The sequence below is a fragment of the Gordonia oleivorans genome (genome assembly GCF_040044975.1).
Lineage (GTDB): Bacteria > Actinomycetota > Actinomycetes > Mycobacteriales > Mycobacteriaceae > Gordonia > Gordonia oleivorans.
This window is the reverse complement of the sequence record NZ_JBDZDI010000006.1, coordinates 115,344-173,014: the sequence shown is the minus strand read 5'-3', so window position 1 is coordinate 173,014 and position 57,671 is coordinate 115,344. Positions and strand designations below refer to the sequence as shown.

The 57,671-nt window shown below is 67.4% G+C and carries 36 protein-coding genes and 2 pseudogenes (1 of these 38 only partly in view); 19 read left to right on the top strand and 19 right to left on the bottom strand.

Annotation, left to right across the window (positions count from 1 at the left end; genetic code table 11):
• Positions 1 to 35 precede the first annotated feature (35 nt).
• The 5 genes and pseudogenes from ABLE92_RS12175 to ABLE92_RS12155 all read left to right on the top strand — a co-directional run.
• A pseudogene (locus ABLE92_RS12175) lies at positions 36 to 416 on the top strand (arsenate reductase/protein-tyrosine-phosphatase family protein); the annotation flags it as partial.
• A gap of 582 nt (positions 417 to 998) precedes the next feature.
• A complete protein-coding gene (locus tag ABLE92_RS12170; protein ID WP_348805124.1) occupies positions 999 to 2,459 on the top strand; it encodes a DUF4012 domain-containing protein in 1,461 nt (486 codons plus the stop codon).
• A gap of 4 nt (positions 2,460 to 2,463) precedes the next feature.
• On the top strand, positions 2,464 to 3,417 hold the full coding sequence (locus ABLE92_RS12165) for an ABC transporter ATP-binding protein (protein ID WP_348805020.1): 954 nt from the start codon (positions 2,464 to 2,466) through the stop codon (positions 3,415 to 3,417).
• Entirely contained in the window at positions 3,414 to 4,268 is an 855-nt protein-coding gene (locus tag ABLE92_RS12160) for an ABC transporter permease (RefSeq protein ID WP_348805019.1), read from the top strand. The genes ABLE92_RS12165 and ABLE92_RS12160 overlap by 4 nt, the downstream gene beginning before the upstream one ends.
• Positions 4,265 to 22,264, top strand: coding sequence for a non-ribosomal peptide synthetase (locus tag ABLE92_RS12155; RefSeq protein ID WP_348805018.1), 18,000 nt, complete (start codon positions 4,265 to 4,267; stop codon positions 22,262 to 22,264). The genes ABLE92_RS12160 and ABLE92_RS12155 overlap by 4 nt, the downstream gene beginning before the upstream one ends.
• A 38-nt stretch (positions 22,265 to 22,302) precedes the next feature.
• Here the strand turns inward: ABLE92_RS12155 and ABLE92_RS12150 are convergent, their stop codons facing one another.
• Positions 22,303 to 23,670, bottom strand: a complete 1,368-nt coding sequence (locus ABLE92_RS12150; RefSeq protein WP_348805017.1) for an alpha/beta hydrolase — start codon at positions 23,668 to 23,670, stop codon at positions 22,303 to 22,305.
• Positions 23,671 to 24,284: 614 nt separating this feature from the next.
• On the opposite strand from ABLE92_RS12150, the gene ABLE92_RS12145 reads away from it, so the two are divergent.
• A complete protein-coding gene (locus tag ABLE92_RS12145) occupies positions 24,285 to 25,661 on the top strand; it encodes a CHAP domain-containing protein (protein WP_348805016.1) in 1,377 nt (458 codons plus the stop codon).
• A 265-nt stretch (positions 25,662 to 25,926) separates the two neighbouring features.
• Here the strand turns inward: ABLE92_RS12145 and ABLE92_RS12140 are convergent, their stop codons facing one another.
• Together ABLE92_RS12140 and ABLE92_RS12135 are read right to left on the bottom strand one after the other, a co-directional pair.
• Entirely contained in the window at positions 25,927 to 26,328 is a 402-nt protein-coding gene (locus tag ABLE92_RS12140) for a hypothetical protein (RefSeq protein WP_348805015.1), read from the bottom strand.
• A 395-nt stretch (positions 26,329 to 26,723) separates the two neighbouring features.
• Positions 26,724 to 27,044 (bottom strand): hypothetical protein, encoded by a 321-nt coding sequence (locus tag ABLE92_RS12135; protein ID WP_348805014.1) that lies wholly within the window; start codon positions 27,042 to 27,044, stop codon positions 26,724 to 26,726.
• A gap of 223 nt (positions 27,045 to 27,267) precedes the next feature.
• Here ABLE92_RS12135 and ABLE92_RS12130 point away from each other — a divergent pair, with 223 nt between their 5' ends.
• The 3 genes from ABLE92_RS12130 to ABLE92_RS12120 all read left to right on the top strand — a co-directional run bounded on the left by ABLE92_RS12130 (position 27,268) and on the right by ABLE92_RS12120 (position 32,312).
• Positions 27,268 to 30,684: an AMP-binding protein gene (locus tag ABLE92_RS12130; protein WP_348805013.1), complete on the top strand. Its 3,417-nt coding sequence runs from the start codon at positions 27,268 to 27,270 to the stop codon at positions 30,682 to 30,684.
• 433 nt (positions 30,685 to 31,117) lie between these two features.
• Positions 31,118 to 31,564: an Hsp20/alpha crystallin family protein gene (locus ABLE92_RS12125; protein WP_348805012.1), complete on the top strand. Its 447-nt coding sequence runs from the start codon at positions 31,118 to 31,120 to the stop codon at positions 31,562 to 31,564.
• Between the two features lie 541 nt (positions 31,565 to 32,105).
• The gene (locus ABLE92_RS12120; RefSeq protein WP_348805011.1) at positions 32,106 to 32,312 is read left to right on the top strand and encodes an Rv3202a family protein; all 207 of its coding nucleotides are present in this window, start codon (positions 32,106 to 32,108) and stop codon (positions 32,310 to 32,312) included.
• Between the two features lie 15 nt (positions 32,313 to 32,327).
• Here the strand turns inward: ABLE92_RS12120 and ABLE92_RS12115 are convergent, their stop codons facing one another.
• The 3 genes from ABLE92_RS12115 to ABLE92_RS12105 are packed head-to-tail and all read right to left on the bottom strand — an operon-like array spanning position 32,328 to position 34,905.
• Entirely contained in the window at positions 32,328 to 33,248 is a 921-nt protein-coding gene (locus ABLE92_RS12115; RefSeq protein WP_348805010.1) for a metal ABC transporter permease, read from the bottom strand.
• The gene (locus ABLE92_RS12110; protein ID WP_348805009.1) at positions 33,245 to 34,012 is read right to left on the bottom strand and encodes a metal ABC transporter ATP-binding protein; all 768 of its coding nucleotides are present in this window, start codon (positions 34,010 to 34,012) and stop codon (positions 33,245 to 33,247) included. Before ABLE92_RS12110 ends, ABLE92_RS12115 begins: the two co-directional genes overlap by 4 nt.
• Positions 34,009 to 34,905: a metal ABC transporter substrate-binding protein gene (locus ABLE92_RS12105; RefSeq protein WP_496560798.1), complete on the bottom strand. Its 897-nt coding sequence runs from the start codon at positions 34,903 to 34,905 to the stop codon at positions 34,009 to 34,011. Before ABLE92_RS12105 ends, ABLE92_RS12110 begins: the two co-directional genes overlap by 4 nt.
• A gap of 259 nt (positions 34,906 to 35,164) precedes the next feature.
• On the opposite strand from ABLE92_RS12105, the gene ABLE92_RS12100 reads away from it, so the two are divergent.
• Entirely contained in the window at positions 35,165 to 36,673 is a 1,509-nt protein-coding gene (locus ABLE92_RS12100; RefSeq protein WP_348805007.1) for an alpha/beta hydrolase, read from the top strand.
• 11 nt (positions 36,674 to 36,684) lie between these two features.
• Here ABLE92_RS12100 and ABLE92_RS12095 read toward each other — a convergent pair whose 3' ends face one another.
• The 8 genes and pseudogenes from ABLE92_RS12095 to ABLE92_RS12060 form a co-directional block, all read right to left on the bottom strand.
• Positions 36,685 to 36,969 (bottom strand): helix-turn-helix domain-containing protein, encoded by a 285-nt coding sequence (locus tag ABLE92_RS12095; protein ID WP_348805006.1) that lies wholly within the window; start codon positions 36,967 to 36,969, stop codon positions 36,685 to 36,687.
• Positions 36,970 to 37,332: 363 nt separating this feature from the next.
• Positions 37,333 to 38,025 (bottom strand): DUF559 domain-containing protein, encoded by a 693-nt coding sequence (locus ABLE92_RS12090; protein ID WP_348805005.1) that lies wholly within the window; start codon positions 38,023 to 38,025, stop codon positions 37,333 to 37,335.
• Between the two features lie 87 nt (positions 38,026 to 38,112).
• Positions 38,113 to 38,199 (bottom strand): annotated as a pseudogene (locus tag ABLE92_RS26160) (hypothetical protein); the annotation flags it as partial.
• A 92-nt stretch (positions 38,200 to 38,291) separates the two neighbouring features.
• On the bottom strand, positions 38,292 to 39,536 hold the full coding sequence (locus ABLE92_RS12080; RefSeq protein WP_496560797.1) for an AMP-binding protein: 1,245 nt from the start codon (positions 39,534 to 39,536) through the stop codon (positions 38,292 to 38,294).
• Positions 39,533 to 40,162, bottom strand: a complete 630-nt coding sequence (locus tag ABLE92_RS12075; RefSeq protein ID WP_348805122.1) for a DUF3349 domain-containing protein — start codon at positions 40,160 to 40,162, stop codon at positions 39,533 to 39,535. The genes ABLE92_RS12080 and ABLE92_RS12075 overlap by 4 nt, the downstream gene beginning before the upstream one ends.
• A 159-nt stretch (positions 40,163 to 40,321) precedes the next feature.
• On the bottom strand, positions 40,322 to 40,633 hold the full coding sequence (locus ABLE92_RS12070; RefSeq protein ID WP_348805003.1) for a DUF3349 domain-containing protein: 312 nt from the start codon (positions 40,631 to 40,633) through the stop codon (positions 40,322 to 40,324).
• A gap of 54 nt (positions 40,634 to 40,687) precedes the next feature.
• On the bottom strand, positions 40,688 to 40,975 hold the full coding sequence (locus ABLE92_RS12065) for a hypothetical protein (protein ID WP_348805002.1): 288 nt from the start codon (positions 40,973 to 40,975) through the stop codon (positions 40,688 to 40,690).
• A 39-nt stretch (positions 40,976 to 41,014) separates the two neighbouring features.
• Positions 41,015 to 42,265, bottom strand: a complete 1,251-nt coding sequence (locus ABLE92_RS12060; RefSeq protein WP_348805001.1) for an inorganic phosphate transporter — start codon at positions 42,263 to 42,265, stop codon at positions 41,015 to 41,017.
• Between the two features lie 213 nt (positions 42,266 to 42,478).
• Here ABLE92_RS12060 and ABLE92_RS12055 point away from each other — a divergent pair, with 213 nt between their 5' ends.
• Together ABLE92_RS12055 and ABLE92_RS12050 are read left to right on the top strand one after the other, a co-directional pair.
• Positions 42,479 to 43,537 carry an LLM class F420-dependent oxidoreductase gene (locus ABLE92_RS12055; RefSeq protein ID WP_348805000.1) on the top strand — a complete coding sequence of 353 codons (1,059 nt, stop codon included), beginning with the start codon at positions 42,479 to 42,481 and terminating at the stop codon, positions 43,535 to 43,537.
• A 196-nt stretch (positions 43,538 to 43,733) separates the two neighbouring features.
• A complete protein-coding gene (locus ABLE92_RS12050; RefSeq protein ID WP_348804999.1) occupies positions 43,734 to 44,939 on the top strand; it encodes an EAL domain-containing protein in 1,206 nt (401 codons plus the stop codon).
• Between the two features lie 13 nt (positions 44,940 to 44,952).
• On the opposite strand, the gene ABLE92_RS12045 is transcribed toward ABLE92_RS12050, so the two are convergent.
• Positions 44,953 to 45,528 (bottom strand): YdcF family protein, encoded by a 576-nt coding sequence (locus ABLE92_RS12045; RefSeq protein WP_348804998.1) that lies wholly within the window; start codon positions 45,526 to 45,528, stop codon positions 44,953 to 44,955.
• Positions 45,529 to 45,544: 16 nt separating this feature from the next.
• Positions 45,545 to 46,507, bottom strand: coding sequence for a 1,4-dihydroxy-2-naphthoyl-CoA synthase (locus ABLE92_RS12040; protein ID WP_348804997.1), 963 nt, complete (start codon positions 46,505 to 46,507; stop codon positions 45,545 to 45,547).
• 542 nt (positions 46,508 to 47,049) lie between these two features.
• On the opposite strand from ABLE92_RS12040, the gene ABLE92_RS12035 reads away from it, so the two are divergent.
• The 5 genes from ABLE92_RS12035 to ABLE92_RS12015 are packed head-to-tail and all read left to right on the top strand — an operon-like array spanning position 47,050 to position 52,200.
• On the top strand, positions 47,050 to 48,450 hold the full coding sequence (locus ABLE92_RS12035; protein WP_348804996.1) for a sugar transferase: 1,401 nt from the start codon (positions 47,050 to 47,052) through the stop codon (positions 48,448 to 48,450).
• A 2-nt stretch (positions 48,451 to 48,452) separates the two neighbouring features.
• Positions 48,453 to 49,691, top strand: a complete 1,239-nt coding sequence (locus tag ABLE92_RS12030; RefSeq protein WP_348805121.1) for a methyltransferase domain-containing protein — start codon at positions 48,453 to 48,455, stop codon at positions 49,689 to 49,691.
• Positions 49,692 to 49,722: 31 nt separating this feature from the next.
• Complete coding sequence (locus ABLE92_RS12025) at positions 49,723 to 50,511, top strand: glycosyltransferase family protein (protein ID WP_348804995.1); 789 nt, start codon at positions 49,723 to 49,725, stop codon at positions 50,509 to 50,511.
• Entirely contained in the window at positions 50,508 to 51,158 is a 651-nt protein-coding gene (locus tag ABLE92_RS12020; RefSeq protein ID WP_348804994.1) for a PIG-L deacetylase family protein, read from the top strand. The genes ABLE92_RS12025 and ABLE92_RS12020 overlap by 4 nt, the downstream gene beginning before the upstream one ends.
• Before the next feature lies 1 nt (position 51,159).
• Complete coding sequence (locus tag ABLE92_RS12015) at positions 51,160 to 52,200, top strand: NAD-dependent epimerase/dehydratase family protein (protein WP_348804993.1); 1,041 nt, start codon at positions 51,160 to 51,162, stop codon at positions 52,198 to 52,200.
• A 12-nt stretch (positions 52,201 to 52,212) separates the two neighbouring features.
• Here ABLE92_RS12015 and ABLE92_RS12010 read toward each other — a convergent pair whose 3' ends face one another.
• Positions 52,213 to 52,776 carry a dTDP-4-dehydrorhamnose 3,5-epimerase family protein gene (locus ABLE92_RS12010; RefSeq protein WP_496560792.1) on the bottom strand — a complete coding sequence of 188 codons (564 nt, stop codon included), beginning with the start codon at positions 52,774 to 52,776 and terminating at the stop codon, positions 52,213 to 52,215.
• Positions 52,777 to 52,805: 29 nt separating this feature from the next.
• Between ABLE92_RS12010 and ABLE92_RS12005 the strand changes: the two genes are divergently transcribed.
• Positions 52,806 to 53,945 (top strand): class I SAM-dependent methyltransferase, encoded by a 1,140-nt coding sequence (locus ABLE92_RS12005; RefSeq protein ID WP_348804991.1) that lies wholly within the window; start codon positions 52,806 to 52,808, stop codon positions 53,943 to 53,945.
• Positions 53,945 to 55,279 (top strand): glutamate-1-semialdehyde 2,1-aminomutase, encoded by a 1,335-nt coding sequence (locus tag ABLE92_RS12000; protein WP_348804990.1) that lies wholly within the window; start codon positions 53,945 to 53,947, stop codon positions 55,277 to 55,279. Before ABLE92_RS12005 ends, ABLE92_RS12000 begins: the two co-directional genes overlap by 1 nt.
• A 945-nt stretch (positions 55,280 to 56,224) precedes the next feature.
• Here the strand turns inward: ABLE92_RS12000 and ABLE92_RS11995 are convergent.
• Positions 56,225 to 56,740 carry a DUF3558 family protein gene (locus ABLE92_RS11995; RefSeq protein ID WP_348804989.1) on the bottom strand — a complete coding sequence of 172 codons (516 nt, stop codon included), beginning with the start codon at positions 56,738 to 56,740 and terminating at the stop codon, positions 56,225 to 56,227.
• Positions 56,737 to 57,671: the 3' portion of a glycosyltransferase family 2 protein gene (locus tag ABLE92_RS11990; RefSeq protein ID WP_348804988.1), read on the bottom strand. Its footprint extends 94 nt past the window's final position; the window shows 935 of its 1,029 coding nt (coding positions 95–1,029); its start codon lies beyond the right edge, outside the window; the stop codon is at positions 56,737 to 56,739. The genes ABLE92_RS11995 and ABLE92_RS11990 overlap by 4 nt, the downstream gene beginning before the upstream one ends.

Sequence of the window (57,671 nt, the reverse complement as noted above, 5' to 3'; positions counted from 1 at the left end):
GACGGTGGATACCGTCTGGGGACGGTCCGCTGAGCATGGGGACGGTATCGGAGATGAGTAGCGACGGGCCGACGGCAGTCCTGATAGTGTGTACCGGCAATTTGTGCCGGTCGCCTATCGCTGAACGGACTCTCGTGAGGCAGGTGGAGGAAGCGGGAGTCTCTGCTTCAGTTGCCAGCGCGGGTGTTGGTGCGGTTAGTGGACAGTCGATGCATCCGTTATCGGCCCTGACGCTCTCTGAGCACGGATACGATCCGTCTAGGTTTGAGGCGCGATTTCTCAGGTCAGAGGACGTCCAATCCGCCGACCTGATACTGACTATGACTCGACAGCACCGCGCCGCCTGCCAGCAGATGGTGCCCGCCCAGTGGAGGCGGATGTTCACTCTCATTGAGTTCGTGGAGTTGCTACGTGAACTCGGAGACGTTGATCTGACGGTGGTTATGGAGTCGCGTTCGCGGATCGACACTAATTCGCCGCGACTAGACATCGCCGACCCTATGGGGCAGCCTAAGAAAGCCTTTGAACGGGCCTTCGCTGAGATTGAACCACGGACCCGCATAGTTGCGGCGTGGTTGGCGGGAGACGTCTCGACTGCTCCCGACCTGCCCAGTGCTAACGAGCGGGTGAGCGACGTGCCGCCACCCGCAGACGGGCTCGGAGACGGGAGCTTGAGTGGAGGAGACGACCCCAATCGTCCTTGGTATCGCAGCCGGAATTTGTGGCTGGGAGTGGGGATCGTCGTCGCACTTCTTGTGCTTTCAGTCGCATGGCTGGCACTCTCGGTCATCAAGGTCAGGGGTGACCTGGAGACCGCTAGAGATGAGGCGCAGCAGGCGCGCACCGCACTGCTGAATGGCGACACCCAGAAGGCGAAGAGCTCGGCGAGGTCAGCCACTGATGCCGCCGAATCAGCTTCGTCTCGCACATACGGCATTGTTTGGTCAGTAGCCGCAGCGGTCCCATGGTTGGGTGAGCCCCTCGATTCCGTCCAACAGATGAGCGATGCAGTCGCCGACTACTCATCACAGGTCCTGGAACCCTCCGCTGATCTCGCGACGGTGCTCGATCCATCACAGCTACGTACCGGCGACACCATCAACACCCGAGCACTGCGCGACGCAGAACCCCAACTCGCCACAATCGCCGGCATCTCGGAGTCGATCACGAACCGCGTGTCCGGCATCGACTCGAGTTGGTCGGGGACCGTAGCCGACGCCCAGAGCCAGCTCACCGACGTCATCGACCGCGCCAACGCCACCGTGCAAGGGACCCACGTGGCATCCCAACTCGTCCCGTCGATGCTCGGCGGTGAGGGGACGCGCAACTACTTCCTTGCGCTGCAGACACCGTCGGAATCGCGTGCCACTGGTGGGCTGCTCGGCGGTTTCGGCATTCTCGACGCCACCGACGGCCGGGTGACAGCACCGGAGCTGGGGCGCAACTACGACCTCGAGAACCCGCCTCGACCACAGATTGATCTCGGCGATGACTTCAACTACCTCTACGACTGGACCCACGTCTACACCGACTTTCGCAACAACAACATCAGCCCGAATTTCCCGGACGCAGCACAGATCTGGATTGCCAACTGGAAAGCGCAGAGCGGGCAGCAGCTCGACGGCGCCATTGCCCTCGACCCGATCGCACTGAGCTACGTACTCAAGGTCACCGGCCCGGTCACGCTGGCGAACGGCGAGAAGATCACCGCCGACAACGTCGTTCCGATCACGCTCTCGACCTCCTACCAGCGCTTCGCGAACGACAATGATGCACGAAAGGCATACCTGCAGAGCATTTCTCGTGCGGTGGTCACGCAACTGAGCAAAGCGCAAGGAGATACCGGCGCATTGCTCGAGGCTCTGGGGCGTGGCGTCCACGAACGTCGCATCATGGTCTACAGCACCCATCCGGACGAGCAGGCGATTCTCGAGACCACCAATCTCGGCCACCAGATCCCGGATTCGTCGGCACCGTTCATGGATGTCACCGTCGGAAACGTGGCCGGCAACAAGATCGACTACTACCTGCGCCGCGACATCAGCTACACCGCCGGGGCGTGCACCGGTGATACCAGGCAGTCCACCGCGTCGATCACGCTGACCAACACCCTCGACGACCTGTCCCTCCCGGAATACGTCATCGGGTCGATGGGTGCCCCCGGGGCACAAGTGCCCCGCGGAACCGCCTTGACCACCGTGCAATTCACCCTGACCCGCGGTGCCACCGTCGACACGTTCAAGGTCGACGGCGAACCCGCACTGCGCTCCTCCGGTGAGCTCAACGGACACCCCGTCGTCTACACGCAGGTGCGCGTCCCGCCGGGTGAGTCGGTCACCGTCGAGGTCACACTCACCGAGCCCACCTCCGCGCACGGTCAGGCACAGGTGCCGGTGCAGCCGCTGGTGGACAATCCCACGCCGACCGTCGACGTGCCAGCCTGCGGCTCGGGCGGGTGAGCTCATGACCGACGGTGCGAACAGGGACGACGCGGCGATCGTCGTCCGCGACCTGCGCAAGACCTACCGGGATGTCGTTGCGCTCGACGGCATCGACCTCACCATTCCGCGTGGGTCGGTGTTCGCGCTGCTCGGACCCAACGGTGCTGGAAAGACCACCGCCGTCGGCATTCTCACCACCTTGCTCCGCCCCGATTCCGGCACCGTCACCATCGACGGCGTCGACGTGCTCGCCGCACCTCACCAGGCCCGCACCCGGCTGGGGGTGTCCGGGCAGTTCGCGGCCGTCGACGAGGTCCTCACCGGCCGCGAGAACCTCGTGATGGTCGGACGCCTCACCGGCTACTCCCGCCGCGACGCCCGCCGCCGCGCCGACGAACTCCTCGACAGTTTCGATCTAGCGAGCGCCAACCGGCGGGTGATCACCTACTCCGGGGGGATGCGCCGCCGACTCGACCTCGCCTGCGGACTCATCGCCCGCCCACCCGTCCTCATCCTCGATGAGCCCACCACCGGCCTCGACCCCGTCGGCCGCACCGAACTGTGGCACACCATCGGTGACCTCGTCGCCTCCGGCACCACCGTGCTGCTGACCACGCAGTACCTCGAAGAGGCCGACCAGTTCTCCGATGCGGTGGCCGTCCTCGTCGACGGAAAGATCGTCGCGCGTGGCGCCGCCGCCGACCTCAAACGCGACTACGCCACCGACACCGTCACCCTCACCTTCACCGAACCGTCCGAAGCCGCGCGCGCCGCCGCGCACCTCGAACAAGCCGGTGACACCGTGACCTCGGCCGGCGACCGCACCGTCGAATTGTCCGCCCAGAACGGCAAGCACACCCTGGCCGTGGTCATCGGTGAACTCACCGCCGCCGGCATCCCCGTCGCCGAAGGATCCTCGGCCGCACCGACACTCGACGACGTCTTCGTGCGCCTGACCGCCGGGAGCGACGCATGACCGGCCGCACCGACACCACCAGCAGTGTGCCCGCGCCGCCACCACGCCGCCTGGGGCTGCGGAGTCTGTTCATCGACTGCGACGTCCTCATCCGCCGCAACGTCCTCGCCACCCTGCGGGTTCCGCAGATGCTCCTCGGGATCATCCTGCAGCCGTTGATGTTCGTGCTGCTGTTCTCCTACGTGCTCGGCGAATCTCTCGGCGGTGACCAGTACCGGCAATTCCTTATCGGCGGCATCATGGCCCAGACCGTCGCCTTCAACGCCATGTTCTCCGCACTCGGGCTGGCCACCGACATGGAGAAGGGCGTCATGGACCGGTTCCGGGCACTGCCGATGACGCGACTGTCGATCCTCGCGGCCCGCTCCGGAGCCGACATCCTCATCAACGTCATCGGCCTGCTGGTGATGACCATCGCCGGGCTCGTCATCGGGTGGCGCCTGGACAATTCGGTCGGCCCCATCATCGCCGGCTACCTGCTGGCCCTGCTGTTCGGCTACGCGTTGAGCTGGGTGGGAGCCGTGGTCGGCCTCATCTCGCAGTCGGTGCAGGCCACCCAGAGTCTGCTGCTGACCATCCTGTTCCCGCTGACCTTCATCTCCTCGGCGTTCGTGCCGTCGGCGCGGCTCCCCACACCGTTGCGGGCGATCGCGAACTGGAATCCGGTGACCTCCCTGGCCCGGTCGCTACGAGAGAGTTTCGGCAACCCGGTACAGGTGTACAAGTACATCCCCGAGCCGGACACTTGGGCCGCGCAACACTGCTACCTCTACACCGCGCTGTTCAGCATCGGGATCCTCGTCGTGTTCGTCCCGCTGGGCCTGGTGGCGCTGCGTGCGAGATCAACATGATCCGCTTCGACCTCAACGCTGCCCAACGTGCCCTGTGGACCACCCACGAGGCGCTGCCCGACCTGCCGCTCAATATCGCGCAGTACTCGGATCTGGTTGGTCCACTCGACGAAGAACTCTTCATCGGCGCGGTTGATGACCACGTTCGTCGGATGCGATTCGGGCAAACTCGATTCGAGCGGACAGGTGAAGGCATCGTCGGGGTCTACGACCCCAGCCTGTCAGCGTCCCCGGACTTCATCGACGTCACCGCCGAGGACGACCCTCGAGCCGCTGCCATGACCATCATGGCGCGGGACTACTCCCACCCGCACGATCCGCTGGTGGACCGGCTGTCGGTGGGCTACCTCTTCCGTCTCGGTCACGACGAGCACATCTTCTACATCCGCACCCACCACATGGTGACCGACGGCGTCGCCGGCAAGAACGACTTCACCGGGATGCTCACCGCATACTCCCGCGCACTAGATGGTCAGCCACCCGCCGAACCCGCACACCTGGACTTCGCGGCCTCGGCGCGCGCCGACACCGACTATCGTTCTTCGTCACGTTTCGTCTCCGACCGCGAGTACTGGCGAGCATCGTTGGCCGACATGCCCGTTCCCGCCGAACTCGCTCTGCGGACCGGCGCACCAGCACCGCGCAACCACGTGGAGTCCGCCGATATCCCGACGTCGACGATGACCGCCCTCGATCGTGCGGCCACCGCGCACAACAGCACCCCGCCCGCGATCCTCGCGACAGCGCTTGCCGCCTACCTGTCGCGCGCCACCGGCACCGACGACATCGTCGTCAACCTGCCCGTCGCCGCCCGCACCACCGCGGCACTGCGGCGCACACCGCTACCCGTGTCCAACGTTGTGCCGCTGCGCACGGGTGTGGGTGCGGCGGTGGCGGTGAGCGACGCGTTGCGCAGCACATCCGCCGCCTTGATGGGAGCGCTGCGACATCAGCGGTACCGCTACGAGGACATCCGGGCCGATCTGGCGGCCGACGATGATGCCGGGTCTCGCGAGGTGAATCCGCTCGGTCACCGCGGCATGACCGGACCGTTGCTCAACCTGATGCTCTTCGACCGCGAATTCCGGTGTGGTGAGGCCACCGCCACGTTCCACGTGCTCAGCACCACGCCCGTCGATGACCTGTCGGTGAATGTGTATGTCGCAGCGGGGTCGGGTGCGGACTCCGGGACGTCGGCTGCAGGCGGGTTGACCCTGGATATTGAAGCCAACCCGAACCGCTACACGAGAGCCGAAGTGGCCGAACATCACCGGCAGCTGATGGCGATGCTGGCGCGCGTGTCCGAGGCACTGGTGAATGATCCGTCGCTGGCGGTCGAGGAGCTGCCGCTGGTTGCAGACGGGACTTCATCTGCCGACGTTTCGGTCGCGATGCGGACGCTGCCAGAGTTGCTTGATGCGGTGGTGGTGGCGAATCGAGATTCGCCGGCGTTGCAGCTCGCTGACGGCGATGTGCTGACTTATGCCGAATTGGACTCGCGCGCTGCAGATCTGGCCGTCCGGATGCGGACCCTCGGTGTTGGTCGCGGGACCACCGTGGCCGTGATGGTCGGCCGAGGTTCGGATCAGTTCCTGCTGTGGTGGGCGGTCGCGCGCACCGGCGCCACCATCGTGCTGCTCGATCCGGACCAGCCCGCTGCGCGGTTGCGTCGCATCCTCGATGCGGCAGACCCGGTGCTGACGGTGGCCGCCGAGCGTGGCGCGGTGAGTCGGCATCGGCGGGATGTCCGGACGGTGGCGGAGTTGGCGGCGGTTGCGCCTTCTTCTCTGGGTGATCGGCCGCACCTGTTGGACGCCGCCTATCTGTTGTTCACGTCGGGAACCACCGGTGAGCCCAAAGGTGTGGTGGTGCCACATGCCGGGCTGGCGGCTCTCCTCGCCGCACAACGGATGATGTTCGATCCCGGTGCGGGCGGGGCGCGTGTCGCCGCGATGGCCTCACCCATGTTCGACGTCGCCCACTTCGAGATGCTGTGGTCGGTGGCTGTTGCCGGATGTCTGGTGCCCCTTGGCGGCGAGCTCTCCGATGCCGGGGAACTGTTTGCTGCCGAGGGGATCACGCATGCGGCGATGACACCGTCGGCTGCTGCGGTGGTTGGTGTGGGTCGTCTGCCCGGGTCTGTGGTGTTGGGCGGTGAGGTGCTGCCGGGTGGATTGGCCGCGCAGATCGCGTCGCGCGGCAGGTTGTGTAATGCGTATGGGCCGGCGGAGTTCAGCACTACGGCGTCCATGTATCGGGTGGGGGATGGGTTCTCTGGATTGATCGTGCCGGTGGGAGGGGGTGGCCGTGGCAGCACAGGCGGCGGAGGCTGGGCCGTTCCCGGCGCTTCGATCTATGTCCTGGACCGCCGGTTACGTCGCGTGCCGCCGGGCATCGTGGGGGAGATATACCTTGCCGGACCCCAGGTGGCACTCGGCTACCTCGGTCAATTCGGTTTCACCGCAACGCACTTCGTGGCCTGCCCGTGGCGCGCGGAGATGCGGATGTACCGCACCGGCGATCTGGCCTACGTGGATCCGGGCACCGGCGACCTGATCTTCCGCGGACGCGCCGACGGCCAGGTGCAGATCCGGGGTGTGCGCGTCGAACCCGGCGAGATCGAGGCTGCCGCGCTGTCCGTGCAGGGAGTCGCGCGGGCAGCTGTCGTCGGTGACGACGCCGGGCTCGACTTGGCCATCGTCGCGGCCGAAGACCACGCGCCGGACACCCTGCGTGCCGAGGTGCGTCGCCGCCTCGCCGAACTCCTGCCGCCATCGATGTGGCCACGCCTCATCGCCTGCCTGGCGGCGATACCCCTGACCACCACCGGCAAGTGCGATACCGCCGAGACCCGACGCCTCATCATCGACACCGCCGACACCGAACGCCCCGTGGTGGCGGCGCAGACGCCGATGGAACACCTCGTCGCCGGCGTCGTCGCCGACGTCCTGGACATCCCCACCCCATCGGTCACCGCCGACCTCATCGAACTCGGCGCAACATCGTTGTCCGCCATGGATATCCGCGCTCGACTGGCCCAGGCCACCGGCCGACTGCCCGTCGTCCGGGATGTCCTGTGGGCCACCGACCTGCGTGACCTTGCCCGGCGGGTCGCCGCCGCGGACACTGTTCCGGTCGGTGTCCCAGACCGCCCCGAGCATCCGCCGATCTCCCGCATTCAACGCTCACTGATCGCCGCCCACCGCATCAACCCGGCCGACCGCGCCAACATCGTCGACTTCCGCATCACCGTCCCCGAAGCGCGAGCCGCCGACCTCCGGGCTGCCGTCGCCGACCTCGTGTACCGACACGAGGTGCTGCGCACCATCATTCGTGCGGAATCTGACGGCGGTTTCTGGCAGGACGTCCGGCCGGCCGGTGACGTGCTGCCGCAGATCCTCGCCGACACCGGCAGCGTGAGCATCACCGACATCCTCGACCCCGTCGGCACCGTACCGCTGCGCTGCGTGATCGGTGCCGACGATGATCCGTCGCACAGCGGATCGATTCGGGTCATCGCCCACCACGGCATCGTCGACGACGAGTCGGTCGGCGTGCTCGCCGCAGACTTCAGGCTCGCTCTCGCCGCCCGCACCGCCGGTGCCGAGCCCGAGTGGGCCGCCCCGGCCACCCAGTACATCGACGCCGTCCTGCGTGCCGAGGCACGCCTCGGTGACCCCGCCGATCCGCAGTCGGCCTACGCGCGCGACATCCGGTACTGGACAGACCAACTGGCCGACCTCCCGCCCCGCGGCCTCCTGCCCGCCGACATTCATCCCAGCCGCCGACACAGCGCCGCAGCCGCGGCCGCCACCCTGGCCTCCGTGATGCCGGACGCCGCCGATTCCGTCGTGCAGCGTGCCGCGGCGCTCGGCACCACACCGTTCGTCGTCGTGCAGGCCGCGGTCGCCGTGGCCATCGCGCGGATGACCGGACGTGACGACGTCATCCTCGCGGTGCCGCACACCGGCCGGGACGCCGACGCCCGGGACGCGGTCGGCATGTTCGCCAACCCCGTCGCTTTGCGTACTCGGCTCACGCCCGAGATGACTGCCGGTGATGTGATAACTGCGGGTGACGGTGCGTTGCGGTCGGCGCTCGACCATGGTGCCGTCCCCTTTGGTGAGGTTGCGGGTGCCGTCGACCCGACCCGCGATCCGCTGGACTGGCCGCTGACCGACGTGGCGTTCGCGTTCCGCGAGGGGCCGGCCGACGTCGGGGAATGGGCGGTGCAGGTCGCGGACTCGCTCGATGCGCTCGTTCCACTCCGGGTGACCGTCGATCTTGTTCGTGGAGCATCGATTACGCTACGCGTGATCTACCGCAGCGACTGGTTCACCGAAGCCGCTGCGAGCACGATTCTTGACGCAGTCGTCGCGGCCATCACCGAGATGGCCGGTCGGCCGGTGGACACGCCGGTGGCGGCGATGCTGGGTGAAGCTGCGCATGTGGCGGCTGGTGGGCTCGGCGTCAACGCGAGACTCGATGACGTGATCGCCGATGTGGCTGCGGCACGGCCTGATTCCGTCGCGGTGGAGTTCGTGCGTGCGGATGGTGGTGGCGAGACCGTCACCTACCGCGAGTTGATGGTGCGGGTGGACGAGGTTGCGGGACGTATCGGTCCGGTGGCCGGTGATGCTGTTGCGGTTGTGCTGCCGCGTGGCATTGATGTGGTGGTCGCTCAGCTTGCGGTGATGCGAGCCGGCGGCCGGTTCCTGCCGATCGATCCGAATCATCCTGCAGATCGGATCGCGTACTTGCTTGAGGATGCTCGGCCGGTGGAGGCGGTTGTTGTTGGAGCGACTCGTCATCTTGTGGGTGGGGTGGGGCGTGTTGTTGAGCTGGGCTCCTCCGACAGTGCGAGTGTCGGTAGCAGCGTGGGTGAGGGCGGTCTCGAGCTCGGCTCGGCGGATACACCGCTCGCAAGCTCGCGGGACTCGACCGGCGGGGGGACGGCCGGCGGAAGTGGTGCGCCTGCGTACCAGATCTATACGTCCGGCTCCACCGGGCGACCCAAGGGTGTTGTTGTCACTCACCGCAATGTGGTCACGTACCTGGATGGCGCGTGCCGCCGATTCGGGATCGGTGCGAGCGATACGTGGATCGCCACCCACACCGTTGCGTTTGATGCGTCGGTCTTCGAAATCTATGCACCACTGGTCGTTGGCGGGCGGTTGGTGCTGGCCGACGATGAGATCGCTCGTGATCCGCACCTGTTGTGGCGCAGCCTTGTTGATCGTGGTGTCACCATGATGTTCTCGGTACCGTCGGCGTTCTATCCTCTCGCGGATGTCGCGGTCCGCGAAGGCACTCCCGGGGATCTGAGACTCGCTCTCCTCGGCGGTGACGCGGTCCGGCCCGGACGTGTGGGCGCCTTCGTCGAACGATTCGGTGACACAACACAACTCGACAACGTCTGGGGCGCCACCGAGGGCACGATCTGCGCTTCCGCCCAGCGGATCGACCCGGATGATCCGCGCGGCCTCATCGGGACACCCATCGGGTTCGATGAGTTGCTCGTCCTCGATGCCTGGCTGCGGCCGGTGCCCGATGGGGTATGGGGTGAGCTGTATCAGGCCGGACCGCAGGTGACGCTGGGCTACCACCGCCGGCCGGGACTCACCGCCACACGCTTCGTCGCCTGCCCCTTCCGCGCCGACGGCATGCGCATGTACCGCACCGGAGACGTCGTCCGACGCACCCTCGACGGCAGCCTCGAGTTCCGGGGACGCGGCGACAATCAGGTCCAGTTGCGCGGCTACCGCGTCGAACTCGACGAAGTGGCAGCCGTCCTCGCCGAACACCCGGCCATCGCCGACGCCGTCGCCGTGGTCACCGACCCCGACCGTGGTGACGGCGGAAACCTGGTCGCCTTCGCGGTACCCGCCGACCCGTCCGATAGTGCCGCAGCCGACAGTGCCGCCATCCGCGTGCACGCCGCGACCATCCTTCCGGCCCACGAAGTGCCCCACCGCATCATTCTCGTCGACGCGTGGCCCCGGACACCGGCCGGAAAGATCGACACCGCTGCGCTGCTGGCCGACGAACGCACCACCGTCGCCGCACCCGACACGATCCCGGATTCCGCAGTGACCGAGATCATTCCGGTGATCGCCGCAGCCCTCGACGCCGATCCCGCGACCATCGCGCCGCACGATCGCCTCCTCGACCTCGGTGCCACCTCCCTGACGTACATGAGCCTGGCCGTCGCACTCGCCGACCTCACCGGAGTCGCCGCGTTGCCGGTCCGCGACCTCGCCGCCGCCGACACCGTCGCCGACATCGCCGCACTGGTCACGCACCTCCGTCCCGGCCATGACCTGCCGGAGTCGGTGGACACGACCGATCACACTCGCGTCACTCACGTCGCGGTCACGCACACCCCGGCCCCGCAGCAACTCGACCTCTGGCAACATCACCGCACCCACCCCGACTCGGTCATCTACCACCTGCCGCTGCGCGCGACCCTGCCGAACGGGATCACCACCGACATCGCCACGGCCGCACTGCTCGACGTCGCCGACCGGCATCACGCCCTGCGCACCGTGATGCCCGAAGTCGCCGGCCACCCCACGCTGCACGTCCGCGCGCCCGGTGATGCTCATGCCGCGGCCGACATCCGCGTCTACGACACGCCTGCCTGGCCCGCGACCGTGGACGCCTTCGTCGCCGAACCCTTCGACCTCACCACCCGATTCGGGTGGCGGGCACTGCTCGCACCCCTCGACGCGGGAACCGAGCTGGTGCTGGTCGCCCATCACGCCGTCATCGACGGATGGTCGACCCGAATCCTGCTGCGCGACTTCGACACCGCACTGCGCGCTCGCCGCGCCGGGAATGCCCTCGACTGGGCGCCGGAGCCGGGTGCACCCATCCCCGTCGACGTCGACCGGTGGGCAGACGACCTGACATTCTGGCGCCGTCGGCTCGCCGACGCCCCCACCCACCTCGCACTGCCGCACCCGCGGCACGCACGCTCCGGCGCCGGGCCGTTGCGCGCGGTGATGCTGCAACGCGCCCTCGGCGCCGAGACACGTTCCGCCGCAGAGGTACTCGCCGCCTCCACACAAACCGGTGTCTTTCACCTCCTGCACGTCGCGCTGGCCGCCACCCTCGCCACCTACACCGGGACCGCCGACGTCGTCCTGTCGTCCCCGGTCAGCGGACGCCGCACCGCCGCCGACCTCGCCGGCGTCGGCATGTACGTCCGCACCCTGCCACTGCGCACCACCGACGCCCTCACCACACCACTGGCCACCGCGCTGCGAGCCTCGGCCGCCACCCTCACCGCCGCCGAAGACCATGGCGCACCGGGACTACGCGGCATCGCCGAGACCACCGCGCCCGGCATCGCCGGTGCCTACCTCGACGTCATCCTCGCCGTCGACGGCGGACTCACCCGCGAGCAGACCACCCTGCGCGACGTGCAGCAGATCCGACCCACCGAAGCCCGTGTGCCACTGGAATTCTCGATCCGCGACCACGGCCCGGGTCACGGCATCGACCTCACCCTCATCGTCGCCGACGAACTCGTCGACGTCGACGGCGCCACCGCAATCCTCGACGGATTCCTCGACGCCGTCACCCGACTCGCCCACGCCGACGACGCCACGGCGCCGGTCGCCGACCTCATCGCCCTCGCCACCACCCCCACGCCACCGGTTCCGCGGACCACCACGCCCATCGACGTCGTCGACAGCATCCGACGCCACGCCGGCCGCGCACCCCACGCGCGGGCCGTCATCGACGGCGACCGCAACCTGCTGTACGGCGAACTCGTCAGCACCGCACACACATTCGCGGATCGGCTGCGCTCCCACGGTATCGGGCGAGGAGATCGTGTCGCCATCCTGGCCGACCGCAGCGCCGACACCGTGGTCGCGATGCTCGCCGTCCTGTTCCTCGACGCGGCCTACGTGCCGATCGATCCGCGCTATCCGGAACACCGCATCGCCGATACCCTCACCGACTCCGGGGCCCGCCTGGTCATCGGAGCCGAACTCGACATCCGGGATGCCCCGACGACGCCCGCGGGCCCCTCCGGCGGACCGGTCGACGCGACACCCGATGCGGCCTACCTGATCTACACCTCCGGTTCCACCGGCCGGCCCAAGGGCGTCGTCGTCACCCGCGACAACCTCGCGGCGATGCTCGCAGCGGCCCTGCCGGTGATCGGCGCCGCACCGGGAGATGTGTGGACGTGGGCGCATTCGCCGGCGTTCGACTTCTCGGTGTGGGAGATCTTCGGCGCCTTGGCCTCCGGCGGCCGGGTCGTCGTCGTCGACACCGACACCGCCCGCGACCCGCGTCTGTTCGCCCGGCTCATCGACGCGCGGGGGGTGACCATCCTCAGCCAGACGCCGAGCGCCTTCACCGGGCTCACCGCACCGCTCCTCGACATCAGCGAGCGGCACACCACCGCGATGCTGGCTTCCCTGCGCTGGGTGGTGTTCGGTGGCGAGGCCCTCGACGTGACCGCACTGCGGGACTGGCATGCGGCACACCCGAGCACCGGGCTGCTCAACATGTACGGCATCACCGAGACCACCGTGCACCTCACCCACACCGTGCTCGACGTCGATGACGACCGCAGCATCATCGGGCGTCCACTCGACGGGGTCTGGCTCGGACTGCTCGACGACGACGGCCGCGAACTGCCCGTCGGCGCCACCGGGGAAATGTATGTGGCCGGCCGGCAGGTGAGCGCCGGATACCTGCATCGGCCCGACGAGACCCGCCGACGATTCCTGCCCGTCCCCGACTCCTGGCCCGACGCCGCCGGGTGTCTCTACCGCACCGGTGATCTGGCCCGCCGCATCGGATCCGACGACTTCGAGTATCTCGGCCGCATCGACGATCAGGTGCAGATCCGCGGATACCGCGTCGAACCCGGTGAGATCGCCGCGGCGCTGCGCACCCTCGACGGCGTCACCGACGTCCGCATCCTGGTGACCGGCGAGAACCGGCCGGGCGGGGGAGAGGGGCTGTGCGCCTTCGTCCTCGGCGACGACGTGCTCGACACCGCAGAGCTGTTACGGCAGTGCGCACAACGACTCCCCGCGCACCTGGTGCCCACCCGTGTCGTGCAGGTCGACCGGTGGCCGCTCACCGGCACCGGCAAACTCGACCGGACCGCACTGCGTCGACGCCTGCACAGCCGCGATCTGCGGACGGACGCACACGAGACGGAGACACAACGGGCAGACACCGCCCCGGCGCGCCCGCTGCGGGATCCCCTCGAGGCCACGGTCGCCGAGGCGATGGCCGCTGCGCTGTCCACCGGTGGTGTTTCGGTGTCGGCGGCCGAGTTCGCTTCGGGCACCGACTTCTTCGCGGCGGGCGGCACCTCGTTGTCGGCGGCGCGCCTGGCCGCGGCACTCGCCGCCCGCAACCATCCGGTGTCCGTCGCCGACATCTTCACCCACCACACCGTGGGCGACCTGGCCGCACTGATCGGCGGCAGCCGGTCGAGCGAACCGACGTCGGCCCTGGTCCCGCCGGTCCCGCCCGTTCCGTCGCTGTCGCTGCATCGTCACGAACCCGACCGGCTACCACTCACCCCCGAACAACAAGACCTGTGGCTGACGTGGCGGACCGACCCGACCCTCCCCGGATACCTGATGCCGATCGCGGTGCCGATACCCGACGAGGTCACCGACGCCGCGCTGCACACGATCGTCGCCGGGCTGCTCGACCGGCACGAGGCGTTGCGCACCTGCTTCCCCATCGACCCGTCATCCGGGGAGCCCTACCAAAAGCTCTGGGACACCGCACAACTCGATATCGGCGGCCTCGGCGCCGCGCAGCCGGTGACCGAGGTGACGGCAGCACTGACCGAACTCACCACACCGTTCGACCTCACCGCGGCACCACCGTGGCGGATACGTCTGGTGGCACCACCGGCGGGTGAGCGCCGGCTGCTGGTGGTGGTCCACCACATCATCGCCGACGGTGAGGCCGCCGCGCTGCTGCAGCGTGAACTCGCCGACGCGGTCGGCACCGGCGAGGCGCCCGCCGCCGACCCGACGCGGGTCGACTACCGGCAGTACACGCTGTGGCGGCGCGCCGCCCTCGACGCCCGACACGAGGACCTCGTCGCCTTCTGGCGAGCGATGTTCCCCGAACCGATCACTCCGCTGCGGCTGCCGGAGATGACGCTGAGCGCACGGCCGCGCAGCGTCGAACCGGTGACGGTGCACCGCGTGACACGCACCCTCGATGCGACCCACTCCGAGGCCCTCGACGCGTGGACGACCAGCGCTCACACCACCGACTTCGCGGTCATCCACGCCGCTCTTGCCGCCGTGCTCGCCTGCCAGGCCGGCACCGATGCGGTCACCGTCGGCGCCGCGGTGTCCGGGCGTATCGAACCCGAACTGGACACGGTCGCCGGACTTTTCGCGCGAGCGGTGCCACTGCGCACTCCCGTCGATCTGCGCCGGACGTTCGCCGACCTGCTGGCCGAGGTGAGTGCGCTGGACCTCGGGGCGCTGACCCACGCCGATCTGCCGCTGACCGAGATCGCGGCGATCGCCGACCCCGAGCGTCACGCGGCCGGCCGAGCCCTCTACGACATCTCCCTCGGTGTCGTCGACGAGCACGTCGGTCTCGCGCAACTGCGCCACCCACACCCGGTTCCGTTGCACGGTATCGACGTCACCATCTTCCGATCGGGTGGACGCCTGCAGGTCACCCTGATCAGCACCGAGCTGGTGACCACCGCCGAGCGTCTCGCCGGGCTGCTCGACTCCGTCGTCGACGTCCCGGCCCGCGCCGTCACCCGGCCCGACCTGCCGATCACCGACCACCTCCTGCCCGACATCAGTGCGGCGCAGCCTGATCCGCAGCATCACCGGCGGCCGATGCGGACGCTGGCCGAGCTCCTCGGATGCCACCTCGCCGACGCCCCGACGGCGGTCGCCGTCGACGACCACCGGTCGGCGCTGCCAGGTCTGCCCGCCACCCTGACCAACGCCGACCTCGACCGCGCCGCCACCACCCTGGCCCGCCACCTGATCGGCGAGGGCGCCGGGCCGGGCGGCATCGTCGCACTGCTGCTGCCGCGGTCGGTGTTCCAGATGATCGCCACCCTCGCCGTCGCGCGCACCGGGGCCGCGATCCTCGACATCGACCCCGACGACCCCACCGAACGCCACCGCATGCTGCTCGGCGCCGCCGACGCCCGCATCCTGCTCACCCTCGACGAATGCGATCCGGATACGGTCACCGGCAACGATATTCGCGTGATCGACCTCCATCAGATGAGCTGGCCGGTCGACGTCGCGCCGTTCTCGGTGACCGAACGTCGCCGGACGGTGCATCCCGATGACCTCGCGTATCTGACGTTCACCTCCGGAACGACCGGCGTCCCCAAGGGCGTCGAGATCACCCACCGCGGCCTGGCCGGCTGGGCACTCGGCACCGCCGAACGCCTCGCGCTGCGCCCGGGACAGCGGGTCATGCACACCTACGCCAACGGATTCGACGCCCACCTGATGGGTATCGTTCCCGTGCGCGCGGCGGGCGCGACCATCGTGATCTGCCCGCCCGAGGTGATGGCCGGCGACGACCTCACCGACCTCGTCACCGCCGCCGGAGTGGACGTGCTGCTGACGACGCCGTCGGTGCTGTCCACCCTCGAGCCGGCATCGGTACCGGGCCTGCGGCGCGTGGTGGTGGGCGGCGAACACCTGAACCCGGCGTTGCTGCGCGTCTGGGCGGACACGGTCACCGTCACCAACGAATACGGACCCACCGAGACCACGGTGGCGGCCACCTCCGCCGACCTCACCGGTGACGACGCGGTGACCATCGGTACGCCACTACCCGGCGTGCGCACAGCGATTCTCGACGACGCGCTGCGCCCGGTACCCGACTACGTGATCGGGCAGCTGTACCTGTCCGGAGACGGAGTGGCACGCGGATACCGCCATGCCCCGGCCCCCACCGCCGCCGCCTTCGTCGCCGATCCCGCCGGAAACGGCACCCGCATGTACGCCACCGGCGACCTCGTGCACCGCCGTACCGGCGGCACGCTGGTGATCCACGGCCGCGCCGACGACCAGCTCAAGGTCCGCGGCATCCGCGTCGAACCGGCGGAGATCGACAACGCTCTGTCACTGGTTCCCGGGGTGATCACCGCCGTCACCGACGCACGCCTCACCCCGGCCGGTGAGAAGGTCCTCGTCTCGTGGGTGGTGCCGATGCTCGACGTGGCACTCGGCCCCGAGCACCTGCGAGACGCCCTCGAGACGTTCCTGCCGCGCAGCATCATCCCGGCCGTGTTCATGATGGTCGGATCACTTCCGGTGGGCCACAACGGCAAAATCGACATGACCCGGCTGCCCGAGCCGATCTGGGGTGGCACCGCCGAGCACGACTCGCGTACCGAGACCACACGGACCGCGACCGAGATCCTGGTGGCCAAGGTGTGGTCGGAGGTCCTCGGTGTGCCCTATCCCGACCTCGGCCCGGACGCCGATTTCTTCGCCGTCGGCGGCACCTCGCTCAGCGCGACCCGCGTCATCTCCCGGCTCGGTGAACACACCGGCCGCGAGGTGCCGCTGCGCGTGATCTTCGATGCGCGGACCATCGGGCGGGTCGCCGGACGTATCGACGACCTCACCCGCTGGCCCGACGGTCCCGAACCCGTCCACCTCCCGCACCCGGCGTCGCTGCCACTGGCATATGCGCAGCGCCGCATGTGGATTCACAACCGGTACGATCCGGCATCGACGGCCTATCACGTCCCGGCCGTCCTGCGGATCACCGGTGCGCTCGACGCCGACCGACTGGCGGCCGCGATCGGGCGGGTCGTCGCCCGCCACGACAGCCTGCGCACCGAATACCCCGACACGCCGACGGGGCCGGTGCAACGCATCAACCCGCCCCGCGGAACCCCGCTGGTGCGGTTGCCGGTCGCGCCGGCCGCGATGGCGGCCACCGTCGCCGCATTCGTCACCCGACCCTTCGACCTCGCCACCGAAACCGCGTTCCGGGCAGCACTGTTCAGTTCCGACGCACCGGAGTCCGACGAGCAGTACCTGGCCGTCGTCATGCATCACGTCGCGATCGACGGATGGTCGATGCGCATCCTGCTCGGCGACATGATGCGCGCCTACCGCGGAGAGGAACTCGGCGACGCGGGTCTGAGTTACGCCGACTACACCCAGTGGCAACTCGGCCGACTCGGCGATCCCGGCGACCCGGCCAGCCGGTTCGCCCGCCAACTCGACTACTGGACAACCACACTCGCCGATGCCGCCGACCCGGTCCGGTTGCCGGGCGCCCGCCACGGGCCCGACGACGGCGTCGCCGGTGGCCGCATCACCCGCCACCTCGGCGGTGACATCGCCGCAGCCGTCACCGCCGCCGCGGCCACGGAGTCGGCCACCATCTTCCACGCCGCGCATGCCGCGCTGGCCGTCGCCCTGGCCCGGCGCACCGGTCACCACGACATGGTGATCGGCACACCGGTGCACGGACGCCCGGCGCCGCAATGGGAATCGGTGGTCGGCATGTTCGTCAACACCCTGCCGCTGCGGACCACCGTCGACGACGCCGCCGCGGTCCGCGACATCCTCGCCGACGTGCGGGAGACGTCACTGTCGGCGATGGGCAACTCGGATGTCCCCTACGAGACCATCGCCCGTGCGGTGCGCCCCAACGCCCGGGGCGGCACCGACCCGCTGATCTCGGTGCTGCTGGTCAATCAGGACATGCTGCCGGTACAGACCGGACACTTCGACCTCACCGGCGCCGACGGCCACACCGCCTCCGCCGAACTCGTCGGCGCCGCAGGTGAAAGCCTCGATGCGAAGTTCGACCTCGAAGTGGTCCTCGGTGCCGCCGCCGACGGCCTGCAGATCATCGCCGCGCATTCTCCGCGCGTCCCCGAGGCCGTGGCCGCCCAACTCCTCGACGACTTCATCGGACTGTTCGCGTCGATGACCGGTGACCTCGGTATGCCGTTCCCCGAGTTGGTGTCCCGGGATCTGGGTGCGGTGCACTCCGGTGAGTCCGAGCCCGTGCCCCTCGCGGGGACTGCCCGCCCGCTCGGCGACACCACCCTCGCCCCGCGGATCGCTGCGGCGATGGCGGAGGTGCTGCGGCTCGACCCGGACGGAATCAGTCTCGGCGACAACTTCTTTGCGCTCGGCGGAACATCCCTGTCGGCGACCCAGGTGACGTCCTGGCTGGCACGCGATCTCGGGACACGGGTTCCCACCCGGCTGCTGTTCGATCACCCCAGTCCGGCGCAACTGGCCTCGGCGTTGAGCACTGCGGACGACCAGGCACCTCCGGGTGCGGCTGTGGTACCGGACCCCGGTGGGGCCGTGGCGCTGCCGGTGACGCAGCGGCACATGTGGGTGATCTCGCAGCTCGACGCCGAGATCTCCCCGGCCTACGGGGTTCCGGTGCTGGTGCCGGTGCCCGACGGCACCGGCCACGACGCCGTGACGCAGGCGCTGGCGCGGGTCGTCGAACGCCATCCGGCCCTGCGTGCCCGATTCGTCGACACCGACGATGGACCGCGGGAGGAGTTCCTCGACGGATGGGTACCCCCGCTGCAGGTGGTCGAGGGTGACGGGTTGAGCGCCGACGCGCCGGCGAGCATCGTCGAGCAACCCTTCGACTTCGGCAGTGGTCCGCCGGTGCGGGCCGTGCTCATCACCGACGCCGGTGCGCCGCGGGCGCTGATCCTGGTGGCCCATCACATCACCCTCGACGGCGAGTCGGCGGTGATCCTGCGTCACGAACTCGGCGCCGCGCTCACCGGCCACGAGTTGGGCTCGGTATCAGTGGGATTCGACCGTGCCGCCGCCATGATCCTCGCGCAGGAACAGACCCGCGGCGAGGAGGTGCGTGGCTTCTGGACCGAGGCCCTCGCCGGATACCCGGGGGTCCTCGACCTGACGGTGGACCCCAAGACCCGGACGTCGCTGCGCAGTCACCGGAGTCGGCATCACCTCGGCCCGGGCAGTGGGGAGTTGGTGGCGGCGGCCGCGGTGCGCCATCACGCCTCGTCTTTCCATATCGTGCACGCGGCTCTGGCCTGGGCGCTGGCGGTGCAGAGCGGAAGCAGTGACGTGGCCGTCGCCGCGCCGGCCTCGCTGCGGCAGGACCCGGCATTGCGTGGCTGTGTGGGAATGCTGGTGTCGACGGTGGTGCTGCGCACCACGCTGCGCCCGGAGATGACCATCGACGACTACGTGGCGCATGTCCGCGACGGCGACCTCGCCGCCCTCGATCATGCGGTCGTGTCCTTCGGTGACCTCGTCGGCTACGCCGACGCGCCGCGCGAGCCGGGACGTCACCCGCTGGTGCAGGTGATGTTCTCTGTCGTCAGTGGCGAGATGTCGGCGCTCGGGGTCGGTGACGCCGCCGCAGATGAGACGGAAATCTCATATCCGACAACCGAATTCGAGTTGGAGATCACCGCCGTCGAGGACGGCGACGGTTGGCGGTTGGAATTCATCTACTCACCGGAGATGTTCACCGCGTCGTTGGTGGGTGCGATCGCCGAGCGAGTGCGGATGGCGCTGGCGGCGATCGGTGGCGACGGGCGACGCCGGCTGGCCGTGGAGTCGCTGGTGACGGCGTCGGAAGAATCGCTGATGCAACGGTATTCGCCTGGTGTGGTGGAGGATCCGCTCTCGATGGCGGAACTGCTGGGACGCACCGTGCGTCGGTTCCCGGATCTGCTCGCGGTGGATGACGGTACCCGGGTGCTGACGTACCGGGAGTTCGATGCGTGGGTGTCGGTGACGGCCCGCGCCCTGCGGGACCGTGGCATCGGGGCGGGTGAGGCGGTGGCGGTCGCGGTGCCGCGGTCGGTGCAGGCGGTGGTGGGCTTCTGGGCGGTGGTGCGTCTCGGCGGGGTGTGCGTGCCGATCGATGTGGGTTATCCGGCGGCGCGGATCGAGCAGGTGATCGCGGTGGCGGGAGCGACGCGCATCGATCTCGACGACATCCCGGACTGTCCCACCGGGTTTGTCGAGTCCGAACCGGCGGTGCCGGTACATCCCGATGCGCTGGCCTACATTCTCACCACGTCGGGCACCACCGGGCGGCCCAACGCGGTGGGCGTCACCCATCGCGGGGTGCGTCAGTTGATCGACGTGCCGTTGCTGGACGTCACCGACCGGTACGGCGCGGTGAGCAGCCCCGGATTCGACGCGTGGATTCTGGATCAGCTGGTGGTGTTCGGCGCGGCGGCAACGCTGTTGGTGGCGCCGGCCGGTGTCCTCGGCGGCACGGAACTCGCGGCGTGGCTGCAGCGTCGGCATGTCACCGCGATGTTCGCGACGCCGTCGGTGCTGGACACACTCGACCCCGAGGTACTGGGTGACCTGCGGACCGTCATCACCGGCGGTGAGGCGCTGCCCGCCCATCTGGGTGACCGGTGGGCGCGGCATGCGCGGGTGATCAACATGTACGGGCCCACCGAGGCGACGGTGTGGGCGACCGGCGGCGCGCACGCGGTGGGAGAGCCGGTCGACATCGGAGTGCCGGTGCCGGGAGTGGTTGTGCGCGTGCTGGATTCGCGACTGCAGCAGGTGCCGCCGGGGGTGACCGGGGAGCTGTACCTGACCGGCGCGGGCTTGGCGCGCGGGTACCTGGGTAACCCGGCGTTGACGGCACGACGGTTCGTCGCCGCGGCGGACGGGCAGCGGATGTATCGCACCGGCGATCTGGTGCGGTGGGGTGGCGGTGACGACCCGCGGCTGATCTACGTCGGTCGCGGTGACCGGCAGGTCAAGGTGCGGGGTCAGCGTGTGGAACCGGGGGAGATCGATGCGGTGCTCCGAGCGGCGGGTGCCACGCAGTCGGTGACGTTGCCCTACGATTCCCCGGCCGGGACGGCGCTGGTGTCGTATGTGGTGTCGACGGTGGATGAGGGGGAGCTGGTGGCGTTGTGTGTCGATGTGCTTCCGCGACATATGGTTCCGTCGCAGATCATCGTGGTGACTGAGTTGCCGCGAACCGGAGCCGGGAAGTTGGACACGGCGCTGTTGCCGGAGCCGCAGTGGCGCCGGTCGACTCGCGAACCACGGACGGGGGTGGAGCGGTCGGTTCTTGCGGCGTTCAGTGCGGTGCTGGGCGCACAGATCGGTATGGACGACGACTTCTTCGCCGGTGGCGGTAACTCCCTGGCGTTGCTCGCAGTGCGCGACGAACTACAGACGCGCACCGGTGCGACGGTGCCGATGTCGCAGTTGTTCGCTCATCCCACCGCGGGGGAGGTGGCCGAGCTGATCGAGTCCGGTGTCCCGGCCGATGCGGGTGTGGTGGCCGAGCACGTCGTCGAGTTCGCCGGCGCCGGGCCTGGACCCTTGCTGTGGTGCGTCCATCCGGCCGGCGGTCTCGCCGCCGACTACCGGACGCTGGCACGCGGTTTGGACTCCTCGACGGTGATCGGCCTGCAGTTGCCGAACCTGACCGACCCGTCGAAGCCGGTGTTGGACACGATCGAAGCGATTGCCGCCGAGCATCTCTCGGCGATCCGGGTGCGGCAACCTCGGGGGCCGTACCGGCTCGCCGGGTGGTCGGTCGGTGGCGTCATCGCGCAGGAGATCGCGCGGCAGCTCATCGCCGACGGTCAGCGCGTCGAGCAGTTGGTCCTGTTGGACGCCCGGGTGCCCGGAGAGCTGGCCGGGTTGGACGACCATCAGCTGGCCGGCGCGGATGAGACGGTGCTTGCCGAACTCGCCGAGCAGGTTCCGGCCGAGATGCTCGTTGCGTACCAGGCGCGGGTGCGAGCCATGATCGACGGGCTACGGCGGCACCGTCCGGGGATCTCGACACCCATTGAGGATGTCGTATACGTCCGTGCCGCAGGCAGTTCCGGTGCCGATGCGTGGCGGCCGCTGGTGGGCAGCATGCGGGTCGTCGACGTCGACGCCGAGCACGCCGACTTTGGTCGGCCCGAGGTGATGGGAAGGATCGCGCGGGTGGTGGGCCCCGCCGAGGCACGAGGAGATCGCCCGCTCTGAGCGTTCCGCGGAACGCTCAGATCAGAGCTGCCGGTAGGTCACTGCGCGGGCGCCGTGGTCCGAGTCGTTTCGGCGGTGGTGATGGGCGCAGTGTCGTCGTCGTCCGCACCGTCGTCCGTGGTGCTCGGTGCAGCGGAACTCGGCTCTGACGCGCCGGTAGTGGTGGTCGCCGTCGCCGAACTCGAGGACTGCGAGGTGGTCGACGTCTCCACGCTGGTCGTGGTGGCGGATGTGGTCGTGGAATCGCTCTCGACATCGGAGGATTCCGATTCTGGTGTCTCGCTCGACGTGACGGCCGCTCGGAGCGCGCTCACAGACCCGGATGCCGGCGCCGCTGCCTGCGTGGTCGTCGCGGTCTCGTACTTCTTGAGGGCGTCCTGAACGTCGTGCGCTTCTTCTTCGTCGGTGCGACTCCACCGCTGCCAGGTGTGTGCGCCGGTGGTGTAGATGAATTCGACGGGCAGCCCGAACAGGGAGGCCTGCGCGTTGAGGATCAGCGCGGACAGGAAGGACACGAATTCCAGGCCGCCACCGACGAATGCCTCGCCGACAGCGCGGACGGGGTCGCCACCGGTGATGGTGAGGAATTCCTGCCACTCGGCCTCCGAGGAGACCAGCCCGTTGCCGGTGGACACGATGATGGTCTGGCCGTTGCTCTTCGCGGCGTAGATACGGCCCGAGACGTCGTTGTCGGCCCAGACGTTGCCCGCGGAGAACGGGTTACCCCATAGTCCGTCGAAGCCGTTGCTGATGCCTTGCCGCGACGACAGGATGTAGGGGATCAGCAGATAGCCCAGCAGGTTGTTGGTCTGGTAGTACCCCGACGTCGACAGTGCCACCGAGAACACCTCGGGGTACTTCAACGCCAGGTTGATGGCCTGCCCACCGGAAATCGACAGTCCGGCAATGGCATTTCCGCTCTCGTCGATGTCGAAGTTCTCATTGAGGTAGGCGGGCAGTTCCTCACCGATGAAGGTTTCCCATTGCGGGGTGGTCGCGGTGAGGGGCTTGCCGTTGGCGTCGACGGGGACCTCCTCCCAGTTCGACGACCACATCGACGTGCTGCCGGAGATCATGACGAGGTTGTACTGGTCGCTGTACAGCGACCCGCCACTGCCGGACGGGTCGTTGATGCCGCCGAGGGTGTAGATCGCCTGTTCCTGCTGTCCGGTCTGCTGACTCGACGGCCGCACCCGGACGGTGACGTAGGTCTGCATCGATTCCGACCACACCCGGCACGTCTGGATGTTGTTAGCCTTGTCGGCGGCGTTGGCGAACGTGCAACCCGCGGAGGTGCGTTCGACGGTGGGGTTGACGGCTGCGGCTGTACCGGCGCCGACCGTGAGGGCCAGCGACACGGCGACCGATGCGGCGATGCCGGCAGCGGTGGTACGTGAGATCTTCATTGGCCGGCCCCCGGGTTCTGGCAGTTTCATCGCCGGTGCTGGATCGCGCGCGCGGGCGCTCGGCGCTCGTCGATGAAGGTCGCTCTCAGCGTAGGGGAGTGCGTGGGGGTGTGCGCGGTGGCGGTCGCCATTTGGACTGTACGGGGGACAGTAGGGAAGACGATGGTGCCTGCGGGGTGATCGCCCGGACATCACCATTGGTCGATCAAGAATGAGACTGCGGTCGTGTGTGCGCGTCGGACGCGTCCTTCAGCGGAACGGGGGTGATCCCATAACCGCGATATTGCACACCTTCCAGTCTCCGTTGTCGTATCTGACGAACAAAGTCACTGGGTCGCCGGGATCGTGGGCAGCTATGTCAACGAACATATGTCCAGGTTCGGAGATTCGAACATCGGTGAACTCGGGGTTCACCCGCTCGACGATGTCGACTGCAACCCCTCTGATCAGACGAACCTGCCCATCACGCGACGTGTGGGTACACGCCGCATCGGGAATGTGGACCGTCCGTCGATGCAGGCCGTCTCGCAGCGCATGGGGACCCTTCGCAATTGGTGAGGGCTGAGTGGCCAGATCGCAGGTGACGATGATGCAGTAGAACGTTGTGTCGTGGGGTGACGTTCTCCTACATTGCCCGTCGATGTTTTCCCGTCGATCAATGGTCACTGCGGGGTTCGCGGGTATCTCACTCACCTGAATGGGGGAACGAGATGTCCGAATTGTTATCGGAAATGGGGACAAGAATAGGTTTGCATTCGTTTGTTTGGACGCTATTGCTGGCTCTGGAATTCGCAGTAGCGTTGAGTTTCATGAAATACTCTCCAGCGATACGCCGCATTGTGGCGGCCATAATTACTTGTGCGGCGGCGGTGATGGGGTTTGCTGCTACCGCGCCAAATGCGATGGCGCTGACCTCGGTTGACGGATTTGTCGCTCAATGGAATGGCAAGTCCGCCGACTACGACAATGCCTACGGGGCGCAGTGTATGGACCTCTTCAACTTCTATAACCGTGATGTGGTTGGTGCGCCCCGTGTGGCTGTTGCCACCGCGGCGCAGGTCTACGGCGCGGCACCGGCGAACTACACCCGGCTCGGGGCATCGACACCGGCGGTGAAAGGCGATGTCGCCGTGTGGGGCTCGGGCCTGCCGAATGGCACCGGTGGTGCAGGACACATCGCTATCGTGCTGGCCGACCAAGGCGGGTCGTTGCAGATCCTGACGCAGAACCCCGGGGCGACGCACATCGCTTCAATGAGCAAGGCTTACTTGACCGGATACTTGCGGCCGAAGAACCTCACCCCGCCGTCCAACAATCCGACCGGTTCTGTCGACGAGGTGTCGTCGCCACGAGCCGGCGTGGTGCGGATTCGGGGCTGGGCCTTGGACCGTGACGACGCTGGTGCTGCGATCCAGGTTCACGCCTACGTCGGTGGCCAGGCGGGTGCACCGAACACCGAGGGACATCCCTTTGTTGCGAATGGAGCTCGCCCGGATGTGAATTCGGCGATTGGTGTTCCCGGCAACCACGGATTCGATGCGACCTTCGCCGTCAGCAGGTCGGGAAACCTCCCAGTGTGTATCTATGGGATCAACATCGGAGGAGGCGACAACGTGTTGCTCGGTTGTCGCACGATCGGCATCGCTGACCCCAATCCGAAGGGGGCTCTCGATGAAGCCACGGCGCTCGGCTTGGGCACGATCAAGGTCCGGGGGTGGTCGTTCGATCCCAGCGACAGTGCGAAGTTGAATGACGTTCACATTTACGTAGGGCCGCAACCGGGCCAAGCGGGAAGCCGTGCGATCGTCCTGCGTACTTCAAAGTCGCGTCCGGATGTGAACAGCGCATTCGGGATCGGCGGCAATCACGGGTTCGATGCCGTGATATCCACCGGTCTGCGCGGACCGCAGACCGTGTGTGCCTATGGCATCAATATCGGTGAGGGGTGGACCAACCCCCAGATTGGATGCAAGACCGTCACGGTCAGGTAGATCGCGGCAAGGGAACACCGGCCGTGGGCGAGAGATGCTGCCAGCACTCGCCCGCGGCCGGTTTTTGCGCGACCGGGCGATGGGCTCTGATGTCCGGTGCGCCCTGGAACGAGGTGGACGTTGCGCTCACGAATGACGTTCTGCGACATATTCCATCCCAGGGCGATGCACATGGTGCGCGTAGTGCTCTTTGTCCGGAGTCTTGCTTCCTTGGCCGTCGACGGTCATCGACTGTGCGCAGTGGTGACTGCTGCCCGCCGAGCCCTCACTGACAACTGGGGCTGGTAGCGGCCCAGTCGGCGAGGTTGGGGTCGTTGCACAACGCGTCGTCGGTGTCGCCGCCGCCCACGGCTCCCTCGTCTTGGATACCGTCGCCGTCGCGGTCGAGGTTCGGGGGCAGCCTCGAACCCTGTGTCGGTGGCGGAACGGTCTCCGTCAGCGTCTCCGTCTGCGTCTGCGTCGCGACCGGTGGCATTACCGTCTCGGTTACCGGCGCAGGACTCGGCGCCGGGGTGCTGCTCGTGATCGATACGGCCGACGATGACGGTGCCGATGCGTAGGCCGACGACGAACTGGGTGCTCCCGGTTCATCGTTCGTGGCGCATCCGGAGATCAGCAGGATGCCCATCGCGGAGACGGCGACGACGAGTACGGACGCACGCTTCATGCCGGAAGCGTATCGCGTGGTCGTGTGCGGTTTTCGGATCGCGCGGGTGCATGGGTCACGCGTTCACGCGCTCATCGTCGGCAAACGTCGTAGAACGTCACGCTCAAGAGTGACCTTCTACGACATCGTTGGCCGTGAGTCACGTTGGGGCGGAGCCATTCCGGACTCGACGGTAGAGGTGTGACTTACCTTACTCGTCGCCGCGGTCGTGATCCTTGTTCCGTGCCGTTGTCGGTTGGTCCTGAAAAGGTTGCGGCTCCAGACCCGCGGCAATCAATGCCCATCGAGGGGCTGGCCTCTTACCCCCATCTTCGCGGCAGCAATGGCGGCCAGCGCGATGAGTTCCTGTTCACGCGGATCGCTCCCGCGTTTGCTGTAGTCGGCGGTCATCGAATTCAGTCCTCTTCGCTGCTGTTCTCTGATGGTACGCCGAGGTCATCGGCATTCACGGCCTCTGTGGTGATGCCGCCGATCAGCTCACTGACCAGGGATCGCTCGGTGGCCGTCATCAGACGGGACTCGGCCAGATTGGCGATCACCCGCCACCGATCGCGCCGCGGGTCGCGGTTGGTGCTGTGGGTGGCCTCCAACGCCCACTCGAATCGTGTCCACCACTCGCGACGATTGTCCGCCCGCTGCTTCTGCGTCATCGTCACGATCACACCGATGGCAGCGACCAGTCCGACAATGAGCGTGACCCAGGCTTGTGCCGGCATGGATCGGTGGTACCACCGTTGCGCGGGTGTTGAGTGCCGGCCGACGCTCGGTGTGGACAACCATTCGGTACTTCACCGTTGCCGGTCGCGCTGCCGCCCCCCATTCGACACGCCCATGCCCCGACGACCACGGTGACATAGGGTTTCTGTGGTGTGAACGCTTGGTCGTGGGGTGCACGGCGCCCACGGTGGGCCGAGGGAGTTCGAGGTGGTGGAGGAATCGGTGACGGGTCCAGCGGAAACGCCGGAAGAGATCGACGCGGCCGAGTCGTCGGTGACACCGGTCCGTCGTCCGCCGACCCTCGACCCGATCCGCGCGCTCATCCCGCACACGGTGAGCACCCCCGCGGCCACCGCCGTCAGCGACGGGCACACCGTGCTGTCGTATGCGCAGCTCGCGGCACGTGCCCGACGCCTGGCCATCGACCTCGGCAAGGGTGGCATCCGCTACGGCGACCGCGTCGCCCTACGCCTGCCCCGTAGCGCCGACACCGTCGTCGCGATGGTCGGCGTGCTGATGGCCGGCGCCGCCTACATCCCGCTCGACCCAGACCACGACTCCGACGCTGACTCGGACTCCGGCGATGATGGCCCGGCCGCCGGACCGGTCGCGACGATCAGCGCCGGGCTCACCATCGACTGGCACCGCGACCACGCCGGCGCACCCCAGCCGGGCGACGCCTACCTGCTGCCCGTCGCCGGCACCGACCGCTGGGTCGGGGTCACCCGCGCGAACCTCACCGCCATGCTCGGTGCCGGTCTCGACGTCGTGGCCGCCGGCCCCGCCGACGTGTGGAGTTGGGCGCATCCGCTCACCGCGCTGCAGTCGGCGTGGGAGGTGTTCGGCGCACTGGCCTCCGGTGGGCGGGTGGTGGTGATCGACGACGCCGCCGCGGCCGACCCGACGCTGCTCGTCGCCGCCCTCGACACCTACGCCGTCACCATCGTCACCCAGACCCCGACGGAGATGACCGGCCTCACCGACCCGGCCGCCGCGGCAGCCATCGCCACCGACCTGCCCGCCCTGCGATGCATCGTCACCGGCGGCGATCCCACACCCATCGCGCACGCCGACTGGTTCGCCGCCCACCCCTACCTGCGGCTCGTCGCGCTGCGCGGTCACGCCGAAACCGGTGGGTGGTCGGTGGGCGGGGAGGTCGACCCGGCTGCCGACACCGGTGTGTTGGGGTCGATGCTCGACGGGATCGACTGGTCGGTCCGTGACGCCGAGGGTCGTGTGGTGTCGCCGGGGGAGAGCGGCGAACTGTATCTCTCCGGAGTGCAACTGGCACGGGGATATTGGGGTGACCCGGCACAGACCGCCGCCCGATTCGTCGCCGACCCCGAGCAGATCGGCGGCCGCATGTTCCGCACCGGGGAGATCGTCGCCGTCGACCAGAACGGGCGGGTGGTGGAGCCCGGGGGTGCGGGCGCTGGTGCTGACGTCGACGACGTCGACGTCAGCGCGCCCGAGAGCGCTGTCAACGGAGCCGAGGGCGCTGTCGACGTCGCAGAGAGCGCTGTCAACGCGGACGAGGGCGCTGTCAACGGGGACGAGGGCGCTGTCGACGGAGGCGAGAGCGCTGTCGACGGGGACGAGGGCGCTGTCGACGTCGGAACGAGTGCTGTCAACGGAGACGAGGGCGCTGTCGAGGCGGTAGTCGACGAACCTGCCGTCGATGGATCTGTCGTTGACGAGCCCGATCCGGCTGACGTTGCTGTCGCTGTCGCCGACGACGCTCCTGCCGAGCCGGAGACCGTGCACGCCGATGACACCTCCGAACATGATGCGCTGCTGCGGTTCTGGGCGGAGACCCTCGACGGGTATCCCGGCGACTTCGGTCTCGTCGACCGTCGGCCGGCCGACCGCAAACCCTCGGCCGGGGTCATCTCCCGCACCATCACCGAGGGTCTCGTCGGACTCATCGACCGCACCGCCCGTCGCCACGACGCCACCGTCGTTCATATCTTGCATGCGGCAACGGCTTTCGCGCTCAGCGTGCACACCGGCCGTGACGACATCGCCGTCGTCACCCCCATCGGACCGGGCGAGGGTGACGCCGAACCGGCAACGGTGGTGCTGCGCACCCGATTTCCCCGATCGCTCACCGTCGGTGAGATGATCGACGCCGTCCGCGACGCCGACGTCGCCGCCGCCGACCACGCGCAGATCGACCTCGCCGACATCGTCGAACAACTCGACCTGCCCGTTGCCGCGGAAACGCGCCCGGTGACTCAGGTGCAGTTCGCCGTCGGCGACACCGTCGAGGCGAATGCCCACGGATACGACCTGCGGGTCGTCGTGGACCCGAACCCGGAGAACCGTCAGATCCACCTGGTGTATCCGCTGGATCTGTTCTCCCACAAGCCCATCGAGCTGCTGGCCGCCCGCATCGGGCAGGCGCTGCGCGTGCTCACCGGCGATCCGGGTGAGCCGGTGCAATCACGGATGCTGCTCACCCGCGCAGAGCAGGCGTTCATCGCGACCCGGGCCGGGGCTGCCCCGGATGACGCGGACCCGCTGCTGCTGTCCGAGCTGTTCGAGACCGCGGTGCGTCGTTTTCCGAACCTCATCGCCGTCGACGATGGCTACCGCACGTTGACATTCGACGAACTCGACTGGTGGGTGTCGGCGACGGCCCGGCACCTCACCGACAACGGGGTGGGCGCCGGTGATCGGGTGGCGTTGCTGATCGAACGGTCCACCGAATGGGTGGTCGCCTTCTGGGCCGTGGGGCGCGTCGGGGCGACGTGCGTGATGGTCGACGGTGCCGCGGAGACGGAGGATCTGGCCGGGGTGCTCGAGGCATGCGCGACGCCCTTTGCGCTGACCCACAGCGACATTCCGCCGCTGCCCACCAAACCGATTGCCGCGTCACATGATCCGTGGGTTTCGCCCGATGCGTTGGCATACGTCGTGGTCCGCTCTGCTGACCGTGGTGACGGATTCGCCGCGGAGTGTGTCGGCGTGACCCATCGCGGCCTGCATCGCCTGGCGCGTCTCGGTGGCGTCGACGTCCTCGACCGGGTGGCGTTGACCACCGGCCCGGACTCGGACCTGTCGGTGCTGAGCCTGATCCTCGCCGCGGTCGGCGGTGCGCCCGTCGTCGTCGCGCCGGCCGCCCGCGACGACAGTGAACTCGCCGACTGGCTGCGCGGTGCGCACGCCTCGGTGATCATCGCCAATGCCGCTGTGCTGCAGACGCTTGCGCCCACCGAACTGCCCGCGGTGCGCCATGTGCTCGTCACCGGTGACACGCTGCCCGCCGAGCTGGCGGATGCATGGTCGGCGACAGCGGTCCTTGACCACATCCGCGGTCCGGAGGAGGCCACCGTCATCGGGACGGTGGTGCGGTACCGAAGCGGCGTCGACCCCGATCTGATCGGAAATCCGTTGGCGGGCATGGGCGCTGTGGTGCTGGGCAGCTCGTTGGAACCGGTCGCGCCCGGTGCCGTCGGCGAACTGTATCTGGTGGGGACCGGACTGGCCCGCGGGTACATCGGCGATCCGGCGCTCACCGCGTCACGGTTTGTCGCCGGCCCGGGTGGTGGGCGGTTGTTCCGGACAGGTCGGCGGGTGCGCTGGGATGTCACCGACGACGGCCCGGGCGGGTTGATCGGGGTTCGGGCATCCGACTGAGTGACGGCGCCTGACCTCGGTGATACCTCTGGCCGGGCGAGCCCGTCCGTGCCATTCCCTCCGCGACAGGACCGACTGATGCCGCGCAGTTCCACCGCGGTGGTCTCGACTCGCCGCTCGCCCTGGGGCTCGCGGCGGCTCGACCGACGAGGGGGCGTGCCGCTCGACCGACGAGGGTCGGTTCGACGACGGGTGGGTCTACCGGACTGGCGGGGTCGGACTCGGCCGACGGAAACCACAGCACGACTGCCGGAGATGATCCGGGTGATGTTGGCTCCGACGAGTTACGCTGCACGCGTGCGTAGTTGGGCGAAATTCTCTCTGGAAAGGTCTTGGCACTCGGCACGAGGGAGTGCTAATCTGTCGGCACGCAGTGATGGTGAGTGTGGTGCCGTCAACCTGGCGGCATCCCTGGACATAGGAGGTGTTTGCTGTGCTGCGTGTCGATCCTTTTGCTGCTGTTGATGACTGGGCAAGGGGCGTGTTGGCCGGGGAGCCGGTTGCTACCCGGCGTACTCCCCGGTTCATGCCCATCGACGTGTTCAAGGTCGATGATCACTATTCGCTGGTCGCGGACCTACCCGGTGCAGATCCCGGTTCGATCGACCTGAGTGTCGACAACGGAGTGCTCACGTTGTCGGCACACCGCAGCGCTCGGTCCGACGACGGGGTGCAATGGCTGGCCAGCGAACGATTCTCGGGTACCTACCGCCGTCAGATCACCCTCGGTGACGGCGTCGACCCGGCCAGGATTTCGGCCGCCTACGACAACGGTGTGCTGACCGTGACCATTCCGGTGGCCGAGCAGGCCAAACCCCGCAAGATCGAGATCGGCCATTCCGGGGCAGGGCGCCAGGAGATCACCGCCGGGGCAGGCTGAGGGCCCATCGACTTCCGTTTCCATGAGACGTGAGTTGATCAGTAGAGGTGATGGACATGACGGATTGCCTCGATGTGGTTGTCACGCAGGGACTTCCTGAGATTCTGGAGCCGGAGGAGGCCTGGCTGGCCGCCGAGATCGACGCACTGTTTGCCGCTGCCCACCAACGCCGATGCCGTTGCGTCGCACGGTCCAGAACGACAACAGCGTTCGGTCGTGCGGCTCGGCGGCGGATCGGTGGCACCGAGAATCCCGACGGTGATGGCGGCGGACGGCGGCCGTCGTCGCGCGGTGGTCGGCAGCGCGCACCGCCTAGCTAGTCGGTGGTGGATGCCGGACGCCCAAGCCCGTGGAATCGACCGATAGTGGGAGGAGGTGATCGGTGTCGCCGCGTGAAAGCCGGTGACACAGGAAGATTCCGATCGCACAGTGATATCTCGAAGGTCAGGTGAGGTGGTTCCGGGTCGTCGGGACCCGAGAACCCCTCCCTGCCAGAGGTATTCGTTAACGAGTACGGCCTTAGTCGAAAGGTGGGATTCATATGCCAGTCGATCGCTTGCGTGCCTCCGTTGATGCCGACGTGGCGGACGTTGTGGAGCAATGTCTGTCGGTCGATCCGGCCGATGCCGACATCAGCGAGCCCGACATCGACAGCGTGACCGTCGAAGCCGCCGACGCCGACCTGGCCGAACAGGCTCTGCCGGTCGGGTCCGACGACCCGGACGAGTACCGGGACCGCCGTGGATAGTCGATGGTGCGGTTGTCACTGACCAGGGATGCGCGCGGGGGATGTCCCGCGCTCGGGCCGGCGGATACGCCCCCCGTGCCTTGCGGCGGCTCGACTGGCGGAATGAGTGAACCAGCCGGTCACGATCCCGTACTTCGGGCTGAACAGATAGACGAGGGTGAACAAGATGCCCTGTGTCAGAACGACCATGCCGCCGGGTGAGGTGTCCTGATAGTAGGAGATGTAGAGGCCGACGACGCCGCTGACGACTGCGGCGGCTGGGGCGACGATCAGCATCCGGGGGAGCCGGTCGGTCAGCAGATGTGCGGTGGCGCCGGGGATGATGAGCATGGCCACCACCAGGACGATGCCGACCACCTGCAGCGCGGTGACGGCGGTCAGGGCCAGCAGCCCGAGAAGTGTGGCGCCCAGGACTCGTGGGCTCAGGCCGATGGCGAAGGCGTGCGTGGAATCGAAGGCGTACAAGGTGAAGTCGCGTCGTTTGGCGAGCAGGACGACCGCGACGATGCCGCCGAGGATCGCGATCTGCAGCAGGTCGCTTCGGGAGACGCCGAGGAGGTTGCCGAAGATGATGTGGTTGAGATCGGTCTGACTCGGAGTCACCGAGATCAGCACCAGGCCCAACGCGAACAGCGTCGTGAACACGATGCCGATCGCGGCGTCCTCCTTGACACGGCCACGGTCGCGGACCGCGCCGATCAACCCGACGGCGAGGAATCCGAAGATGATGGCGCCCAACGCGAAGGGGGCGCCGAGGATGTAGGCGAGGACGACGCCGGGCAGCACCGCGTGCGAGACCGCGTCGCCCATCAGCGACCAGCCGATGAGCACCAACCAGCACGACAGCAGTGCACACACCACCGATGCGATGATCGTCGCGGACAGCGCGCGGGTCATGAATCCGTAGGCGAACGGGTCGACGAGCAGGTCGATCATCGTCCCTCCCCGGTGACCGGCGCGTCGTCCAGCGGATCGAGTCCGAAAGCGCGAATGAGGTTGTCCGGGGCGATGACTCGCTCCGGCGTGTCATGCACCAGCACCCGGCGCATCAGCAACACGGCCTGATCGGCCAACTGCGGCAGCGCCTGCAGGTCATGGGTGGACACCAGCACGGTGGCGCCGTCGTCGGCGAGTTCCCGCAGGAGCGCGATGATGGTGGCCTCGGTGCGTTTGTCGACCCCGGCGAACGGCTCGTCGAGCAGCAGGATCGACGCGCCCTGGGCGATGCCGCGGGCGACGAACGCCCGTTTACGTTGCCCGCCAGACAACTGGCCGATCTGGCGGTCGGCGAACTCGGTGAGCTCGACGCGGCGCAGCGCCTCGTCGACCGCCTCGTGATCGCGGCGGCGGGGACGACGGGTGAGACCGAGATGCCTGTAACGGCCGGTCATCACCACCTCACGCACCGAGATGGGAAAGCTCCAGTCGATGTCCTCGGATTGCGGTACGTAACTGATGGTTCCGCCGCGTCGAGCACGGGCCGGGGTGAGTCCGTCGATGCGGACACCACCGGACTGCGGGGTGATCAGACCCATGATCGTCTTGAACAGCGTGGATTTACCGGAGCCGTTCATCCCCACCAGACCGCAGACGGTGCTGGCACGTAACCGAAGAGTGGTGTGCGCCAAGGCGATCACGTCACCGTAGCGGACGGTCACATCGTCGACGTCGATGGCGTACCCGGCATCCGGCGCGGTCATGACGCGGGCGCCGTTCCGGTGAGGCCGGTGACGATGGTGGTGACGTCGTGGCGGATGAGGTCGAGGTAGGTGGGTACCGGGCCGTCGGCCTGCGACAGTGAGTCGACGTAGAGGGTGCCCCCGAAGCGGGCACCGGTGGCCGAGACCACCTGCTGCATCGGCTTGTCGGACACCGTCGACTCGCAGAACACCGCCGGAATACGTTGCTCGCGAACGACATCGATGACACCGGCGACCTGTTGCGGGGTCGCCTGGGATTCGGCGTTGACCGGCCAGAGATAGTGCTCGGTGAGTCCGGCGTCGCGGGCGAGGTAGGAGAACGCGCCCTCGCAGGTGACCAGGGCGCGCTCGTTGGCCGGCAGTTCCTGCAGCGCGGCGACGAGGTCGTCCTGGACGCCGTCGAGTTGCTGCTTGTAGGCGGCGGCGTTGGCCCGGTACGTCTCGGCGCCGTCGGGATCGAGATCGGTGAACGCGGCGACCAGGTTGTCGACGTAGATCCCGACGTTCACCGGGCTCATCCAGGCGTGCGGATTGGGTTTGCCCGCGTAGGCGTCGGAGGCGATCGGGATCGGGTCGACGCCCGCGCTGACCACGACGTGCGGCACGTCGAGATCCTCGACGAACTGGCCGAACCAGGCCTCGAGATTGAGGCCGTTGTCGACGATCAGTGACGCCGTCGACGCGGTGCGGACGTCGGCGGGAGTGGGTTCATAGCCGTGGATCTCGGCGCCCGGTTTGGTGATCGACTCCACTTGCAGGCGATCGCCGGCGACGTTGGCGGCGATGTCGGCGAGCACGGTGAACGTGGTGAGGACGACGGGCTTGTCGCCGTCGGCGCGTGAGCTGCCCGAGCATCCGATCACCGTCCACGCGGCCATCAACCCGACGACCATGAGTGTCATCAAACGAACTCGATGTTGCGGCATGCCTACATCATAAGTTCGGCGACCCGTATTCGTGCAAGTCCGGCGAAACCGACCGGGGTGGGGGCTTTGCTCGACCAATCGTTCGCGTTGCGAAATCAAATGCGGGAGTTGTGCTGCACCGCGCGGCCGGTGCCCGTAATGTCCCTTGCGGCAACGGCGTTGCCATCGTGCGTGTCGAGGTGGCGCGCCGACAGTGAGTTGGGGAAACCGGAAAGGGTCCTCCACCATGACAATTCGCTGGTCTTGTCGTGCTCGACGCCGGGTGATGGTGTCATCGATCGCGGCGTGCACCGCGTCGGCGATGACGGTGGGCCTGGCGGGTCACGCCTGGGCCGTGGACCCTGATCGTCTCCGCAACGACGCCGGCTGCGTGTGGCGCACCCCCGAGGAGCAGGCCCAGCACGTCCAGACCTGTACCTTCTACTCAGAATCGTTGGGTCGCAACGTCGTCGTGCAGGTTCGCCCCTCCGACAACGAGGCCGGTGAGACCGAACACGCCGTGTACTTCCTCGACGGACTCGGTGCGAATCCGGAGTACAGCACCTGGTCGACCGCCGACGCGGGCGCGGTGTCGTCGTATTCCACCGGCACGAATCTGGTGATGCCCGCCGGTGGTGCCGGTGAATGGATGACCGACTGGCAACAAGCCCCCACCGGTAGTGACACCGCGCTGCAATGGGACGGGTTCGTCGGCGACGAACTGCCCGCGTACCTGGCGGAGAACTTCGACGTGGGGACGTCGAACAACGCGATCGTCGGGGTGTCGATGTCGGGGGCGCCCGCGGTGATCATCGGACTCAATCATCCCGAGGTGTTCACCGTCATCCGCTCCTACTCCGGCTACTACGAAACCGACAATCCTGTTGGGTGGATTGCGATTCCGCTGATCCAGATCGCGCGGGCAAACATCACCAACGGGCTGTGGGCGATGTGGGGACTGCCGCTCAGCGCGGGCAACACGTGGGGCGTTAACGACGTCTCGCAGCGGATCGCCGAGGCGAAGGCCAACGGGCAGACCGTCATCATCTCCACCGGCACCGGTATCCCCACCGAGCGCGAGCTGTCGACGGCCTGGACGTTGATCCAACAGGTCGCGCAGGAGACGCCAGAACTGCTGCCGGTCCTGCTGCCGGCGGCGGTGCAGGGCCTGGCGTTGGGGATCGTGCTGGAGGTCGGGGCACTGGTGTCTACGGCGATACTGCAAGGTGTGGCGACCGTCCAAGGTCTGCCCATCGAATTCAAGTACGCCAACGGTGGCCACAACTGGATCGCGTGGGCCGCCGACGAGGACAACGACGCCCAGGAAATCGAGGACGCGATGGCGGCGGCTTCGGCTGCGACGACCTCGGCTGCGGCGTCGAGATCGGCGTCGGCTTCGGTATCGGTTCCGGCGTCGATGGCAGCGCGCAGCGTCGTGGCCGGCGGTGACGGGGTGGTCGGCGACGGGGTGGTCGGCGACGAGGTGGCCGGTAACGAGGCGGCGGGTGATGTTTCGGGTGTCGAGCCCGCGACCTCGGTCTCACCCTCGGCCACCGCGGTACCGTCCGTACCCACCTCCGAGGCGGCCACGACGACGAGCGCGGCGAGTACGACCAGCGAGGAAGCGGTCGAGTCCAGTGCCGAGGCGTCCGAGCCGGCGACGGTCACCGAGTCGCCCGGAGCCGGCGCGTCGACCTCAGAGGAGGCCGCCACGTCGGCGGAGTCCGGTGTGCCCGCCGTCGAGGCGTCGGAGTGATTGTGGACAGCTCAGGGCTGTGCGGCTGTCGATTCGGGGTCAGCGTCGAGCACGATCGCGACGTGTACACCGACCTTGTCGGCGAGGGTGACCAGGGCGTCGAGGCTGAACTTGGAGACGCGTCCATTCATGAGTTCGGAAACGCGAGGTTGGGTGATACCGAGGTTAGTGGCGGTGACGGTCTGCGACCAGCCGAAGGTTGTGATGCGTTCACGCACGGCCCGCATCAGCGCGGCGCGGACGCGCATGTTCTCGGCCTCGGCGGGGGTGTCCATGATGTCGTCCCAGACGCTCATTGGTTCTCCTGGGGGTTACGGTGACGGGCGATTTCACGAGCCTCGGCGTAGCGCCGTTTGCCGGTGTCGAGATCGCGTTGCGTCCCCATTCGATGGGTGCTTCGGATTTCTGGTTCCGCGACACGCCACGATCGTATATCGATACCAGTATATCCGTCGACGAGGCTACCACTCGCCAGGCTTGTTGCGCAGGCGGTCGCGGCCGTCCGGTGACCAAGCAGTCGGGGACGAGGCGGTCGGTGATGCTTTGGCTTCCGACCCACCACCAGGCTGCTGACCCGACAGGTGCACAGCCCATTGAAACTGATCGCGGAACGTCACGCTATGGAGTGACGTTCCGCGACGTTCTCGGTCGTGGTGGGTTCAGGCTGCGGCGACCGCCAGAGCGTTGCGAACGGTCTTGATGACGTAGTCGGGATCTTCGATGAGGTCCTTCCAGGTGAAATGCAGGACGTTCCACCCGACATCGGACAGGTCATTGTTGCGACGCCTGTCATGCTGAAACTGGTGGGCGTCGTTGGCGTGAGAGGCGATGCCGTCGATCTCGACGGCGACCTTCTGTTCGGGAAATGCGAAGTCGATCTTGTACTGAAGCTCAGGTAGACCTGCGATCCACCCGGTGATGCCGGCGCGCTTGAAGATGCGGACCGTTTCGCGCTCGGCAGCCGATCGTGCCCCGGACCCGATTCCGAGCAGGATCTTTCGCAGATGCTCGACGTCGCGGGAGCCTCGTCGTCGATCAACCGCGGCGCGGAGCTGCTCCTCGGTCACTTTCTCCCGGAGAAGTGCTGAGTCGACGACCTCCATGCCGGCTTCCAGTACCGACAACGCCAGCGATGTGACCCGGAGGCCGCAGTTGATGACCACGTCGTCGGCAGGGAGCTGACGATGACGGATGATCGCGCCGGGGACGGAGGCCTGATAGCGAGGGGGAACCGTGATCGCGATTTGGCTGGGGCACTTGTCGGTTGCATCCCACCACCAGGCGGCGGCGTGGCCGCACACGACGGCCTGTCCGCCGGCGCGATGGGCGGTCATCCGGACACGCGTGCGCATGGTGAGTGGATGCGCAGAGACGCGATGGACGCCACGGCCCACGGGTATGAGATCGCCGGTGCGGACGAGGCGATGAACAGCGGCGCGGTTGATCCCACGGGAACGAAAGTCGTCGGCGACAAGGACACCGTCGTGCTCGAGGGCGAGCTTGCGCAAGGCAGCTGGGAGAGTCATGGGAAGTTGGACGTGGGGAAGGGCCTCGCGGTTCCATCGATTGGCCGGTGTGTTTGCAGACGTCGTGGAACGTCACGCCATAGGGCGACGTTCTACGACGTTTGACCGAACTGCTCGCGTAGTGCCCGCCGATCGACCTTGCCCGGGCCGCGGAGGGGGAGTTCATCGACGACGAAGATCTCACGCGGTGCGGCGTAGCGGTCCAGGCGGGTTGCGACGAGGTCGCGGATGCGTTGGGTGTCAACCGTTTCCGATGCGACGATCACCGCGGCCACCTTCTCGCCCAGGCGGTCATCGGGGAGGCCGACGACGGCGCATTCGCTCACTGCTGGGTCGGTGACGATGATGGCCTCGACGACCTGCGGGACGATGGTCAGCCCGCCGGAGGAGATGGCCTCGTCGGCGCGGCCGATGATGCGCAGGGTGTTTTCGTCGATGCGGCCGAGATCATCGGTGCGGAAGGTGGCCATCCGCTGGGCTGTCGGGTTGCGGTGGTCTCGACTCGCGGCTCGCCCTGGGGGGCTCGCCGCGGCTCGACCGGCGGGGGGAGGGGGAGATGCTGGAAACGCCGGATGGTCCAACAATCGGTATCCGTGGGCCACCATCGGGCCGGTGATGACGACGCGGCCCACACCGTCGGGGTTCTCGTCGAGCAGTGAAAGGTGCACGCCGTCAAGGGGAATGCCGTCGTAGACACATCCTCCGGCGGTCTCGCTCATGCCGTACGTGCGGACGATGGGAATGCCGGCGTCGAGTGCCTTGTGCAGCAGCGGTTGCGGGGTCGCGGCACCGCCGACGAGGAGCGCGTCGATGCGGGCGAGAGCTGTTGTGGCGCGCGGGTGTTCGAGGACCTTCACGAGCTGGGTGGGCACCAGCGAGGTGTAGCGTCGCGGACCGTCGAAGCGTTCGAGGGCGTCGGCGAAGGCGTCGGGATCGAAGCCGCGGGTCAGGTCGAGGACGTCGGGGGTGAAGCCCGCGGCCAGGGCGCGCAACAACACCTGCAGGCCGGCGATGTGGTGCGGTGGCAGGGCGAGGAGCCAATTGCCTTCTCCGCCGAGGTGTGTGGCGGTCGCGGCGGCTGATGCGGCGAGCGTGGCGGGCGTGTGCTGCGAACCCTTGGGCGTGCCGGTGCTGCCGGAGGTGGCGATCACCAGCGACACCTCGTCGTCGATCGGGGTGCCGATGGCGAAGGCGTCATGCAGGAGTTGCGTGGTGCGCGGGTCGTCGGCGGGGACCGGCGCGAACGCCGAAGTTCCGTCGAGGATGGCGCGCAGGTCGTCGAGGCGGTCGAGGACGGCGAGGCCCGGTGGGAGCGGGAGGGGTTGCAGGGGCCTCAGGGCTGGTCCTCGGGGTTGGTGTCGGGGGTGGGTGGGTTGGGTTGTTCGCTGCCGTGGTCTCGAGGCTCGTCGCTTGCGCTCCTCGCACCTCGACCATCGGAAAGTGGGGGCGGGCCATCGGAAGGGGAGGGGTCTCGAGGCTCGTCGCTTGCGCTCCTCGCACCTCGACCATCGGAAGGGGAGGGGTCTCGAGGCTCGTCGCTTGCGCTCCTCGCACCTCGACCATCGGAGGGGGAGGGCGGGCCATCGGAAGGGGAGGGGTCTCGAGGCTCGTCGCTTGCGCTCCTCGCACCTCGACCATCGGGGGGAGACGGCGGCGCCAACGGGGCGTCGTCGAAGGGGAAGCCGTGTTCTTCGAGGTAACGCTGCACGCGGGAGACGTCGTCGTCGTGGGGGAGTTCGTGGGTGACGGCGGTGATCTTGACGCCGGCGTCGATCTTGGAGATCGGTTCGGGCGGCGGCGCGGCCTCGGAGATCAGCTCGCCGGAGACGTGCTCCACCTCTTCTGCGGACAGTTGTCTGCGCAGGATGGCGAGCAGCGGGTTGTAGTCGCGTTCGGGGACTCCCTGTGGATACCCGGCACGAAGCCAGTCGATGATCCGCCCCACCAACGGTCGATCGGCCACGAGTGACCACCTCTCTTCATCGGACGACTCCCGACTGCCCCCTGTCGCGATTGTAGGGGGCAGCACGGTGATCGCCATGTTCGGTTCACATAGCCGAACCCGGCCGCCTCGATGCGAGGTCGGCCGGGTTCTGGCGTGTCGGAATGTCGGGCGAGGCGCTCAGACGTTCGCGGTCGGGTGCGACAGCGGCCACCCGGCGGCGGCCAGACGACCGGCCACCTGATTGATCTCGTCGTCGGTCGGAATCTCCGAGGTGACCTTGGCGATCGCGTCGGCGATGTCGGTCTCCGACAACGGCCGATCGAGATCGTGTTCACGGGCCAGGCGCAGCGCGACGTCGGTGACCTGCTCCTCATTCAGCGTGCGGATGAGCAAGGCCAGCAGCGGCGGGAACTCGGTGGGCGAGATGCCTTCCGGGTACCCCTTGCGAATCCAGTTGACGGCGGATTCGAACAGCGAGGTGTTACTCATCAAGTCCTCTTGCGGATCAGTCGATGACTCGGGCGGACGACGTGGACGGTCGAACTACTTCTTGTAGGCCCACTCGGGGAAGATCTTGATGTCGAAGTAGTAGTTGAGCGTCTGCCGGGTGATCCACAGGATGCCGAACACGATGGCGGCGATCACGATGGCGAAGAACAGGTAACCGACCGCTTTGAGGAACGGGTTGGGGGCGGTGACGGAGCCGTCGGCGTTGGCGTCACCCATGCCGGCGGCGTGCACGCGTAGTCCCACCGCGAACAGGGCCGGCAGTCCCGCACCGAAGATCAATCCGACGATCAGGACCTTGCCGATCGCTTCGAGAGTTGTCATGGGATTCCAGTGTCCTTACTGGTCAGGAGATGACGGGGTTCAGGCGACCGGAGTCGAGCCGGGCTTGGTGGTGTCGACGGACTCGGTGTTCATCTCGGCCGGGATGATCGAGTTGGTGCTCTCGTCCCATTCGGCATTGACGTTGTTCGAGTCGACCTTGTTCTGCTGCGCGCGGTACCACATGAACACCGACAGGGCGATCAGTATGGCGAAGATGACCAGCGCGCCGAGCACGTTGCCCAGCAGGTGCGCGATGCCGAAGCAGACGGCGCCGACGATGCCGGCGGCCGGCAGGGTGGTGACCCAGGCGACGGCCATGCGGCCGGCGACGGCCCAGCGGACCTGGGCGCCCTTCTTGCCGACACCCGAACCGAGGATCGAACCCGTGGCGACCTGCGTCGTCGACAGCGCCATACCGGCGGCCGAGCTGGTCAGGATGATCGCGGCGGAGCTGGCCTCGGCGGCCATACCCTGCGGCGAGGTGATCTCGACGAGGCCCTTGCCGAGGGTGCGGATGATGCGCCAGCCGCCGAGGTAGGTGCCCAGCGCGATGGCGCCGGCGCAGGTGAACACGATCCAGAACGGCAGGCCGTGGCTGACGCTGGAGGCCTCGAGGTGACCGGTGGCGATCAGGGCCATCGCGATGACACCCATCGTCTTCTGGGCGTCACCGGTGCCGTGGGCGAGGGAGACCAGCGACGCCGAGGCGATCTGGCCGTACCGGAAACCGGCTTCCTTGTGGGATTCGGCGATCTTCTTGGTGATCGCGAAGATCAGCCAGGTGCCGCAGGTCGCGACGATGCAGGCGATGATCGGTGCCATCAGACCGGGCAGGATGATCTTGGTCCACACGCCGGTCCAGTTGATGCCCGACAGGCCGAGGGCGGCGATGCCGGAACCGATGAGGCCACCGAACAGGGCGTGCGACGAGCTCGACGGCAGGCCGAACAGCCAGGTGAACAGATTCCACAGGATGCCGCCGATGAGGCCGGCGAAGATGATCAACAATGCTGTCGTGGCGCTGATGCCCGCGACCAGATCGCCGCTGTCGGGCCCCGTGGTCTGTTGGAGGTTCAGAATGCCCTTGGTGATGGTGGCAGCGACCTCGACCGAGAGGAACGCACCCACCAGGTTCAGAATGGCCGAAATCCCGACGGCGACCTTGGGCTTGAGTGCGCCGGTGGCGATCGATGTCGCCATGGCATTGCCCGTGTCGTGGAAGCCGTTCGTGAAGTCGAAGCCGAGTGCCGTGATGATCAGCAGCACAAGTATCAGCATCTCTCCGCTCATGCGGATTATCATGCGGCTCTCAGGGGCGATCCGCCTAAACTTCGGCTCATCTGGATCCGATCGTGATAGCGGTTTGACCTGCGAGTTCACCCGGTAAGCGCGCCTGTTCACCAACTGTTCATCTAATTGCCCCCCTGGGTATACCAGGAGTGACGCGACCGAGCGATCGTACGGGCGTGTCGTCGTCGGGAAACGGTGTGGAAGAATCCGGGCATGACGCTGAAGCTGGGTATGCCGATCAATTACGCGGGCGACTTCCGCGAGACCATCAACAACCTCGTCGACTTCGAGAAGGCCGGTGTCGCACGGATCTCCGTGCCCGAGGCCTACAGCTTCGACGCGGTCAGTCAGCTCGGCTACATCGCCGCCAAGACCGAGACGATGGAACTGCAGACCGGCATCCTGCCGATGTTCTCGCGCACCCCCACCAACCTCGCGATGACCGCGGCCGGCATGGACTACATCAGCGGCGGACGGTTCATCCTCGGCATCGGCGCGTCCGGGCCGCAGGTGATCGAGGGCTTCCACGGCGTCAAGTACGACTACCCGGTGGGGCGGGCCCGCGAGCATGCCGACATCTGCCGCAAGATCTGGCGGCGGGAGAAGTCGGATTATCAGGGCAAGTACTACAAACTCCCGCTGACCAAGGAGGACGGCGGCACCGGCCTGGGCAAGCCGCTGAAGATCATCAATCATCCTGTGCGCGATCGCATTCCGATGCTGCTGGCCGCCATCGGGCCGAAGAACACCGAACTGGCCGCGGAGATGTTCGAGGAGTTCCAGCCCTTCCTGTTCCATCCCGAATACGTCGACCTGGCCTTCGGTGAGCCCCTCGCGGCGGGGAAGGCCAAGCGTGATCCGGCGCTGCCCGACCTCGGCATCGTCGTCGGGGCCAGTGCGCGCATCTCCGAGGACGCCGACGAGATCGAGCGGGCCATGCAGCATGTGCGCAATCACGCCGCCCTCTATATCGGCGGCATGGGTGCGCGCGGCAAGAACTTCTACAACACCCTCGCCGTGCGCTACGGCTACGCCGACGCGGCCAAGGAGATCCAGGACCTCTATCTCGACGGTAAGAAGGCCGAGGCGGCCGCGGCGGTGCCTGACGACCTGGTGCGGGCGATGAGTCTCATCGGCCCGAAGTCGTTGGTGGCCGAGCGCGTCGAGGCATTCCGCAACGCCGGTGTCACCGTCGTGCTGGCCGGGCCGTTGGCGCCCACCCATGCCGAGCGGGTTTCCGACATGGAGCAGCTCGCCGGGATCTTCGGCTGACGGTGGGCCGTCGGATGGATCGCCTGACCCATTTCGCCACGGCCCCGAGCGGTGAACCACATTGCGGCTTTCTGACTTTGCGAAATCGGTGGTCAATCGGGTAGTCGGTTGTGCGAAGCGTTCTGCGGCGTGGAATCATTCGGGTTTAGCGTCGTGGCGCGCGGCGGCGGCCGGAACACAGGGGGCAGGCGGAGTCATGGAGCGTGAGCGGGTCGTCGGTGAGCCGACGCCCGACGCGGTGGTGGCGGTCATCAAGGTCGATCCCATGTATCGGCTGGCGTCCACGCTGGGGCATTCCGCTGCCGTTGCCGTGGCGCGTCGGCACATCGACGAGACCGTGTCGGCGATCGATGCGGAGGTGACCGTCGTCGAACTGTCGACGACGAGGTTCGCGCTGCTGATCCCGCACGGCGGACCGGGTGCACTGGATGCGCTGCGGAGTCGCTTCGAGGCGGGGGCAATTCTCATCGACACGGGCGAGCGGCCAAACTATGTCGACGTCCGCCTCGGTGTGGTCGGTGCCTGGATGCTGACAGAAGCCGTGAGTTGGGGCGAGCTCGTGCGCTTCGGGCATCGAGGGCTGTCGCGGACGTTGAGGTCGGCGTCGCGGGTCGTGGTGGTCGACGACGCACTCATCGCGGTCACCGACGACGAGGCCGCCCAGATGAAGCTGCTCGCCCGCGCCACGCCGAGCGACTTCCGGGTGCACTACCAGCCGATCGTCTCCCTCGGCGACGGTGAGGTGGCCGGGTATGAAGCCCTGTTGCGGTGGTACGGCTCGGGCGGGCAATTGTACGGCCCGTCGGCCTTCTTCCCGTTTCTGGAGGAGACGGCGCTGCTGCGTCCGGTGACGCGGGACTCGTTGGCGACCGCGGTGTCGGCGCTCGCCTCGGGCGCCATCGCCAACCACTGCCCCAAGGCCTTCGTCGCGATCAATCTGTCGGAGCGTCAGCTCCTGGACCCGCGATGTGTGGACGCGATCGTCGATGCGGCCGCCGAGAAGGGGATCGCCCTCGACCGGATCTGGGTCGAGGTGCGTGAGGACGAGATCATCCGCCGGCCGAGTCAGGCGGGCCGCACCATCGAGCAGCTCGGCGCGGTCGGCTGCACCGTGTGCATCGACGACCTCGGTGCCGGATACTCCGCCCTGAGCTACATCAAGGATCTGCCGATCGCGGTGCTCAAGGTCGATATCGCGTTGGTGTGCAAGCTACTCGTCGATCCGGTCGCGGTGGCGATCACCCGTACCATTTGCGACCTCGCGCAGGCCACCGGACTGCGGACCGTCGCCGAGGGAGTGGAATCGCCCGAGTTGATCCCGATCCTCAATACGCTGGGTTTCGATTACGCCCAGGGCTATCTGTTCGGGCGGCCGGCGGCGTTGGGGTCGTTGAAGGGGTGAGTGTTCTGCTGCGTCAGTCGCAGCCGAGCATCGCGGCCTTGCCCAGTGCGGTGTACTGGTAGGCGAATTCCTTGGTCCAGAAACCGAAATTGCTTGTGTATGAACGTGGGACGGGTTTCATGACGGTCTGACCGTCGAAGCACTGGCCGAAGATGTAGCGGGCGCGCACCATGTGGTAGCGCCAGCTGATGACCATCACCGAGTGCCAATTGCGTTCGGCGGCAAGTCGCTGCACCTCCATCGCCTCACCGCGCGTCGTCGACGGGTTGGGTGCGAAGCAGATCACCTCGATTTGCGCTGTGCTGGAGGAACATACGCGTTGCATCAACTGATACGTGCCTTCGAGGTACTCCGGCGGGATGGCCAGTTCCGGGTTGGAGATGACCACCGTGTTCGCGTAACCCTCACGCGCCAGCTGGATTCCGTAGTCCTCGCGACCGTCGTGCTCGCCGCCGAGCACGACGATCGCGTCGACGTGACGCAGCTGATCGGAGTGATCCCGGTAGAACAGTTGGTAGCCCAGGCCGTAGAAGGCGGTGAGCCCTCCGACGACGATGACGATCAGGGTGATCAGGAGTCGGCGCAGCATACGTGGTCGGCGTGGGTCAGTAGTAGTAGGGGAACGCGTCCCAGTCCGGAGAACGCTTCTCCAGGAAGGCATCTCGGCCCTCGACCGCTTCGTCGGTCATGTAGGCCAGGCGGGTGGCCTCACCGGCGAACACCTGCTGACCCATCAGTCCGTCGTCGGCGAGGTTGAACGCGAACTTCAACATGCGTTGTGCGGTGGGCGATTTGCCGTTGATGGCGCGCGCCCACTCGATGGCGGTGGTCTCCAGCTCGGCGTGGTCGGCGACGCGGTTGACCGCCCCCATCCGGTGCATCGTCTCCGCGTCGTAGGACTCGCCGAGGAAGAAGATCTCGCGGGCGAACTTCTGGCCGACCTGCTTGGCGAGGTAGGCGCTGCCGTACCCGGCGTCGAAGGAGCCGACGTCGGCGTCGGTCTGCTTGAACCGGGCGTGTTCGCGGGAGGCGAGGGTGAGGTCGCAGACGACGTGCAGGGAATGACCGCCGCCGGCCGCCCATCCGTTGACGACGGCGATGACCACCTTGGGCATGGTGCGGATCAGGCGCTGCACCTCGAGGATGTGCAGCCGACCGCCCTCGGCCTTGACGCGGGCCTCGTCGACGGTGTGCGCCCCGGCGGCGGTGACGTCGCTGTCGTGGCTGGTGGCGTACTGGTAGCCGGAGCGACCCCGAATTCGCTGGTCACCGCCGCTGCAGAAGGCCCAACCGCCGTCCTTGGGACTCGGCCCGTTGCCGGTGAGCAGGATGGTGCCGACGTCGGGGCTGCGGCGCGCATGATCGAGGGTGCGATAGAGCTCGTCTACGGTGTGGGGCCGGAACGCGTTGCGCACCTCCGGGCGGTCGAACGCGATCCGCACGATGCCGTTCGCTCGACCCGCACCGACGTGCCGGTGATAGGTGATGTCGGTGAGGTCGTCGAATCCGGGGACGGTTGCCCACTGGGTCGGGTCGAACGGTTGCGACTGCGCCGCTGCGGTGCTCATGCAGACAGGTTATCGGGGACGGATGGGGTGGCGTTGACGGCGCTCTCTTCTCCGTTGACGGCGGACGCACACGAATCTCGCAGGTCGAGCACACCCCGTGCCCATTTCTAGACATTCGCCGAGTACACCCACCCCCGCGACCTGGGCTTTTGCCGAATCTCTACTCGCAGAATGTCTAGAAATGGGCAGACGGGCCGGAGGACCAACGTGAATTCCCTCGTGCCCCGCGGATTCTCGAGACAGCGCTGTCAGTGGGCGCGGCGGCCGGTGCGAGCTGTCGGTTCTATTGCCTCGGGCCGTTCAAAGGAGTACATTTCTGCTTGGCTTTTCTCATCACGGTGGGGACGCGGCTGGGGGGCTGCGAAGTGATGATGACGGGCCGGGACAAGTGATTCTTCTTGAGGGGGAGATCTATAGTGACGCCTACGGCGTCGTCTTCTGCGCGGGAGACGACGGGGGGAAAGACGCGCGCACAGCACCTGCGGTGGTTGAATTCGTCTGCTGCACAGTCAGTTTCGGCGGACGTGTTACGGCGTTATGCGATGGCGCTCGGCTGGACGGATTTCATCGCGATCACCGCGGTGGTGTTCGTGGCGCAGTCGGTGCGGTTCGGTTTCGACACCGAGCCGTCGGGTTCGGCGGGATTGCCGGTTACGGCGATCTCGATCTGCTTGATCGTGGCCTGGATGGTGGCACTGCGCGTCTACCAGACGCTGGATCGACGGGTGATCGGTTCGGGCTCAGTGGAATACAGTCGCGTGGTCTCGGCGTCGCTGTCGGTGTTCGGAGTGCTGGCGATACTGGCGCTCGCCCTGCAACTCGACGTCTCGCGCGGATTCTTCGCGATGGCGCTGCCCGTCGGCACGGTGGCCCTGCTGGTATCGCGCTGGCTGTGGCGAAAGTGGCTGGCGCGCCGACGATCCGACGGTGACTTCATCGAGCGAGTCCTCGTCGTCGGCGAAACCCGCTCCGCCACACACCTCATCAGTCATCTGGTTGCCCGCCCCGAACTCGGTCTGCACGTCGCCGGGGCGTGCCTGCCGACCGCGCGTATGCGGCCGGCCGAGACCGCTCTGATCGTTGACGACGCCGAGATCGGCGTCTTCGGAGACTTCGACGACGTCGGTGCTGCCGTGCAGGCGTGTGGCGCCTCCGTGGTCGCGGTGACCTCGGCGGAAGCCCTCGGACATGCCGGAATGCGGGAGCTGTCCTGGGACCTGGAGAAGGTCGGTGTCTCGATGATGGTGTCGCCGGGCATCACCGACATCGCCGGCCCACGCATGATGGTGCGCCCGGTCGCCGGATTGCCGTTGCTGCACATCGACAAACCGCAGTACGAGGCCGCCACCCGGTTCCGGAAAGCCCTCGTCGACCGGGGCGGCGCCACCGTCATGATGCTGCTGATCGCGCCGGTGCTGGCACTGATCGCGCTGCTGATCAAACTCGACTCGCCCGGACCGGTGTTCTACCGTGCGACACGCGTCGGCATGGGCAACGCACCGTTCCGGATGTGGAAGTTCCGGTCGATGTACCGCGATGCGGAACTGCGCAAGCAGGAACTCCTCGATCAGAACGAGGGCTCCGGTGTGCTGTTCAAGATCCACGACGACCCGCGCGTCACCCGCTTCGGGAAACTGCTGCGCCGCTACAGCATCGACGAGCTACCCCAGTTGCTCAATGTGCTCGGTGGGACGATGAGTCTGGTCGGTCCGCGGCCGCCGCTGCCCGAGGAAGTCGAACTCTACGACGGTCGCGTCGCGAGGCGCATGCTCGTCAAGCCCGGAATGACCGGACTGTGGCAGGTATCGGGACGCTCCAACCTGTCGTGGGAGGAGTCGGTTCACCTCGACCTGTCCTACGTGGAGAACTGGTCGATCATGGGCGACGCCGCAATCCTGTGGCGCACCGTCAAAGCCGTTGTGACCAAGGAAGGTGCCTACTGATGTTGCACTGTCGTCTGTGCGGGTCGGAGCGGATGCGCAGCGTCCTCGACCTCGGCGCAACCCCGCCGTGTGAGCGTTTCCTGACGCCGGCGAACCTCGACGAGCCGGAAAACACGTTCCCGCTGCATCTTCGGCTGTGCGAGGACTGCCTGCTGCTGCAGATCCCGGCGCTGATCACCCCGGAAGACACCTTCACCGAGTACGCGTACTTCTCGTCGTACTCCGACAGTTGGGTGGCGCACGCCAAGTCGTTCGTCGACGACACCGCCGAACGTCTTGGGCTCGACGACAAGTCGTTCGTCGTCGAGGTGGCCAGCAACGACGGGTACCTGCTGCGGCACGCCGTAGACCGCGGAATCCGGTGCCTGGGAATCGAACCGTCGGTCAACGTCGGCGAGGCCGCCCGCACGGTCGGGGTGCCCACCGAGACCGCGTTTCTCGGTGTCGACACCGCGCTAGGGGTCCGCGCCGAGCACGGACCGGCGGATCTGGTGGTGGCCAACAACGTGTACGCGCACATCCCCGATCTGCTGGGATTCACCCAGGGACTGCGTGGGTTGATGGCCGACGACGGCTGGTTGAGCATCGAGGTGCATCACGCCCGAAACCTGGTGACGCTCGGGCAGTTCGACACGATCTATCACGAACACTTCCAGTACTACACGGTGCTGTCGGCGGCGCGGGCGCTGGCGACCGCCGGACTGCGCGTCGTCGACGTGGAATTGCTTACCACGCATGGTGGTTCGATCCGGGTCTGGGCGCGGCCCGACGAGGCGGCCGGCGAACCGTCGCCGCGGGTGGCGGAGGTGCTCGCCGCCGAAGAGGCCGACGGATTGCATGACGTGACCGGCTATCTGGGCCTGGCCGCACACACCGAGAGCCTGCGGCAGAATCTGCTGCGGTTCCTGCTCGACTGCCGCGCACAGGGACTCAAGGTCGTCGGCTACGGCGCGCCCGGAAAGGGCAACACGCTTCTCAATTACTGCGGGATACGACCGGATCTGGTGGAGTACACCGTCGATCGCAACCCGTACAAGCACGGCCGATTCACGCCGGGCACCCGGATTCCGATCCTGGATCCGGTGCAGATCGAGAAGGACCGGCCCGATGTGGTGCTGGTGCTGCCGTGGAATCTCGAGGCTGAGATCACCGAGCAGCTGCGTTTCGTGGGGGAATGGGGAGGGCGGCTGGTGTATCCGCTGCCTGAATTGCACACAGTTACACCGGAATTCGCCGGGTAGCGGACACTATCGACTCCGAGGGGGAGCAATCATGAAGGTCGTCTTGTTCTGTGGGGGATACGGGATGCGGATGCGCAACAGCTCCGATGATCCGGTGCCCAAGCCGATGCAGATGGTGGGGCCGCGTCCGCTGATCTGGCATGTGATGCGGTATTACGCGCATTTCGGGCATCGCGAGTTCATCCTGTGCCTGGGCTACGGTGCCACGCACATCAAGGACTACTTCCTGAATTATCGCGAGACCGCGTCGAACGACTTCGTCATCGACGGCGGCGAGGTGAAACTCCTCGACTCCGACATCAAGGACTGGTCGATCACCTTCGTCGACACCGGCCTGGAGTCGGCGATCGGCGAGCGGCTGCGTCGGGTCCGTCCGTTCCTCGACGGCGACGAGTACTTCCTGGCCAACTACGCCGACGTGCTCTCCGACGCGCCGATGGACGTCATCGTCGACAAGTTCCAGCAATCCGGTTGTGCTGCTTCGATGTTGATCGTGCCACCGCAGTCCTCCTTCCACTGCGTCGACATCTCCGAGGACGGTCACGTCGGCGGCATCACCGCCGTGTCGAAGCTGCCGATCTGGGAGAACGGCGGATTCTTCGTGCTCAGCCAGGAAGTGTTCGACCTGCTGCCCGAGGGTGGGGACCTCGTCGAGGATGCGTGCGGCACCCTCGCCAAGGAGGGCCGCCTGTTCGGATACAAGCACGCCGGATTCTGGAAACCGGCCGACACCTTCAAAGAACGCGCCGAACTCGAGGCCGCCTACCACCGCGGTGAACGGCCGTGGATGCTGTGGGATCACGAAACGGTTCCCGCGTGATCGCTTCGCGATTCGGCGCGTTGCGCGAAATCGCGGTGCTCGGAGCACATTGCGACGACATCGCCATCGGGATGGGTGCGACACTGCTGACGCTGTGCCGCGCCCACCCCGGCCTGCGGGTGCGGGTCTTCGTCGCCACCGGAGCCCAAACCGACAGGGCGGCAGAAGAAACCGAGGCGCTCGGCGAGTTCTGTCCCGACGCCGACCTGCACGTGCACATCGGTGACCTGCCGGACGGGCGCACACCCGCGCACTGGGAGCGACTCAAAGAGTCACTGGCACAGTTCCGTCGGGGGTGTGAGCCCGATCTGGTGTTCGCCACCCAGCCCGACGACGCCCATCAGGATCACCGGGAACTCGCCACACTCGCACCCACCGAGTTCCGCGACCAGATGATCCTGGGTTACGAGATCATCAAGTGGGAGAACGACACTCCCACACCCACCCACTACCATCCCGTCACCACCGAGACCGCGCTGGACAAGGTGCGGCTGCTGCACAAGTGCTATCCGTCGCAGGTGGACCGGGATTGGTTCGACGACGAGACGTTCCTGGGACTCATGCGGATCCGCGGTGTGCAATGCCGCGTCCGCTACGCCGAGGCGTTCGTCGTCGCGAAAACCGTCATCGACTTCGGAGGACACTGACGTGCGCGTACTTCTCACCGGCCACCTGGGCTACCTCGGCACCGTCATGGCGCCCATCCTTACCGCGGCTGGTCACGACGTGACCGGTTTGGACAACGGCTATTTCGAGGACAGCGTCCTCGGCCCGTACCCGAACGACCCGCCGTCGATCTCGCGGGACCTGCGCGACGTCGAGCCTGCCGACCTCGTCGGCTTCGACGCAGTGATCCATCTGGCGGCGTTGAGTAACGACCCGCTGGGCTCGCTGGAGCCAGAAATCACCCACGACATCAACCATCACGGCTCGGTGCGGCTGGCGAAGGCCGCGAAAGAGGCTGGGGTGTCCCGCTTCCTGTACGCGTCGACCTGCTCGGTGTACGGCGCCGCCGGTGACGGTCTGGTCGCCGAGGACGCGCCGCTGCGGCCGGTCACGCCGTACGCGGAGAGCAAGGTGCGCGTCGAGGGTGACGTCGCCGCGATCGCCGACTCCGGTTTCACCCCGGTGTTCCTACGTAATGCCACCGCATTCGGCTTCTCGCCGCGGTTGCGCGCCGACATCGTGCTGAACAATCTCGTCGGGCATGCGGTGCTCACCGGGCAGGTGAAGGTGCTCTCCGACGGCACGCCGTGGCGGCCGCTGGTGCATGCCCGCGACATCGCCGAGGCGTTCCGGGTATGCCTCACCGCGCCGGCCGACGTGGTGTCGGGGCAGGCGTACAACGTCGGCACCGAGGTGAACAATCTGACGGTCGCGCAGATCGCCGAACACGTCGTCGACGCGGTACCCGGATCGAAGCTGGCCATCACCGGGGAGACGGGCGCCGACACCCGCTCCTACCGTGTCGATTTCAGCAAGGCGCGCGACGAGATCGGGTTCACCGCCGCGTGGAGCGTGGCCGACGGTGCCGCCGAACTGGCCAAGGCCTACACCGAGTACGGGCTGACCCAGGAGGCGTTCACGCAGCGGTTCGTGCGGCTGGCGACCCTGGAGCGGCTGCGCGCCGCGGATGTCCTCGACGACTCGATGCGACGGCTGGGTGCGGTCGCGCGGGTGATGTCGTGACCGCGGTGAGGCTCAGCGCAGCTGGGTGACCAGGGTCGCCCAGCTGCCGGCCGCGGCGTCGCGTGCCGACACGGTGGTGATCGGCTGCGGCCAGGCGATCGCGAGGTCCTCATCGGCGTGGTGGACACCGATGTCCTCGCTCGGATCGTGCGGCCGGTCGATGCGGTAGCAGACATCGGCGACCGTGCTGAGCGCCTGGAAGCCGTGCAGGAAACCCGGAGGGATGTAGAGATGGGCGAACTCGACGTCGTCGAGCAGGAAGGCCTGCTGCGCACCGAAGGTCGGGGAATCCGGGCGGATGTCGACGATGACGTCGTGCACCGCGCCGTGCGCGCAGCGGACGAGTTTCGCCTCGCCACGCCCGGAACGCCCGTGCATGCCGCGGATCACGCCCTGCGCCGAACGGGATTGGGAATCCTGCAGGAACTGCGCTGCGGCACCGGGGCGGCCGAGGGTCTCGTCGAAGATCTCGGCGTCGAAGGTGCGCGTGAACAGGCCGCGGTCGTCCCGGAATGGGGTGGGCCGCATCAGCAGCACGTCGGCAAGATCGGTGGTGTCGATGATCACGTCTTTCATGATGGCATGCGCGACAGGAGGAATCGAGCATGAAATGGTGCCGGGGATGCGGATCGTGGGGACTGCGACGGATTCTGGATCTGGGACAGGTGCCGGCGGCCGATGACTTTCCGTTGGCGGCCGCGCCGGTGACCGCAGCGGAGACATCGCATCCATTGGCGATGGATCGGTGCGCGGCATGTGGTCTGGCGCAGCTCGCCGACGACGACACGGTGACCGCCGAGCCGCGGGGGGTGGAGCCGCAGGCGCTGCGGGATCAGGCGGCGGCAGCGGTTGCCGACGTCGCCGCAGCGGGCTATCTGCGGGGACAGACCGTGCGGGAGTTCGGTAGCCCGCACGGCGGGACATGGTTGCCGTTACTGGCGGAGCGGGGATTTGTCGAATCCGACTGTGCCGACGTGGTACTCGACTCGTTGGGCATCATGCATGAGCCGGACCAGGCGGCAGCCTTCGCCCGGCGCGTCGCATCGACCGCGCCGGATGGGGTGCTCCTGATGCACTTTCACTCGTTCGCGACCATCATGCGTGAAGGCCAATGGAATGCGTTACGGCACGGGCACTTCGCCTACTACTCGCTGCGGTCGATGACGACTCTGCTGCGGGTGTGCGGGATGTCGGCGGTGGATGCGTGGCGCTATGACCTCTACGGCGGGACGGTGCTGGTGGCGGCACGTCTCGGTGTGCATGCGCCGTCGGAGACGTTGCGCGCCATCGCCGACTACGAAAGCGCGGTGTTGCGGGGAATGGACCCGACGGCCTTGCAGGATGCCGTCGACGCACACACGGCGGTGCTACGGGAGTGGCTCGAGGCCGCGCGTGGGGCCGGGGAGTCGGTGTATGCGTATGGCGCCGCGTCGCGGGCGGTGGCGCTATTCCATCGTGCCGGGGCCGACACGTCGCTGGTGGCCGGTGTCGCCGACGCGTCCCCGGGGAAACGGGGACGGCGCATGCCCGGCACCGACATCCCGATCATCTCGCCGGAGGAACTCATCGCGGCGCAACCGGATCGAGTCCTGTTGACGGTGCCCGACCTGCTCGACGAGGTGAGCACACGGTATCCGGAACTGTCCGGGAGGTGGTACGTCGACGGACTCGATCTGAACGGGACCGGTGTCGCGACCGCCGGCGGGACGAGAGTCTCCGGTGATGTCAGGGAGGTGCAGGTGTGATGACCGAGCGAAGTTTCGAGCGTTCCAATCAGCTTCAGGCACAGTTGCATCGACTCGTCCCGGGTGGGGCGCACACGTATGCTCGTGCCGCCGACCAGTATCCGGAATTGATGGCGCCGATCATCGTGCACGGTCACGGTGCTCGGGTGTGGGATGCAGACGACAACGAGTTCGTCGAGTACGGCATCGGATTGCGGTCGGTGACGTTGGGACACGGGTATCGGCCGGTGATCGACGCGGCGTACTCCGCGATGCTCGAGGGGATGAGCTTCTCGCGACCGACGACGTTGGAAGTGGATGCCGCCGAGGACTTTCTGCGGTTGGTGCCCACCGCCGACATGGTGAAGTTTGCCAAGAACGGCTCCGATGCGACGACCGCGGCGATCCGGCTGGCGCGTGCGGCGACCGGGCGGGAGCGGGTGGCGGCGTGTACACATCCGTTCTTCTCCGTCGACGACTGGTTCATCGGAACCACCGGAATGAACGCGGGCATTCCGTCGTCGGCCACCGACCCGGTGGTGCGCTTCGACTACAACGACCTCGACTCGCTGCGCGTGCAGTTCGAGCGGTTTCCCGACGGTATTGCCGCGGTGATCCTGGAGGCGGCGACGGCGATGGCGGAGCCGGTGGCGGGGTTCCTGGAAGGTGTCCGCGCGCTGTGTGATCGTTACGGCGCGGTCCTGATCTTCGACGAGATGATCACCGGGTTCCGGTGGTCGGAGCATGGCGCGCAGTCGGTGTACGGGGTGCGCCCGGACCTGTCGTGCTGGGGTAAGGCGATGGGCAACGGATTCCCGATCGCGGCGTTGGCCGGGCGGAGGGAGTTGATGGAACTCGGCGGTTTGAACACCGACGCCGATCGCGTGTTTCTGCTGTCGACGACGCACGGCCCGGAAACCGGATCATTGGCGGCGTTCCGGGCGGTGGTGCGCGCGTATGAGGAGGGCGATCCGATCCGACGAATGGAGGCGGCGGGGCGTCGACTCGCGTTCGGGGTGAACGAGATTGCCGCCGAGTTCGGGATCGGCGAGTACCTCCAGGCCGTCGGCCGGCCGTCATGCCTGATCTTCCTGACCCGCGACCACACGGGCGCACCGTCGCAGGAGTTCCGGACGTTGTTCCTGCAGGAGCTCATCACGCGCGGTGTGCTCGGGCAATCGTTCATCACCTCCGCCGCGCATACCGACCGCGACATCGACGACACCATCGACGCCGTGCGAGGCGCATTACCCGCGTATCGCAAAGCACTGGAGGCGGGTTCGGTGGAGGGTCTGCTCAACGGTCGGCCCGTCGCGCCGGCGTTACGCGCCAAGGCCGAGCCGCGGAGGTTGTGACGTCGGCCGGCGGGGTCCATCCGTTGGTCGAGCCGGTGAGGAGCGCAAGCCGCCGCGTTGAGCTCCGTCGAAACGACGAGCCGTGTCGAGCGTTCATCCGTTGGTCGAGCCGGGCGGAGCGCCAGCGGAGCCCGTGTCGAGACCCGGTGAGATGGGGCTGGGACATTCTGGGCGGGTGAGGTTGTCGGCTTTCGGAGGTCTCGAGGCTCGTCGCTTGCGCTCCTCGCTCCTCGACCAGCGGGAGGGGCGTCGGCACTCGGTCAGCGGGGTTGCGTCGGCCGGCGGGGGTTGCGTCGGGTCTGGGCCGGCGAGGTGACCGCCCGCTGTGGTGGGCTTTCATTCGTTGGTCGAGCCGGGCGGAGCGCAAGCCGCCGCGTTGAGCTCCGTCGAAACGACGAGCCGTGTCGAGACCCGGTGGGGTGGGGCTGGGAGTTGTTGGGCGGGTCGGGTTGTCGGCTTTCGGTGGTCTCGAGGCTCGTCGCTTGCGCTCCTCGCTCCTCGACCAGCGGGAGGGGCGTCGGCAGTCGGCCAGCGGGAAGTGGCGTCGGCACTCGGCTGGCGGGGGTGGCCTCGACCTCGACAAGCTCGGCCCGGCGGATACACCGACGCGCAAGCTCGTCGGCACTCGGCCAGCGGGGGTTGCGTCGGGTCTGGGCCGGCGAGGTGACCACCCGCTGTGATGGGCTTTCATTTGTTGGTCGAGCCGGGCGGAGCGCCAGCCGCCGCGTTGAGCTCCGTCGAAACGGAGCCCGTGTCGAGACCCGGTGAGATGGGGCTGGGAGTCGTTGGGCGGGTCAGGTTGTCGGGCTGCGGTGGTCTCGAGGCTCGTCGCTTGCGCTCCTCGCTCCTCGACCAGCGGGAGGTGGCGTCGGCACTCGGCCGGCGGGGTGGCCTCGATACGCGACGAGCTCGCTCCGCTCGAGCGGCGCACTCGGCCAGCGGGAGCTATGCGAGCGGCGGGATCGTCGGCTCGATGGTGGTGGCGTAGGACTCGATGTGGCCGCAGGGGTTCATGCCCCATTCGAGGGCGGTGACGCTGACGGTGACTCGCAGCGAGGTGATTCCGGCGTTGTCCTTCATCGCCAGGGTGCATTGTGATTGGCTGCGGACGATGACGGCCGGGCGTTGATTGACGTTGACGCCGATGAGGTTGCCCTGATGGGAGTCCCGGTACGCCTCGAAGGTGGTCGTCGACTGGGAGAGACGCACGGTCGTGTCCGAGGACGAGACCTCACAGGCGCTGGTCTCGGTGGCCGCCGGGGCGACGGGTGTGCGGGTTGCCGGGTTGAGGTCGAGTTCGCGCATCAGGTTGTCGCCGACGGCGGTACACGGATCGGAGATCGCCGGCGCCGACGATTCGGACGCGGTGTCCGACGATGATCCGCAGGCCGCCAAAGCCGTCGCCACCGGGATGGCGAGAACGGCTCCGGTGGCGCGGCGGAGAATCGTCGGATAGGTCATGCCGAACTCTTCCGGAGGCGACCCAACGCGACCTCGGTGCGCGCGGTGATGGCCTGCTTGGCCGGGTGGATGCGGGTCAGCGCGCCCGGTGCGACGCACAAGCCGGCGTAGATGGTTCCGGCGCGCGCGGTTCGACGCAGTCGGAAGGCTTCGCGGGCAGCGATTCTGGCGGCCGCGGCATCACCGTCGAGGAGGGCGTGGCGGGATCGTCGGATCTGCTGCTGATACCGGAGCCGACGCAGGGTCGAATCCAATGCGGCCGCCTCCTCGGCGGACAGTGACGTCCCCGCACCCGCCTGAAAGGACCGCATCAGTTCGTTCTCGAATCGCTCCACCCGGGCCGGGTCTCGTGACAACGAATCCGACCGGAGTCGGTACCGCGCCAACGCCTCCGGCAGGAGACGCACATCGAAATCGCGCACCAGCCGGCACCAGATGATGACCGACTCGTCGACATCGGGCATTCCGGTGCCCTGCGGGTCGTATCCCTCGACGGCATCCCATGCCGAGCGGCGGATGGCGGCGCAGTAGTAGGGGACGCACCCGGAGAGCACGTCCACCAGGGTCAGCGGCGTGTCCGCGGACGGCGGGTGATGCACACCGACCGACGCCATGTAGTCGACCGGAAGATTCACCGACACATCGGGTTCGCCGAAACGGTGGGCATCCACGCCGACCGCCGCGACGCCGGGCTCCGCGTCGAACACCGCGAGCACCCGCTCGACGAACCGGGGGAGCAGCATGTCGTCGCTGTCGAGGACGCACACGAACTCCCCCGAAGCGGCGCCCGCCGCGGTCATCACGCCGCCGCGATAACCCCGATTGGGCTGGCGCACCAGACAGATCCGCGCATCGTCGGCGGCATACCGCCCGACGACCTCGGCCATCGCGTCGGATTCGCCGTTGTCGACGACGACAAGCTCCCAGTCCG

Coding starts and splice junctions, on each gene's coding strand:
- ABLE92_RS12170 (WP_348805124.1), top strand. CDS start 999: ATGAGCGATGCAGTCGCCGACTACTCATCACAGGTCCTGGAACCCTCC.
- ABLE92_RS12165 (WP_348805020.1), top strand. CDS start 2,464: ATGACCGACGGTGCGAACAGGGACGACGCGGCGATCGTCGTCCGCGAC.
- ABLE92_RS12160 (WP_348805019.1), top strand. CDS start 3,414: ATGACCGGCCGCACCGACACCACCAGCAGTGTGCCCGCGCCGCCACCA.
- ABLE92_RS12155 (WP_348805018.1), top strand. CDS start 4,265: ATGATCCGCTTCGACCTCAACGCTGCCCAACGTGCCCTGTGGACCACC.
- ABLE92_RS12150 (WP_348805017.1), bottom strand. CDS start 23,670: ATGAAGATCTCACGTACCACCGCTGCCGGCATCGCCGCATCGGTCGCC.
- ABLE92_RS12140 (WP_348805015.1), bottom strand. CDS start 26,328: ATGAAGCGTGCGTCCGTACTCGTCGTCGCCGTCTCCGCGATGGGCATC.
- ABLE92_RS12135 (WP_348805014.1), bottom strand. CDS start 27,044: ATGCCGGCACAAGCCTGGGTCACGCTCATTGTCGGACTGGTCGCTGCC.
- ABLE92_RS12120 (WP_348805011.1), top strand. CDS start 32,106: ATGCCAGTCGATCGCTTGCGTGCCTCCGTTGATGCCGACGTGGCGGAC.
- ABLE92_RS12115 (WP_348805010.1), bottom strand. CDS start 33,248: ATGATCGACCTGCTCGTCGACCCGTTCGCCTACGGATTCATGACCCGC.
- ABLE92_RS12110 (WP_348805009.1), bottom strand. CDS start 34,012: ATGACCGCGCCGGATGCCGGGTACGCCATCGACGTCGACGATGTGACC.
- ABLE92_RS12105 (WP_496560798.1), bottom strand. CDS start 34,905: ATGGTCGTCGGGTTGATGGCCGCGTGGACGGTGATCGGATGCTCGGGC.
- ABLE92_RS12100 (WP_348805007.1), top strand. CDS start 35,165: ATGACAATTCGCTGGTCTTGTCGTGCTCGACGCCGGGTGATGGTGTCA.
- ABLE92_RS12095 (WP_348805006.1), bottom strand. CDS start 36,969: ATGAGCGTCTGGGACGACATCATGGACACCCCCGCCGAGGCCGAGAAC.
- ABLE92_RS12090 (WP_348805005.1), bottom strand. CDS start 38,025: ATGCGCACGCGTGTCCGGATGACCGCCCATCGCGCCGGCGGACAGGCC.
- ABLE92_RS12070 (WP_348805003.1), bottom strand. CDS start 40,633: ATGAGTAACACCTCGCTGTTCGAATCCGCCGTCAACTGGATTCGCAAG.
- ABLE92_RS12065 (WP_348805002.1), bottom strand. CDS start 40,975: ATGACAACTCTCGAAGCGATCGGCAAGGTCCTGATCGTCGGATTGATC.
- ABLE92_RS12060 (WP_348805001.1), bottom strand. CDS start 42,265: ATGAGCGGAGAGATGCTGATACTTGTGCTGCTGATCATCACGGCACTC.
- ABLE92_RS12055 (WP_348805000.1), top strand. CDS start 42,479: ATGACGCTGAAGCTGGGTATGCCGATCAATTACGCGGGCGACTTCCGC.
- ABLE92_RS12050 (WP_348804999.1), top strand. CDS start 43,734: ATGGAGCGTGAGCGGGTCGTCGGTGAGCCGACGCCCGACGCGGTGGTG.
- ABLE92_RS12045 (WP_348804998.1), bottom strand. CDS start 45,528: ATGCTGCGCCGACTCCTGATCACCCTGATCGTCATCGTCGTCGGAGGG.
- ABLE92_RS12040 (WP_348804997.1), bottom strand. CDS start 46,507: ATGAGCACCGCAGCGGCGCAGTCGCAACCGTTCGACCCGACCCAGTGG.
- ABLE92_RS12035 (WP_348804996.1), top strand. CDS start 47,050: ATGGCGCTCGGCTGGACGGATTTCATCGCGATCACCGCGGTGGTGTTC.
- ABLE92_RS12025 (WP_348804995.1), top strand. CDS start 49,723: ATGAAGGTCGTCTTGTTCTGTGGGGGATACGGGATGCGGATGCGCAAC.
- ABLE92_RS12010 (WP_496560792.1), bottom strand. CDS start 52,776: ATGAAAGACGTGATCATCGACACCACCGATCTTGCCGACGTGCTGCTG.
- ABLE92_RS12005 (WP_348804991.1), top strand. CDS start 52,806: ATGAAATGGTGCCGGGGATGCGGATCGTGGGGACTGCGACGGATTCTG.
- ABLE92_RS12000 (WP_348804990.1), top strand. CDS start 53,945: ATGACCGAGCGAAGTTTCGAGCGTTCCAATCAGCTTCAGGCACAGTTG.
- ABLE92_RS11995 (WP_348804989.1), bottom strand. CDS start 56,740: ATGACCTATCCGACGATTCTCCGCCGCGCCACCGGAGCCGTTCTCGCC.